The sequence below is a fragment of the Gracilibacillus sp. D59 genome (assembly GCF_052246695.1).
In the GTDB taxonomy this organism is placed as follows: Bacteria; Bacillota; Bacilli; order Bacillales; family Amphibacillaceae; genus Gracilibacillus.
Genome location: NZ_JBQQCK010000010.1, coordinates 57672 through 115342, shown reverse-complemented (window position 1 = coordinate 115342; position 57671 = coordinate 57672). Strand labels below are relative to the sequence as shown.

General features: G+C 36.9%; 36 protein-coding genes (1 of these 36 only partly in view). 33 read left to right on the top strand and 3 right to left on the bottom strand.

Going from position 1 to position 57671, the window contains the following annotated elements; translation table 11 throughout:
- The 9 genes from ACTWP4_RS16440 to ACTWP4_RS16400 all read left to right on the top strand — a co-directional run.
- On the top strand, positions 1–1502 hold the 3' portion of the coding sequence (locus tag ACTWP4_RS16440) for a Na+/H+ antiporter (protein WP_443129873.1). It extends 70 nt beyond the left edge of the window; the window shows 1502 of its 1572 coding nt (coding positions 71–1572); its start codon lies off the left edge, out of view; its stop codon occupies positions 1500–1502.
- Between the two features lie 814 nt (positions 1503–2316).
- Positions 2317–2802, top strand: coding sequence for a hypothetical protein (locus ACTWP4_RS16435; RefSeq protein ID WP_443129872.1), 486 nt, complete (start codon positions 2317–2319; stop codon positions 2800–2802).
- 77 nt (positions 2803–2879) lie between these two features.
- A complete protein-coding gene (locus tag ACTWP4_RS16430; protein WP_443129871.1) occupies positions 2880–3557 on the top strand; it encodes a GntR family transcriptional regulator in 678 nt (225 codons plus the stop codon).
- A 19-nt stretch (positions 3558–3576) separates the two neighbouring features.
- A complete protein-coding gene (locus ACTWP4_RS16425) occupies positions 3577–5622 on the top strand; it encodes an alpha-glucuronidase family glycosyl hydrolase (RefSeq protein WP_443129870.1) in 2046 nt (681 codons plus the stop codon).
- A 17-nt stretch (positions 5623–5639) separates the two neighbouring features.
- The gene (gene uxuA, locus ACTWP4_RS16420; protein WP_443129869.1) at positions 5640–6746 is read left to right on the top strand and encodes a mannonate dehydratase; all 1107 of its coding nucleotides are present in this window, start codon (positions 5640–5642) and stop codon (positions 6744–6746) included.
- Positions 6715–7560, top strand: a complete 846-nt coding sequence (locus ACTWP4_RS16415; RefSeq protein ID WP_443129868.1) for an SDR family oxidoreductase — start codon at positions 6715–6717, stop codon at positions 7558–7560. The genes uxuA and ACTWP4_RS16415 overlap by 32 nt, the downstream gene beginning before the upstream one ends.
- Positions 7561–7562: 2 nt before the next feature.
- Positions 7563–8519, top strand: coding sequence for a sugar kinase (locus ACTWP4_RS16410; protein WP_443129867.1), 957 nt, complete (start codon positions 7563–7565; stop codon positions 8517–8519).
- A gap of 10 nt (positions 8520–8529) precedes the next feature.
- The gene (locus ACTWP4_RS16405) at positions 8530–9174 is read left to right on the top strand and encodes a bifunctional 4-hydroxy-2-oxoglutarate aldolase/2-dehydro-3-deoxy-phosphogluconate aldolase (protein WP_443129866.1); all 645 of its coding nucleotides are present in this window, start codon (positions 8530–8532) and stop codon (positions 9172–9174) included.
- Positions 9171–10676, top strand: coding sequence for a GH39 family glycosyl hydrolase (locus ACTWP4_RS16400; protein WP_443129865.1), 1506 nt, complete (start codon positions 9171–9173; stop codon positions 10674–10676). The genes ACTWP4_RS16405 and ACTWP4_RS16400 overlap by 4 nt, the downstream gene beginning before the upstream one ends.
- Before the next feature lie 326 nt (positions 10677–11002).
- Here ACTWP4_RS16400 and ACTWP4_RS16395 read toward each other — a convergent pair whose 3' ends face one another.
- Together ACTWP4_RS16395 and ACTWP4_RS16390 are read right to left on the bottom strand one after the other, a co-directional pair.
- Positions 11003–11875, bottom strand: a complete 873-nt coding sequence (locus tag ACTWP4_RS16395; RefSeq protein ID WP_443129864.1) for a superoxide dismutase — start codon at positions 11873–11875, stop codon at positions 11003–11005.
- Positions 11876–12083: 208 nt separating this feature from the next.
- Positions 12084–13259, bottom strand: coding sequence for an ROK family transcriptional regulator (locus ACTWP4_RS16390; RefSeq protein ID WP_443129863.1), 1176 nt, complete (start codon positions 13257–13259; stop codon positions 12084–12086).
- Positions 13260–13422: 163 nt separating this feature from the next.
- Between ACTWP4_RS16390 and xylA the strand changes: the two genes are divergently transcribed.
- Positions 13423–14748 carry a xylose isomerase gene (xylA, locus tag ACTWP4_RS16385; RefSeq protein ID WP_443129862.1) on the top strand — a complete coding sequence of 442 codons (1326 nt, stop codon included), beginning with the start codon at positions 13423–13425 and terminating at the stop codon, positions 14746–14748.
- Between the two features lie 121 nt (positions 14749–14869).
- A complete protein-coding gene (gene xylB / locus ACTWP4_RS16380) occupies positions 14870–16369 on the top strand; it encodes a xylulokinase (protein WP_443129861.1) in 1500 nt (499 codons plus the stop codon).
- Between the two features lie 293 nt (positions 16370–16662).
- Here the strand turns inward: xylB and ACTWP4_RS16375 are convergent, their stop codons facing one another.
- The gene (locus tag ACTWP4_RS16375) at positions 16663–17802 is read right to left on the bottom strand and encodes a glycosyl hydrolase family 8 (RefSeq protein WP_443129860.1); all 1140 of its coding nucleotides are present in this window, start codon (positions 17800–17802) and stop codon (positions 16663–16665) included.
- A gap of 206 nt (positions 17803–18008) precedes the next feature.
- Between ACTWP4_RS16375 and ACTWP4_RS16370 the strand changes: the two genes are divergently transcribed.
- The 22 genes from ACTWP4_RS16370 to ACTWP4_RS16265 all read left to right on the top strand — a co-directional run bounded on the left by ACTWP4_RS16370 (position 18009) and on the right by ACTWP4_RS16265 (position 57108).
- The gene (locus tag ACTWP4_RS16370; protein WP_443129859.1) at positions 18009–18674 is read left to right on the top strand and encodes a YesL family protein; all 666 of its coding nucleotides are present in this window, start codon (positions 18009–18011) and stop codon (positions 18672–18674) included.
- Positions 18667–20205, top strand: coding sequence for a response regulator transcription factor (locus ACTWP4_RS16365; RefSeq protein WP_443129858.1), 1539 nt, complete (start codon positions 18667–18669; stop codon positions 20203–20205). The genes ACTWP4_RS16370 and ACTWP4_RS16365 overlap by 8 nt, the downstream gene beginning before the upstream one ends.
- Before the next feature lie 10 nt (positions 20206–20215).
- Complete coding sequence (locus ACTWP4_RS16360) at positions 20216–21976, top strand: sensor histidine kinase (protein ID WP_443129857.1); 1761 nt, start codon at positions 20216–20218, stop codon at positions 21974–21976.
- Positions 21977–22744: 768 nt separating this feature from the next.
- A complete protein-coding gene (locus ACTWP4_RS16355; RefSeq protein ID WP_443129856.1) occupies positions 22745–24454 on the top strand; it encodes an extracellular solute-binding protein in 1710 nt (569 codons plus the stop codon).
- Positions 24455–24668: 214 nt separating this feature from the next.
- Entirely contained in the window at positions 24669–25625 is a 957-nt protein-coding gene (locus tag ACTWP4_RS16350; protein ID WP_443129931.1) for an ABC transporter permease, read from the top strand.
- A 12-nt stretch (positions 25626–25637) separates the two neighbouring features.
- Complete coding sequence (locus tag ACTWP4_RS16345; protein WP_443129855.1) at positions 25638–26555, top strand: carbohydrate ABC transporter permease; 918 nt, start codon at positions 25638–25640, stop codon at positions 26553–26555.
- Between the two features lie 19 nt (positions 26556–26574).
- Entirely contained in the window at positions 26575–27567 is a 993-nt protein-coding gene (locus tag ACTWP4_RS16340; RefSeq protein ID WP_443129854.1) for an endo-1,4-beta-xylanase, read from the top strand.
- Positions 27568–28080: 513 nt separating this feature from the next.
- Positions 28081–33441, top strand: coding sequence for a family 43 glycosylhydrolase (locus tag ACTWP4_RS16335; RefSeq protein WP_443129853.1), 5361 nt, complete (start codon positions 28081–28083; stop codon positions 33439–33441).
- Between the two features lie 149 nt (positions 33442–33590).
- Positions 33591–34376, top strand: coding sequence for a Nif3-like dinuclear metal center hexameric protein (locus tag ACTWP4_RS16330; protein WP_443129852.1), 786 nt, complete (start codon positions 33591–33593; stop codon positions 34374–34376).
- A 209-nt stretch (positions 34377–34585) separates the two neighbouring features.
- Positions 34586–37381: a glycoside hydrolase family 3 C-terminal domain-containing protein gene (locus ACTWP4_RS16325; RefSeq protein WP_443129851.1), complete on the top strand. Its 2796-nt coding sequence runs from the start codon at positions 34586–34588 to the stop codon at positions 37379–37381.
- A 5-nt stretch (positions 37382–37386) separates the two neighbouring features.
- Complete coding sequence (locus ACTWP4_RS16320) at positions 37387–39651, top strand: glycosyl hydrolase family 95 catalytic domain-containing protein (protein ID WP_443129850.1); 2265 nt, start codon at positions 37387–37389, stop codon at positions 39649–39651.
- A gap of 215 nt (positions 39652–39866) precedes the next feature.
- The gene (locus tag ACTWP4_RS16315; RefSeq protein WP_443129849.1) at positions 39867–41675 is read left to right on the top strand and encodes a cache domain-containing sensor histidine kinase; all 1809 of its coding nucleotides are present in this window, start codon (positions 39867–39869) and stop codon (positions 41673–41675) included.
- Positions 41676–43160, top strand: coding sequence for a response regulator transcription factor (locus tag ACTWP4_RS16310; protein WP_443129848.1), 1485 nt, complete (start codon positions 41676–41678; stop codon positions 43158–43160).
- A gap of 12 nt (positions 43161–43172) precedes the next feature.
- The gene (locus ACTWP4_RS16305) at positions 43173–43862 is read left to right on the top strand and encodes a YesL family protein (RefSeq protein WP_443129847.1); all 690 of its coding nucleotides are present in this window, start codon (positions 43173–43175) and stop codon (positions 43860–43862) included.
- Positions 43849–45198 (top strand): DUF4340 domain-containing protein, encoded by a 1350-nt coding sequence (locus ACTWP4_RS16300; RefSeq protein WP_443129846.1) that lies wholly within the window; start codon positions 43849–43851, stop codon positions 45196–45198. The genes ACTWP4_RS16305 and ACTWP4_RS16300 overlap by 14 nt, the downstream gene beginning before the upstream one ends.
- Positions 45199–45700: 502 nt before the next feature.
- Positions 45701–46588, top strand: coding sequence for an ABC transporter permease (locus tag ACTWP4_RS16295; RefSeq protein WP_443129930.1), 888 nt, complete (start codon positions 45701–45703; stop codon positions 46586–46588).
- 21 nt (positions 46589–46609) lie between these two features.
- Complete coding sequence (locus ACTWP4_RS16290) at positions 46610–47494, top strand: carbohydrate ABC transporter permease (RefSeq protein WP_443129845.1); 885 nt, start codon at positions 46610–46612, stop codon at positions 47492–47494.
- A 50-nt stretch (positions 47495–47544) separates the two neighbouring features.
- Positions 47545–49230 carry an ABC transporter substrate-binding protein gene (locus tag ACTWP4_RS16285; protein ID WP_443129844.1) on the top strand — a complete coding sequence of 562 codons (1686 nt, stop codon included), beginning with the start codon at positions 47545–47547 and terminating at the stop codon, positions 49228–49230.
- Positions 49231–49423: 193 nt separating this feature from the next.
- The gene (locus ACTWP4_RS16280; protein WP_443129843.1) at positions 49424–51124 is read left to right on the top strand and encodes an ABC transporter substrate-binding protein; all 1701 of its coding nucleotides are present in this window, start codon (positions 49424–49426) and stop codon (positions 51122–51124) included.
- 491 nt (positions 51125–51615) lie between these two features.
- Positions 51616–53643: a beta-galactosidase gene (locus ACTWP4_RS16275; protein WP_443129842.1), complete on the top strand. Its 2028-nt coding sequence runs from the start codon at positions 51616–51618 to the stop codon at positions 53641–53643.
- A 45-nt stretch (positions 53644–53688) separates the two neighbouring features.
- Entirely contained in the window at positions 53689–55953 is a 2265-nt protein-coding gene (yicI, locus tag ACTWP4_RS16270) for an alpha-xylosidase (RefSeq protein WP_443129841.1), read from the top strand.
- Between the two features lie 138 nt (positions 55954–56091).
- Positions 56092–57108, top strand: a complete 1017-nt coding sequence (locus tag ACTWP4_RS16265; RefSeq protein ID WP_443129840.1) for a Gfo/Idh/MocA family protein — start codon at positions 56092–56094, stop codon at positions 57106–57108.
- Positions 57109–57671: the final 563 nt, after the last annotated feature.

The following is a 57671-nucleotide window of genomic DNA, read 5'->3' as shown; positions in this document are numbered from 1 at the left end:
CGGCTATAGCTAAGAAATTTAAAAAACCTTACCCAATTGCACTAGTAATTGTTGGAGCTATCATTGGTCTTGCAAAAATTCCTGTTTTAGAACCTCTCAAGGAATTTATAACGGAAGGGGAAATTTTTAATTTTGTCATTATTACGCTTTTCTTACCAGCATTGCTAGGAGAAGCTGCGTTAAAACTTCCGTTCTCACATTTGAAGGAAAATAAGGAGCCTATTTTAGCGCTCGCATTTGGTGGAACTTTTTTGTCTACTCTTATCATTGGTTTTTCCACTATGTGGCTGTTTGATTTCTCACTGCCCACTGCTTTCGTTTTTGCAGCGCTTATGAGTGCAACCGATCCGGTAAGTGTTTTATCAATCTTTAAAAGTGTAGGCGTTAAGAAAAGGCTTGCTACGGTTATTGAAGGGGAAAGTTTATTTAATGATGGATTGGCAGTTGTTCTATTTAATATATCTGCTTTTTATTTACTATCATATATCGATCAAGGGTTTGCAGGATTAGGCCATGGGATATGGGAGTTCATCACAGTTGTATCACTCGGTCTTATGATAGGTGGAGCACTTGGTTATGGATTTTCGCTATTAACGAAATACTTTGATGACTATCCTTTGGAAATAATTTTTAGTATTATCCTTTTTTACGGTGCCTTCTTACTTGCTGAGAGTGTCCATGCTTCTGGTGTCATCGCTGTTGTTGTTGCAGCACTTATTTTTGGAAACTATGGAGCAAAAATCGGGATGAGTCCAACGACAAAATTAAATATTAATAACTTTTGGGATGTAGCGGCATTATTAGCCAATTCTCTCGTGTTTTTAATGGTAGGATTAGAAATTACAAGAATTAACTTTTTTGATAAATGGGGATTAATAATTATCGCTATTATCCTAGTATTAATCGCGAGAAGTGTAGCGGTATATACAAGCTTATTATTCATTAAGAATTTTCCAACTCCATGGAAGCATATCATCAATTGGGGTGGTTTAAAAGGCTCTTTATCAATTGCACTAGTTCTAAGTTTACCTAGAGATTTTCCGGGTCGCGAGGAGATTTTGATTTTAGCTTTTAGTGTTGTCTTGTTCTCCTTGGTCGTCCAAGGACTTTCCATTAAACCACTGTTATCTTTATTAGGTGTTAATAAAAAAGAAGAAGGAAATCAGGAATATGAAGAATTAATAGCAGAAAGATATCGATTCGAGACTGCTATAATGGAAATAAATAAAGTGAAAAAGAACTTACTTATAACTGATACAGTATCAAAGGACATCGTAAATCAATATGAACAGAAGCTGGCAGATTTAAAAAATGAAATAACAAGGCTTCTGCATAAATATCCTGACCTTAAAGACAAGCAGCAATCCATTCTTCAAAAACATTCCTTATATGCAGAATACGAAGCTATCGATAATTTGCTTAAAGAAGAGATTATTTCAAGTGAAGTGGCAGAAAAAGAACAAGAACGGATAACTAACCAACTGGTTAATTTAAAAGATTAGAGACCAAAAGAGTTAACAAGGCAATCATTCATTTGATTGTCTTTTTTATAATACAAGAAAATTTGGGCGGATGTCTAGCTCCGAGCGCCCAAAAACTAGGCGACTTCACGAATTGCCCTACGATAAGTCATCATCGGTTCGCAAGCTCACCGTGATTCCTTTATCTCAGTTGATTAGCTCCAGTCGCTACGTTTCTAGGCGGGCGCTCTACGCTTTTCTTATAAGGTAGGAAAGCATATAAACGTTGGTATCACAGCATTTTGATCTCTATTCACGGTTAAAAAGTGTCATAAATAAAGATATCGTTGACTAGTGATGTTGTTTATCACGGTGCTAATCGTCCGTAAAACCCCCATTGATGGAAGTCTCACTTTATGATGAAAGTTATCGTATGTAAGGAAATCGCTTCGGCTGCCTCCGCTATAGCTTTTTCTATAACTATTATCAGAAGAAGCATATAGGTATTACAACCATATGAGTGATTCAAATGCGTTATTTATACACTTACACAGGGATAATAACCCAAGTTGATTAACAAAAAAAAGGCACCCTATATGTATAGGATGCAAAGGGGGACAATCTATTTTGAATCAAAATACTGTACATGTATCCACACCTCAGAAAGATGTGAACAGTATATGTACACAACAACAATTAATGTAACCGATTTCATTATATAAAATTTAGTAAGCGATTACAATAGGTCTTAAGTACTATTTTAAGTCAAATAATGTTGATACTAAATTTTACAGTACCGAATATGCTTAACTAAAGGCTTTTTTAACGGATTATAATTTGAAAAATGGGTGATTAAATGAAATTTCGTCGTTCTAATTTTCGAAGGAACAGTAAAATAATATGGTTGTTAGGCGCAATATTTTCTTTAGTTTTTGTTACGTTCATTATTTATGCCATTACTTATTTCTTTTCTACAGAACGAGAAGTCGAAAAAGTCGCGACACAGTTTTACGAATACGAACAGAAGGGAGATTTTTCAAACTCCTGGGAGATGTTCCATTCGTCAATGAAGAATAGGTTTGACAAAAGTGATTATATTCAGGACCGTGCCCACGTATTTCTTAATCACTTTGGTGTTGATACGTTTGACTTTACGTTAAGTGAACCGGTAAAAATAGAAAATTACCAATTAAACACTAATCTTGCGAATACCCAAACAGTTTACCGACTTACGGCAACTTATATTTATCAGAGTAAATATGGTTATTTAGAAATTGATCAAACCGTTCTTTTGGCGGAAGAGGATCAAGAATGGAGAATATTATGGAAATATGAGGAATAAGTAAGCTTCAATGTTGAAATTTAGTAATAATAAGCGTATAATACAAACTACCATACTAGTATAAAGAAGGTGTAGAAATGGTCCCACAAAGTCAAAGAACAAGAGGATCGTCACGAGATTATGTGTATAACACGATCAAAACACAAATTATGAATGGGGAAATTGCCCCGGGAACAAAGTTGTCTGAAAAGGAAATATCAGATAAGTTAAATGTTAGCAGAACTCCAGTAAGAGAAGCTTTTCTACAATTAAACCAAGAAGAATTGTTAGGTGTTTATCCGCAAATTGGTACGATCGTGACCAAAATAAATTTAGCATTAGTTGAAGAAGGACGTTTTGTAAGGGAAAATATTGAAAAAGCAATTGTTAGAGAAGCAGCTGAAACTATTAAAAAAGAAGATTTACTACAAATGGAATCAAACTTAACGCTACAGGAGTTTTCATTAGAGAAAGGGTCTTATCAACGTTTGTTTGAACTGGATGATGAATTTCATCAGTTAATGTATAAAGGTTGTGGCAAACATAGAACATGGCATATGGTAAAACGAATGAATGTTCAATTTGACCGTTTGCGTTTGTTACGTCTTTCTGTAAATCATGATTGGAAAATCATCGTAGCCCAGCATCGCAATATTTTTGAAGCAATATCTGATAGAGATACGGAAAGAGCCGAAAAAGCAGCGATGGAACATTTGCAGCTAGTGGAAATAGAAAAAGATCAGCTCAAAGACCAAAATCCCGAATACTTTGTATAAAAAGAGAAGGAGAGTAGCTATGAATAGCAAAAAATATAATATGTGGCTGCAATATCAGCCAATAACAGACAGCAAATTAAAAGAGCAATATCAACATTTCTTTATGCAACTCAGTGTGTTAAGTGATGGTCTGCAGGTACAAGCTGCTCAGGAGGAATTACAAGCAGCTGTGCCACAAATGCTTGACATGGAGTTAACGATTTCTGAAGATGTTTTTACAAGTAACATTGTAATCGGTAACAAAAATGATATGACACAACTTTTAGATAACTATCAGCAATCGAAATTAACAGATATGAATGATGAAGCTTATATGATTATTTCTAGTGAAAAGCAACTAATCATTACTGGTAATTCAGATGTTGCAGTCCTGTATGGTGTACACCACTTGTTAAGATTAATGCAACAAAATGAAGATATCAGACAATTAAGTGTAGTGGAACAGCCGAAAAATCAATTTCGCATGTTGAATCAATGGGATAACTTTGACGGTAGTATTGAGAGAGGTTATTCTGGACAATCGATTTTCTATCAAAATAATCAATTTGTCGAAGATAAAACGAGAATCAAAGACTATGCGAGATTTTTATCTTCTGTCGGTATCAATGCAATTTCGATAAACAATGTAAATGTTTGGAAAGAGGAAACCTTTTTTATTACGAAAAAATATCTTCCTGAAATACAAGAGATTGCTAGTATTTTCCGTTCCTATGGTGTCACGCTTTATCTCAGTATTAATTTTGCTAGTCCAATGGCAATTGGAGATCTTGGTACGGCAGATCCGCTTGATAGAGACGTGAAAAATTGGTGGAAGCAAAAAGTAAAAGAAATCTATGATTACATTCCTGATTTTGGTGGATTTGTGGTTAAAGCGGATTCAGAAAACAGACCTGGTCCTTTTACATATGATCGTGACCATGCTGATGGTTCGAATATGTTAGCGGAAGCTCTAGAACCATTTCAAGGTAAAGTTATCTGGCGCTGCTTTGTGTATAACCACCTACAAGACTGGCGTGATCGATCTACGGATCGGGCAAGAGCTGCTTATGATCACTTTAAGCCATTGGATGGACGTTTTCATGAAAATGTTATTTTACAAGTGAAGAACGGCCCTATGGATTTTCAAGTACGAGAGCCTGTATCACCTTTAATTGGGGCAATGCCGAATACGAATCAAATGATTGAGTTTCAAGTAGCCCAAGAATATACCGGGCAACAAATAGATTTATGCTTTTTAATACCGCAGTGGAAGGAAGTTTTTGCTTTTGATACGTATATAAAAGGAGAAGGCACAACGGTTGAAGAAATCGTTGCTGGGAATATTCATCACTATAAATACAGTGGGGTAGCTGCTGTTTCTAACATAGGTGATGATGAAAACTGGACAGGTAATACATTAGCGCAAGCAAATCTTTATGGGTATGGGCGTTTGATCTGGGATCCATCGTTATCTTCAGAACAAATAGCGCGGGAGTGGATTAAGCAGACATTTGGTACGTACGAAATAGTCTTAAACACAATCGAAGATATGCTATTAAGCTCTTGGGAAATCTATGAAAATTACACTGCACCGCTTGGAGTAGGTTGGATGGTAACACCTGGCGTACATTACGGACCTAACATTGATGGTTATGAGTATTCCAAATGGGGAACCTACCACTTCGCTGATCGTGATGGAATTGGCGTTGATCGTACGAAAGAGACAGGAACCGGTTATACCGAACAATATCAAGAACCACATCAAACAGTTTATAACGATTTAGAGCAAGTTCCAGACGAACTTCTTTTATTTTTTCACCATGTACCATACAAGTATACGTTGAAAAGTGGAAAGACGGTTATTCAACATATTTATGACACTCATTTCCAAGGTTTTAAACAAGTGGAAGGGTTAATTGATCAATGGAATGGTTTAAGCAAACATGTTGATATTGATCGTTTTGAAAATGTAAAGAGTCGTTTAGAGCGACAGTTGGAGAATGCTAAAGAATGGCGTGATCAGATCAATACTTATTTTTACCGGAAATCAGGTATCGCTGATCAACATGCACGAACCATCTACTAAAGAAGGGATGTGACAACATGCGAATGGTTTTTCGATGGTTTGGTGAAGGAAATGATAGTGTAACCTTACCTCAAATTAAACAAATTCCGGGTGTGGAAGGTGTTGTTTGGGCATTGCATGATATTCCCCCAGGTGAAATCTGGCCAAAGGCGCGGATACAAGAAATCAAAAAGCAAGTAGAGCGATACGGATTGCATCTAGATGTAGTGGAAAGTGTCAATATTCACGAATCTATTAAACTAGGTCGCGCTGATCGCGATCAATATATTACTAATTATATAGAAACAATCAAAAATTTAGCTTCAGTAGATGTAAAAGTAATTTGTTATAATTTCATGCCTGTTTTTGATTGGGTAAGAACTGATTTATTTGGTTCTTTACCTGATCAATCAACAGCACTATTCTATGAAAAGGCAAAAGTAACAGATATGGATCCACTAGAATTAGTCGAAAAAATTGCTGCAAATCCCGATTATACAATGCCAGGATGGGAACCGGAACGTTTAGAGACTCTGAAGGATTTATTTGCAGCATATCTAGATGTGACAGAAGATGATTTAATCGATCATTTACGATACTTTTTAGAAAAAGTAATTCCGGTTTGTGAGGAATATGATATCAAATTAGCGATTCATCCGGATGATCCGCCGTGGGAAATCTTTGGGCTTCCACGGATTGTAACTACACAGCAGCGTCTTCGTGAGATTTTGAATTTAGTTCCTAGTAAATATAATGGTATTACCTTATGTTCAGGGGCATTAGGGGTACGAAGGGATAACGATATTATCTCGATGATTCGTGAATTTCAGGATCACATTCATTTTGCTCATATTCGTAATGTGAAATTATATGAAAACGGTGATTTTATTGAAACATCTCATCGTGCCAATGATGGCTCAATTGATATTAATAGAATTGTCAGAGCCTATCATGATATAGGCTTTGATGGCTACACGAGACCTGATCATGGTCGTCATATTTGGAATGAACAATCCAGGCCAGGTTATGGATTATACGACCGGGCGCTAGGCATTATGTACTTATGGGGGTTATGGGATGCCTATCAATTAGTCAAAGGAAAGGATGAATCAAATGTTACCAATCCATACGAATTTGAAAGATAAAGTAGCAGTAGTTACCGGTGGCGGCGGTGTATTGTGTGGCGCAATGGCCAAGGAATTAGCACGCCAAGGGATGAAGGTAGCGATATTGAATCGTACCTATGAAAAAGCAGAAAAAGTTGTGAGTGATATTAAAGAACAGGGTGGAGAAGCACTGGCAATTGGCTGTGATGTACTGGATCGTGATGCGGTAATCGCTGCTGAAGAGAAAGTATTTCAGCAATACGGTGCATGTGATGTACTGATTAATGGTGCAGGCGGTAATCACCCTGATGGAACTACCGCAAATGAAAAATTCGAAAAAGAAGAAATGTCAGATCCTTCGATACGGACGTTCTTTGATATGACGACAGAAGGTTTTTCATCTGTTTTTAATTTGAATTTTATCGGATCGTTAATTCCGACACAGATCTTTTCTGCACGGATGGTGGAACGAAAAACAACCGTTATCAACATTTCGTCGATGAGTGCACCAAGTCCAATGACAAAAGTACCAGCCTATAGTGCTGCCAAAGCAGCGATCAACAACTTTACGCAATGGCTAGCTGTTCATATGGCGGAAGCGAATGTTCGTGTCAATGCGATTGCTCCTGGGTTCTTTCTAACAGATCAAAACAGACCGCTTCTAACCAATCAAGATGGTTCCCCGACACCACGTATGCAGAAAATAATTGATCACACACCAATGAGACGCCTAGGCTCACCGGAGGATTTATTAGGAACTTTGCTGTGGCTTGTTGATGAAGAAGCAAGCGGCTTTGTTACCGGTACTTGTATTCCGGTTGATGGCGGGTTCATGGCATATAGTGGGGTGTAGTCATGCAAGATGTCATAACTGTTGGCGAATCAATGGTCGTTTTTACACCGGTATCCAGTCCAATGATGCGCTTTGCCGAAACTTTTACTAAAAATGTGGGTGGAGCTGAGACTAATGTCGCAATTGGTCTGGCTCGCCTTGGTCATAATGTAGGTTGGATCAGTAAGCTTGGACAAGATGAATTTGGTACGTATATTTTAAATACGGTGCGTGGAGAAGGAATTGATGTCAGCCATGTAAAGCGAGATCCTGACTTTCCAACTGGTCTTTATTTTAAAGAGATTCGTAATCCTGAGGATATCCGCGTCAGTTATTATCGCAAAGGATCTGCAGCAAGTACTATCCAGACAGATGATATTGATGAAAATTATATAAAGAAGGCAAAGTATCTTCATGTCACCGGGATAACTCCAGCTTTAAGTGATTCTGCCTATCAAACGGTGATTAACATGATGAAACTGGCTCGCAAGAATCAGGTCCAAGTGGTATTTGACCCTAATTTACGCCGTAAGCTGTGGTCAGAAGAAAAAGCAAGAATCATTTTAACGGAAATGGTGGCGTTATCAGATATTGTTTTACCAGGTTTAGAAGAAGCAGCTTTTTTATTTGATGAAACTGACCCACAACAAGCAGCTGATCATTTTTTAGCTCGTGGTTGTGAAACGGTTATCATTAAGCTTGGAGAAAAAGGTGCATACCTTCAGACCAAAAATGAAAGTGGATATATCGAAGGCTTTCCAGTTAAACAAGTAGTTGATCCAGTTGGTGCTGGTGATGGTTTTGTGGCAGGTTTTTTATCCGGTATGCTAGATCACCTTTCGTTATCCGATGCTGTAAAGCGGGCAAATGCTGTAGGAGCCATGCAAACACAAGTGAAGGGTGATTACGAAGGTTTGCCAGATAACGAAGAATTACATCAGTTTATGTTCCAGCAAAATAATGTCGATGTCAAAAGGTAGGTGGAATACAATGAATGTATTACAAAGAATGCTAGACACTGGTGTAGTGGCAGTAATGCGTAAAACAACACCAGAAACGATTATTCCAATTGCTAAAGCATTGCGCGATGGTGGAGTAACATCGCTTGAAATTACAGTGGAAACACCAAAAGTGTTAACACTTATCGAGAAAGTAAAAGATGAACTAGGTGACGAGGTGATGGTAGGAGCAGGCACTGTACTTGATGCAGAGACAGCACGTGCAGCCTTAATGGCCGGTGCATCGTTTATTTTCTCGCCGACAGTAAGAGAAGAAACGATTGAAATGACGAAACGGTATGGTGCTGTATCTGTTGCAGGTGCTTTTACGCCAACCGAAATTTTAACTGCATATGAAAAAGGTGCTGATATGATTAAAGTTTTTCCTGCCAGTGTAGTTGGACCAAGATTTTTCAAGGATATTAAAGGTCCGTTACCTCACATTCCGTTAATGCCGACAGGTGGTGTGGATGTCAATAATACTAGTGATTATATCGAGGCAGGAGCAGTTGCAGTTGGAGCAGGAAGTACACTAGTAAAGCATGCGAACCAGATGACAGACAACTATTTGGCCAGTTTAACCAATAAAGCAAAAGAATTTGTCCAAGCGGTGGAAAAAGGGAGGAATCGGGTTTGACCACAATTCAGGTGAATAAAGAAAGTGATGGGATATTTCCGGATAATTGGAAAAAGTGTATCGGGACAGGTCGCTTAGGGTTAGCTTTGCAACAGGAATATCTGGAGCATTTAAAAACGGTACAACAAGAAATTGGCTTTTCCTATATAAGAGGTCACGGACTCTTACATGATGATATCGGTATTTATCGAGAAGTTGAAGTAGACGGTGAGAAGAAGCCTTTTTATAACTTTACATATATAGATCGGATTTTTGATTCTTTCTTAGAACTTAACTTAAAGCCATTTATTGAAATTGGATTTATGCCGAAATTATTAGCTTCTGACGATCAAACCATTTTTGCCTGGGAAGGTAATGTCACACCGCCTAATGATTATCATAAATGGGAATCCTTAATCAAAGCAGTGACACAGCATTTTATTGATCGTTACGGGTTAGAAGAGGTGCTCACATGGCCTTTCGAAATCTGGAATGAACCGAACCTCGTTAACTTTTGGAAGGATGCTGACAAAGAAGAATACTTTAGATTATATCAAGTGACAGTAAATGCCATTAAGTCTGTGGATCCTGCTATCGAAGTCGGAGGACCTGCTATTTGTGGTGGCTCAGATGAATGGATTAAAGACTTTCTGACATTTTGTAAAAATGAAAATGTGCCTGTTGATTTTGTTTCACGTCATGCTTATACATCAAGACCGCCGCATAAAGTAACAGCGGATTATTATTATCAGGAGCTAGCAGAACCAGATAAGATGTTGCATGAGTTTAAAAATGTTAGACAGATGATTAAAGAGTCCGAATATTCGGATCTTCCTTTTCATATCACGGAATACAACACATCATACAGCCCAATAAATCCAGTCCATGATACAACATTAAATGCGGCTTACTTAGCGAAAATACTAAGTGAGGGCGGAGATTATGTTGATTCATTCTCGTACTGGACATTCAGTGATGTTTTTGAGGAATTGGATGTACCGAAAGCACAATTCCATGGTGGTTTTGGTTTAATGGGATTAGGGCATGTACGTAAACCAACCTATCATTTATTTGCCTTTTTTAATCGTTTGGGCAGTAAACTGCTATATCGAGATGACCAAGTGATTGTAACTGAAAAAGAAGATGGAAGTATGGTATTGATTGCCTGGAATTTAGTAATGGAAAAAGGGGAAGAGTTTAACCGTTCAGTAGATATTCATTTACCACTTGGTGAAGGGAAGTATTTTGCTTCTAGTCAAACGATTAGTGAAACGTATGCGAATCCATGGAAAGTGTGGCAGCAGATGGGACGTCCACGCTTCCCGACCAAGGCACAAGTTGAAACATTAAAGCAAAGTGCAATACCTTTATTTGAATCGGCTCAATATGACGTAATGGGTGAAGGATTAACTCTAGATCTTTCGTTAACAAAAAATGAAGTAAAGCTGATTGAAATAGAAGCAGTAAAGGATGAATCAGAAACATATCCAGGCCTAGATGATAGCTTGATAGATTCGTATTAATAAATGGGAGAAGTTACTTTTTAGATTTGCTTTCTTCCGTTCTTTTTGTAGAAAGTGTTATGTCACCGCTTCGGCAGAATACTGCGCTTATCGTGAGTTCGGCTTCAGCTAACTTTGCAAAGTTAGCTGAAGCTAAAACCCCACGGAAAGGAAAGCGGGCAGCCGGAGCGGATGTTTAGCGGTTCCCACCATTTCAAAATTGGCACCAAAGTTCCGAAACATTATCTTCCTATTATGCAATTGGAAAATCCGAACGATAACAATTTCTAATCGTAGAAAATCGCATAATCGTTCGGATATTATTTTTTATAAAATCACTTTTTTTGTTAGAATAACTGCCATTTAAGATTTTTTGCTTTATTAAATCTTTCATTTACATTATCCCAATTCACTACATTCCACCAATTCTTTATATAAGATGCTTTGTCATTATAGTGCTGTAGGTAATATGCATGTTCCCAAACGTCTAATACTAATAAAGGAATGGTATCCGGTACTTGAAATAGCTGATGCTTTTCAAATGATTGGATGGCTAGTTTGCCACTTCTCGGTGACCACAACAATACAGCCCAACCATTACCTTCAACTGATTCTGCAACCTTCGTAAATAACGTCTTAAAACTGTTCCATGAACCAAAATCTTTTTCGATTTGCTTGAGTAGAGGACCAGATGGCTTTTTCTTACTGTTCGGTGTCATGTTATACCAGAAGATTGTATGCAAATAATGGCCTGAACCGTGAAATGCTTGCTCTCGTAGCCAATGTTTGATCGGTTCTTTACCTTTTTTGCCGGTATATAATGCTTCTTCGGCTTTATTTAATCCATCTACATATGACTGATGATGTTTCGTATGATGTAACCACATAATTTGTTCACTAATATAAGGTTCCAGCGCATTATATGCATAAGGCAATGGAGGTAATTTGTGCTTTCCGTATGGCACACTCTCCCTATTGGACGAACCTTGGATTTCGTGTATAAGACTTTCACCTTCTGCTCTTAGATCTAACATTCTTTCTTGACTAGCTTCACCTTGCTCTTCGTCAAATAATTGATAAATACTTTCTTGCCATTTCTCAACCTGTTGTATTGCATGTGTTTTTTCATTTTCTGAAAGCCCAGTTTCATAGACAGTTTGTTTCAGTTTTTCTCCCCAATTCAACAAGCTTTCAAGATATTCCTTGTATTCTTTATTCATGACATCACCCCATGTAGCATATGTGAAAAGCCTAAATGGGGTGATGATATAAGTGAAATGGAAAATGTAATGTAACGAGATAGAAGAGGATACCTAACTCTGGAGTTTTTGATAAGCAGCTTGAATATGTGACCTGTGTAGCCCACGAATGAAAGGGAGCTACCAAGATGGTCCCAGCTGCGTATACAAGCATAAAAATGTAAACAAATTAATTCACTACAGGTTCATTGCCAGTTTCTTTAAAAAACTTCTCGATATTAAAGGCAGCCATCCCCATTACGGTTGAATGTTTCTTCAGTTTAGCTACGTTTAACACCACATCATTCTTGTTAAAACCAATGGCATTTTTCTCGATTCGTTTTTCTATAGCAGGCATGATATACCTTTCTGCTTGACGTAATGTGTTGCCAACAACAACTTGCTCAGGATTAAAAATATGAATAATATTAGTAATACCAACACCTAAATAATCGCCAACACTTTCTAATAATTGTATTGCTAGGCTGTCACCTTGATCAGCAGCATCAATCAATTTTTCAAGCGTTGCGTCGTCAAAACCATTTATTTCTGCTTGGTCCAACAAGGCTTGTTCTGAAGCGTAAAGCTCCCAACAGCCTTTGTTACCACAACGGCAATCTTCTCCGTCTTTTTCAATTGTCATATGACCGAGCTCACCAGAGAAGCCTCTTAATCCTTTATACAATTTTCCTTCTAAAATCAAGCCAACACCAATACCGACACTGATACTAGTATAAACTAGTTCATCAGACTTTTGTCCGACTCCGTAAACTTTTTCACCATATGCCCCAGCATTTGCTTCATTTTCTACAGTAACGGGGACATTGTAGTGATCAATAAGAATTTGCTGAAGAGGGACCTTTTTCCAACCTAAGTTTGGTGCCAATAAGATTTCACCTTCCATTGTAACTACACCTGGTACACCGACACCAATACCAACAATTCCGTATACAGACTCTGGCACATCATTTTTTAATTCATCAATTAATTGATATAACAATGCCAATACTTTATCAAGATCTTCATTTTTGAAACGGATTTTTTTCTCCGATAGAATGTTACCACGAAGATCCGTCAACACACCTAAAATACTTTTAACACCAAGATCAACAGAAATAGTAAATCCAGCAGTTTCATTCAAAAGTAACATCACTGGTCGTCTGCCACCGCTCGATTTCCCTGTACCAGATTCATGGATTAATTTTTCATCGATTAGTTCACTTACAAGTGACGAAACAGTTCCTTTATTTAAACCAGTTACATTTGCGATTGTTGCTCGTGAGATAGGTGCTCTTTCTTGAATTGTTTTAAGAACTAGTGCTTTATTCTCTTTCTTTACGACATGCTGGTTCCACGTTTGACTCAATCTTCTCACTCTTTTCCTTAACGAATTAAATTATTACCATTTTAACACAATCAAAAAAATAATTCTATAATCTTTGTTTATTCGCTAGACAAACTTAGAACGAGTTGCTATAATAATCACGAAAACAAAATCCTAAATGGATATAACTTGGAGGTATGAATATATGACATGGTTTGAAAACGTTGACAAGATTAAATATGAAGGACCGAAGTCAAGTAATCCGCTTGCATTTAAATTTTATAACCCAGAAGAGAAAATTAACGGGAAATCAATGGAAGAATTTCTTCGTTTTGGTGTAGCTTACTGGCACACATTTACTGAGGATTTATCAGATCCATTTGGTACAGGTACAGCGATTCGCAACTGGGACAAATATGATGGAATGGATCGTGCCAAAGCAAGAGTGGAAGCTGCATTTGAATTCTTCGAAAAAATCGGTGCTAAATATTTCTGTTTCCACGATGTAGATATTGCTCCTGAAGGTAATACACTACGTGAAACATATCAAAACCTGGATACCATTGTTGCGCTGATTAAAGATCACATGAAAGATAGTGATGTGAAACTTCTTTGGAACACGGCTAACAATTTCACAAATCCACGTTTTGTTCATGGTGCAGCATCTTCTAGCAATGCAGATGTTTTTGCATATGCAGCAGCTAAAGTGAAGAAGCAGTTAGAAATTGGTAAAGAGCTTGGTGGAGAAAACTATGTATTCTGGGGTGGCCGTGAAGGTTATGAAACATTACTTAACACTGATCTTGGATTAGAGCAAGATAACCTTGGTCGATTCTTCCATATGGCAGTAGATTATGCGAAAGAAATCGGCTTTGATGCACAGTTCTTAATTGAGCCAAAACCAAAAGAGCCAACAACTCACCAATATGATTTTGATTCTCAATCTGCACATGCTTTCTTATTAAAATATGGATTGCAGGATCACTTCAAATTAAATATCGAAGCAAACCATGCAACACTTGCTGGTCATACATTCGAACACGAGCTTCGTTATGCACGTGTTAATGGATTATTAGGTTCTGTTGATGCGAACCAAGGTGACCCGTTATTAGGATGGGATACTGATGAATTCCCTGCAGATATTTACTCTATCACTTTAGCTATGTATGAAATCATCAAAAATGGTGGACTTGGGTCAGGTGGTCTAAACTTTGATGCCAAAGTACGTCGTGGTTCATTTGAACAAAACGACCTGTTCCATGCACATATTGCAGGTATGGATCACTTTGCGGTTGGTTACAAAGTAGCTAGCAAATTAGTAGAAGATCAAGTATTCGAAAAAATCATTGATGACCGCTATGCAAGCTATAAAGAAGGTATCGGTAAAGATATCGTAGAGGGTAAAGCAGACTTCAAATCACTTGAAGAACATGCATTAAACCTTAAAGAAATCAAGAACAAATCAGGTCGCTTAGAATCAATTAAAGCAACCATCAACCAATACCTATTAAACGCATACGCTGGTAAATAAGAAATGACGGTAAGGGGAGACTTAGCTAAGCTGATGCATAGCTAAGTCTTCACTGCGATTATTAGGAATGAAAGTGGTTACGAATTTTGATAACCAAAAAGTTATGGAGAGAGGTGTCGCTTTGAGTTATGTGATCGGTGTCGATCTCGGCACAAGTGCAGTTAAGCTGTTATTAGTTAATAAAGCAGGTGAAGTAGTTCAGGAAGTTTCAAAGGACTACCCATTAATTCAAGAAAAAACTGGTTATTCCGAGCAAAAGCCGGAAGACTGGGTAGAACAAACTGTAGCTGGCCTAAAAGAACTTGTCCAACAATTTGACGGAGATGTTTCTGACATTGAAGGCTTAAGTTTTTCGGGACAAATGCACGGTTTAGTTTTACTAGATGAAAATAATCAAGTACTACGTAATGCGATTCTCTGGAATGATACGCGTACGACAGCGCAATGTTCAGAAATTTATCAAAAAGTTGGAAAAGAGCAGTTTATTGATATTACCAAAAACTTAGCATTGGAAGGCTTCACATTACCAAAAATTTTGTGGGTAAAAGAGCAGGAACCAGAAATCTTTGCGAAAGCAAAAACCTTTGTTTTACCAAAAGATTATGTGCGCTATCGCTTAACAGAACAAGTGCATATGGATTACTCTGATGCAGCAGGTACAAGTTTATTAGACGTTGCAAAAAAAGAGTGGAGCAAAGAAATTTGTGATCTGCTTGACTTAGATGTTTCGATTTGCCCGCCATTAGTTGATTCACATGATAATGTTGGGAAGATTACTTCAGCTATTGCAGACGAGACAGGATTATCAGCGGATACGGATGTATTTGCTGGTGGAGCGGATAATGCTTGTGGTGCGATCGGGTCAGGTATTTTATCTGAAGGGAAGACATTCGCAAGTATTGGTACATCAGGTGTTGTGCTTTCTTATGAACCTACCGGAGATAAAGACTATAAAGGGAAAGTACACTACTTCAATCATGGTGAACAAGATGCCTACTATGCCATGGGTGTTACGTTAGCCGCTGGCCATAGTTTGAATTGGTTTAAGCAAACATTCGCAGCTGAAAAAAGTTTTGAAGAGCTGTTAGATGGCGTAGGCGATGTGCCTGCAGGTGCTAATGGTTTATTATTTACTCCTTATCTTGTAGGTGAGCGTACACCACATGCGGATTCTCAAATTCGCGGAAGCTTTATTGGCATGGACAGTTCCCATACATTGAAGGATTTCGCTCGTGCGGTATTAGAAGGAATTACCTTCTCTCTTAATGAATCGATTGCAATCTTTAGAGAAAATGGAAAGCAAATCGATACAATCTATTCTATCGGTGGTGGTGCGAAAAATCCGGACTGGCTTCAAATGCAAGCTGATATTTTTGATGCCAAAATTGTGAAATTAAAGAGTGAACAAGGGCCTGGAATGGGTGCAGCGATGCTTGCAGCCTATGGATCTGGATGGTATTCGTCATTAAAAGAATGTGCAGATGCAATCTTAGAAGATGCCGAAACATATCAGCCGAATCCAGAAAATGCAGAAAAATATAAGCAGTTATTTAAACTGTATAAAGATGTGTATCAACAAACAAAACATCTAAACCAAGAATTAATGGACTTTAGAAAATAACCTCATAAGAAGATAGTGCTAGTCTGTCAGTGATTAGATAAAGCCAAGGATAGGATCCTTGGCTTTATTTCTTTTAAAGGTTGGAAAGTTTATAACCGTTGGTATCACAGCATATTGGAATCCTGTTCACGTTTAAAATGTGTAATCAATAAAGAGATAGTTGACTAGTCATGCGGTTTATCAAGGAGTTAATCGTCCGTAAAACCCCCATTGATGGAAGTCTCACTTTATGAAGAAAGTTATCGTGTGCAAGGAAATTTGAACTACGAGATGTCAGTGCCTGATTTTACTGTTTATTCCGGAAACCAGATTTTGAAGTTTCCACTTAATGCTAAGAGACTGAAAAAGTAAAGACAATTGTCATAGTATCTTCTCTTCCCGGTTCTAACAGGAGTATTCCAAAATAGATCAATACATTTCTTGGCATTATCACCACTTGTCGCTAGTGATGCCATTGCATTAGTGGCAATCAGACCAACAGGGTGAAGAGCTTTTTCTTCAAATGGTTCACCATCAATTTTATACCTTCTATAATCATCAGGATCTTTATCAGCAAAAAAAGCTTGAATCTTTTCATTAACAACGACAGGACAAGCATTATCTCTAAACCATTCATAATCTAGAGCAACATTACAGGCAACACGGTAAGAATCACTAAAGAAATGCCCAAATCCACGAATGTGATTAGGCGTACCATCATAGAAAGCATATTCAGGTGCTAAACCAGTCACTGGATGTGCTGATGTCGCAATATATTGTCTGCTGGCAATGGCAGCATCCTTCCATAAAGCGCGATCTTCCTCATAACTCCATAATGCAAACAACTCATAAAAATGAGGTAAGTGATAGGAAGGGTCAGAAAATTCTACGCTTGGGACGAATTTAATTAATTTATTATCTGGATTCCACATTGGATAACCGTCATTGTTTTCTCCTTTATGGATGCAACGATGTAATAAATCCTTTGCATGTTTGCTATATTGAAAGATTCCATCTCCATCTCCCCAGCGATGCGAAGCAAAGAACAATGCCAAAGCAAAATATTCTTCACCATCTGGTGCAGGGCCATAGGCATTCTTTGTTCCATCTGGTGCACATGACCACGCGAAATATCCTGCATTTTCCCCCTCTTCCATATACATATAGGTCATGGACCATTTCCATAACCTGTCAAATATATCTTTATCATTCATTTGTACGGCCATCATCATTCCATAGGACATTCCTTCTGTGCGGACATCGTCATTTCCTGTATCAAGCATATAGCCTAAGTCATCGTCAACAGAAAAATATATTTGTGTTTCCGGATGAGAGGAATCAAATAATTGCTTCCACATATTTTCCACTTTACAAGTAATCAATTCCTCATCATAACCATATTCTTCAAGTACGTTTCGATAGTTTCTGCTTGTGAATGCAGCTTCGTAACTCATGCTACTCCTCCTTTAACTATTTTGATTGATAATACCACCATATAATGGATAGTAGATTTAGTTTAGTGGGTAAAATAAAGTCCATATATGGAATACCCACTTTCCTTTTAAGATATATTGTACTATAATAAGTATGTCTATCGAATAAACAAAGTATATTTTTTTCTTTGATAATTAAAGCGTTTTCAACTAAAGGGGGGTATCTTATGGCAAAAACAGTGAATTCGTACGGTTTTTATCGATTCTTAGAATGGATTATGTGGATCATGTATTTAAATCTGTTGTGGCTAATGATGTCACTAGTTGGATTAGTTATACTAGGTATATTTCCAGCAACAATGGCATTAGTAACTACAATGAGGGAGTGGTGTGTTCAAAAGGATAATATTGCGTTTAACAAAACATTTTTCAAAGCATATAAGCATACTTTTATCAAATCCAATGTGATGGGCTATCTATTGACAGCTCTTGGATATATTTTATTTGTCGATTATCAGTGGATCATGCAACATTCAACAACCTTTCAATCATTATTTTTAGTCTTATTAATCGTCATCGGGGTAATTTTCACAATTACGATATTATATATTTTTCCAACCTTTGCCCATTTTGATTTAACGATAGGGCAAACATTTAAGCATGCAATAGTATTAGGATTATTCAGTCCATTCGTCACGATCGGAATGTTTGTTGCATTATTTTTACTGCAATATCTATGGAGGTTTATTCCCGGTCTACTTCCTGTAGTTGGTATCAGCTTCACTTTTTATATTGTCACTCGGTTAGCCATTTTTGCATTTGAAAACTTTGAAAGCAGGCAGAAAAATATGTTAGCGAAAGAAAATGTGAAAGGGGAGAAGAAACATGCATAAAGTTTATTTGGTCGATGATGATGTCTTTGTACGCAAAGGAATCAAAACGTTGATCGATTGGGAATCCTATGGCTTTACTGTCTGCGGTGAAGCGGATAATGGAGAAGATGCACTAACAGAGATTAGGAAACTTGAACCAGACCTTGTGTTGACTGATATACGGATGCCGGTCTTAGATGGATTGGATTTAATTAAACATTTGAAGGAAACTTTATCCCATTCCCCTTATTTTATTGTAATCAGTGGATATAACGACTTTAAATATGCGCAACGGGCACTTCGATATGGAGTAAAAGATTTTATTTTGAAGCCTGTTGATCAAGATGAAATCCACCAAACATTACACAAAATATCCAGAGCGATTGAAGCTGAAAATGAAACAAAACAAATGGAAGATAAAATGGAAGCGATATCAGAGTTGAAGACACTTCTCTTATGTGACAAGGAATGTCATCTGTCAAATGAAAGGGAACACCCTTTTTTCGAAGGGGCAGAGTATAGATTTATAAAGGTTGAAATAAACGGATTGAATATGGATTATCAACAATGCTTTGAGAAATTAGAAAGCGTATTGTTGACGTTTAATGCACAAAATCATTTTATGTGTTTTGAAGACAATATCAATTGTTTTGGCTTAATAATCAATGATAAATTTCTGACTACAAATCATCTAAATATAGATGAGTTTTTAGGCAATTGGTATGATCAAGTAGCAATAAATATGCATATTTACTGTGGCACAACCGTACAAAAGATTGAGGAATTACCTGCTTCGTATAAGACAGCAAAAAAGTGTGTCCAATTCAAGTATTTATTTGATGAGCCTATTATTACGGCTTCAATGATAGAAGAAAAAGATGTGTTTTTTATTGATCTGGATCAAGCCTACTATGATGAGATGATGGAATTTATTGAAGAAAATAATCAGGAGAAATTCGAAACACAATTAAATAAAATGATACAGGCATGCAAGGAAATGAATTTTGCAAAGGATGCATGGCGAACAATGGTAAATCGTCTTAATCATAAAATATTAAAATCAATAAAGGACTCAGAAGGAAATGAACAAGAAATCACTAATTTAAAAGACATGTTAGAGTGGGATCAATATTCTTTAAGTCTTGATCAATTAGAAGTATTATGGGTCGATTTTATTAAGGATGCAGCCAACATTCTGGCAAAATTAAATCAAAACAGCATCAAAGGTACGATTTATCAAATAAAGAAATATATCCATTCACATTATGATCAATCGATAACTTTAAAGTCTATTGCGAATAAATTTTACATGAATCCAGTTTATATGGGGCAATTATTTAAAAAAACATATGGTGTGTATTTTAAAGATTATATTTTAACTGTAAGAATGGACGAAGCTAAAAAGCTACTTCGAACTACCGATTTAAAAGTGTATGAAGTGGCGGAAAAAGTAGGTTTTAATAATCCAGATTATTTTGTTACTCAATTTGAAAAAATTGGGGGAACTACCCCGTCACAATATCGGAAAAAATTAATGGATCGAATCAGTTAGAAGGGTTTCTATGAAAAAAATTCACTTAAATGATATACGAATTAGAAATAAATTATTACTAATCTATATGTTTTCAGTATTTTTACCGATCGTATTAACGAATGTAATCTTTTATAATGTGACATCAGAAAATGTCCGTACACAAAAATTACATGATAATCAACTTGCATTAAGGCAAGTTGCGAATAGTTTTAAGCAAGGAATCGAGGATGCTGTCGGAGTAGCATCCGTTCTTTATTCTGATGCCTTTGTTTATCAATTATTGGATAAAAGATATGAATCACCTGTTGATTTTATTTTAGCCTATAATAATAATTTTCGTGATATTAATAAGTATACCCCTGTCTACTCTTCGATTCGGTCGATTGATTTATTTACCGATAACCCAACAGTGATTACAGCAGGTGGAATCTTTGCAATCGACGAAGAAGTAAAGCAGTCGCACTGGTATCAAACAACGCTCGACACTAGAAAAAAATACCCGGTTGTAACTAGAGTTGCAGCAGAAAACGGTGATTTAAGCCGGTTTACCGTCGTAAGAGCCTTGGATTCTCATGATCATTCATCAAATGAAAAGGTTATCATGATTAATCTAAATCAACGTTTTATTCATCAACTGTTTGCTAACGAAACGTTTGAAGGAGATATTTATTTATTAAATGAGGAAAACAATATTGAGTATTCTACCAAAAAATCCATTTCATGGCAGTCCGATTATATCTCCTTTGAATCAATACAAGTTCCTGATAGCTCAACAGTTCTGGAAGAATCCTATATGATGCAATATATGTCTGGTTGGAAAGTTGTTGGAGTAATGGCCGAAGATCAATTGTTGGCTGAAGTAAGAAAGTCGATTCCGTCTATGTTGTATTTAGCATTATGGAATTTTGTTATCCCGACTTTATTCATTGTTTATATTGCTGGTAATATTCATTTTCGGTTAAATACCATTGTGAAAAAAATGAGAAAAGTGAAAGATCAAAACTTCGAGCTCATACCTGGAAAAACATATAAAGATGAAATTGGTGTATTAACAACTGAATTTAATCGAATGTCCAAGAAGATTAAGGATTTAATCAATGACGTATACATTGCAAGAATTCAAAAAAAAGACTTGGAAATACAAAAGAAAGAAACACAGTTAAAAGCGTTACAAAGTCAGATTAATCCGCACTTTTTATTTAATGTACTGGAGACCATTAGAATGAGAAGTTTATTGAAAAAAGAGCATGAAACTGCTGATATCATTCGTAATATGGCACAGCTTTTAAGAAACTCGATTACATGGGATAAAGATTTTGTAACGGTTAAAGAAGAAGTGCAATTAATACAAGCGTTTTTAGAGATACAAAAATACCGATTTGATGATAAGATGACGTATCATATTCAACTGGAAGAGTCAGCCGAGCATATTTTAATTCCGAATATGACGATTATACCTTTTATCGAAAATGCAAGTATTCACGGAATTGAACCATTAAAAACAAATGGGAAGATCAACTTAAAAATAGAAATGGATAATAACTATCTCACTTGTATGATAGAAGATAATGGTGTAGGCATTGATAAAAATACATACAATGAGATTGTTGCTTCATTTGAAGAAGATGAAATTGCAGGTGAGAGTATTGGTATAAGCAATGTATATCAAAGGTTGAAGATGTATTATCAAGATCAATTCGAATTAAAGATTGAAACAGAACAAGATCAGGGTACAACGGTTTATTTTAAAATAGCTGTTCACGGGCAAGCAGAAGGCGTTGACTGGTAAAGCTACTTATCTAATAAATAACCAATCGACATAAGGATATTTTAGCTTTGTAAGTATTGGCTATCCCATAGGTATAGCCTCTTTTTTGTGAGGAAGAAAGCATAAAATTTGGGTAACTATCCACTAGAGCGCCTATAAGATTTTCTTGCGATTAATGGAAATTATGTAATTGTGCACTTTAAATATAAACTGCGAAGTAACGTGTACATGGATTTGCTTTTTTCCATTCTGAATAGAGATGAGTGCTGTCATACGCTCCGGCAGAATACTGCGCTTTCCGTGGGCACGGCTTCAGCTAACTTGGTAAAGAAAACCACTTTACCAAGTGGATCTTCAGCTCGTGCTGTTCCCACAGGAGTCTTCGTATTCTGCCTGCGCTAATAACATTATTCTATTTTTTTTAAGTGGAAATACTCGGAAACCAATTCCCTTGTATTACTTCTTTCAAAAACCTGAACACTACGCAAAGCGAAGTATCTTGCCGTAGCGTGTGCCAGCACTTATCAAAAATTAAGATGAAAGGAAGCCATTATAAATATTCATAAGTTCGCAGTTTGTATCGAATGCGGATAAGGCGGGTGGTTTGACCGTTTTTTCTGATTGCAAAGTTACAAATGCTTTCATAATTAAAGTGTATCAAGTTTAGTTTTCAAAGGTTCAACTAAACTTTGATGGGTAACAATGGACAGCGCGATGAGCTACAATGAAAGTGCTTACAGAATAAAGCAACAAAGAGAAAATGATAAAAAAAGAAAGGGGAATTAGTTTATGGCTTGGAAAAAGAATGTATGGCTACTAAGCTTACTTGCTGCACTATTACTAGTATTAGCAGCATGTAGCGACGATAGCGAGGAAACAGGCTCTACAGATAGTGGAAATGACACCTCTGATGAATCAAGTAACGAGGAAAGTGATGGAGAAGTATACACATATGATTTCTTTGATGCATCAGGTCCCGGAGAAGATATAAATACATCAGAGACAAAATTAGGGAAGATGTTTGAAGAGGAAACAGGAGTGAATTTCGACATTGAGCACATTGTTGGTGACGTAAACCAAAAAATTGGAACAATGATTGCTAGTGGGGAATATCCAACATTACTGAATGCAGAACAATCAACAGATGCAGTAATTGATGCAGGTGGTTTTATTCCATTGAATGATTTGATAAAAGAACATGCACCGAACTTATATAAAATGTATGAGCAATATTGGGAATTAATGAAACGTGATGATGGGAATATTTATGTTATTTCATCTGGTGCACCTCACGGTTACCGAAAACCAGCAAACTTGAATCAAGGAGCATGGTGGATAAAACGTGATGTACTGAAAGAATTAGGATATCCAGAACCAAAAACACTAGAAGAATATTTCAACATTATTGAAGAGTATACAGCTTCAAATCCGCAAATTGACGGTGCCGATACGATCGGATTTACTGCACTTACACACGACTGGAGATTTTTCGCACTTTCCAACCAGCCGATGCATTTAGCAGGCTATCCAAATGATGGTGGGGCTTTAATTGATATGGAAACGCGTGAAGCAGAAGTATACGGCGACAAAGAAATTACGCAACGTTGGTTGAAAAAATTAAATGAAGTGAATGACAAAGGTTTATTTGATCAAGAAGCATTTACTCAAAACTATGATGAGTACCTAGCAAAAATCACTTCTGGAAGAGTGGTTGGCTTCTTCGACTATCGTTGGCAAGCAGCTCAAGCTTTAAACACATTAGAAGAAGATGATGATCCATATAACGATTATATGGGCTTTCCGGTAGTTTTTGATGAAGACACGAAAGACCAATATCTTGATCCAATCGGTTTTACTGCTTCACCCGGTATGGGTATTACAGTCGGTACGCCTGAAGAGGATCAAATACGTATTATAAAATACCTTGATCATATCGCTAAAGAAGAAACGCAAAAATTAATCACATGGGGTATTGAAGGAGAGACATACGAGGTCGACGATAATGGTCGTTATTATCGTACAAAAGAACAAATTGATGAAACATCTAAAACAGAATTTCGTGATGAATTTGGCTTCTCATATTTTGAATGGGGCTGGCCGCGTATGAATGGTGAGTATGAAGACGGAAATGCAGTTGAACCTCCAAAACAAGAGGAAGTGGCTAGTCTAATGTATGATGAAGGCGATAAAGAGTTCTTGGAATCATATGAGATTAAAACCTTTACAGGATTATTCTCAGAACCTGATGCACGTCCTTGGTACCCGGCATATGATGCACCTATTGAAACAGGATCTGAGGCCCAGTTGTATGAACAACAGTTAGATGACTTGATGAAACGTAAATTCCCTGAGATTATATTTGCTGACCCTGGTGAATTTGATGCTCAATGGAAAGCATATAAAGATGAGTTTTCAGGTCTACCATCTGATGCGTATGAAAAAGTAATTACCGAATTCGTTCAAAATAAAGCTGAACTAGTAGAAGGCAGTGCAGAATAAAAAAAGTATGGGAGGCTGTAGCAGTATCAGCCTTCCGCTTTTTACAAAACAGTGTCTTGTGTTTTCGGACCATTCTTTAATAGAATGCATTAATTTGTAGTAAAAGAATTGATCATTAGGCGAATCATACAGATTTGCCTAATGGTCCGAAAATTTACAGAGTAATTTTCACTACAAGTAAGGGGGAACAACTATGCCAGTTGAATCAAATACAATGGACGGAAATACCAAGTCAGTTCCAACTGAACAGAAAGATAAAGGCATTAAGGGATTTATGAAAAAGTGTAAAGACCAACAAGCTTTGTTATGGATGACAGTACCGTTTGTCATCTGGGTTTTTATTTTTAAATATTTACCTGTATGGGGCTGGACGATGGCTTTTCAAGACTTTAAACCAGCACTAAGTTTTTCTGAACAAGAATGGGTAGGGTTTAAACACTTCCTATTCTTATTTACTGATGACCGATTTCTCGGTGTACTTCGAAATACGTTAGCACAAAGTATTATCAATCTTGTTTTAGGTTTCGTAACAGCAATCACACTTGCGGTCTTGATTAATGAACTTTCCAACATGAAATTTAAACGAGTAGTGCAAACTATCAGTTATCTGCCACACTTCTTATCCTGGGTAGTAGCTGCTGCGTTAGTTTCATCAGTGCTTTCCATTGACGGTATTATTAATGATATTTTAATGGGATTAGGACTCATTGATGAAGAAATTTTGTGGTTAGGTATTGGAGAATATTTCTGGGGTATTTTAGGTGCTGCCGAAACATGGAAAAATGTCGGATGGAATGCAATTATCTATCTTGCAGCAATTTCTATGATTGACCAGGAACAATATGAAGCAGCTAAAATAGATGGTGCTTCCCGAGTTCAAAGAATCTTACATATTACAATTCCTGGAATGAAGTCTGTTATCATTGTCCTTTTAATTATGAATATTGGTTATATTTTAGAAGCTGGTTTTGAACCGCAATACTTACTGGGAAATGGACAAAATGTTGAATACTCTGAAAATATCGATGTATTTGTTATTAAATACGGTATTTCAATGTTTAACTTTTCGTTAGCCACCGCAGCAGGTATGTTCAAGACAGTTATTAGTTTTATATTCTTAATAACAGCCAATTCATTATCAAAGAAAATGGGTCAAGGCGGACTTTACTAGGAGGTATACAATATGTTTAAACGTAAAAAAGCGAGTTTTATGCGAACAAGAGAAGACATCTTCTTTGATACAGGTAATATCATTTTTATGATCATACTAAGTGTACTTATGTTATATCCATTCATAAATCAGGTGGCCATCTCCTTGAATGATGCAACAGACTCCGTTCGTGGTGGTATCTATTTATGGCCGAGAGAATTTACGTGGCATAACTATGAACACGTATTTGAGAAAGCCTCTATCTATCAAGCTATCTTTATCTCCATATTAAGAACGATTATTGGGGCAGGTGTCGGGTTATTTTGTACCGCGATGGTAGCTTACGCAATTGCTCAGCCTAATTTCGTCTTTAAAAAATCAATTACAATTATATTTATTATGACGATGTATTTTAATGGTGGGATCATTCCAACATTCCTATTAATGAGAGATTTACAGTTAATTGGATCTTTCTGGGTTTATATTTTACCAACGTTAATTAGTGCATTTAATTTGATTATTATGCGTTCATTTATCGAAGGCTTGCCAAATAGTATCTTTGAATCTGCAAAAATTGATGGAGCCGGTGATTTTCGAATTTTCTTCCAAATAGTATTACCATTATCATTGCCAGTATTAGCGACCGTTGCATTATTCGTTGCTGTCTTTCAATGGAATCAGTGGTTTGATGTCTTCTTATATAATTCAAGTCAGGAGCATCTTACCACACTACAGTATGAGCTAATGAAAATATTACAAAATTCAAGTACAACATCAAGTGGTGATATGGCATCTGCCTTTGCAAATTCAGCCGACGGTAGTTCCAATATGGTAACACCAAAGTCTATTCAAGCTACGATGACGATTGTTGCAAGTTTACCAATTATTATGGTTTATCCATTCTTACAACGTTACTTTGTTAAAGGGATGACACTTGGAGCGGTAAAATAGGAAATAAAGGAGTTTTTTTATGACGGAACAACTACTAAGTCTTTATCAGCAGTTTGAAAAAGATTTCAAAATTGGAGCAGCGATTAATCGACGTACGATGCAATCATCAGAGGAAGTAATCAAAAAACATTTTAATAGCTTAACAGCAGAAAATGAAATGAAGTTTGAGAGTGTTCATCCGTATGAAGATGAATACACTTTTGAAATAAGTGACAAAATGGTAGCATTTGCTGAAAAACATCAAAAAGCAATGAGAGGTCACACGTTAGTATGGCATAATCAAACAAGTGATTGGATTTTTGAACAAAATGGTGGACTTGTAGAAGCTGAAACCTTGTTAAAAAGAATGAAAGATCATATCGATACCGTTGTTGGAAGATATAAAGGTAGGATTTACAGCTGGGATGTTGTAAATGAAGTAATTGCCGACGAAGAGGACAAATTTTATCGTGACTCCAAATGGTATCAAATACTTGGGGCATCATTTATTGAAAAAGCATTTGAATATGCACATTTGGCAGATCCAGATGCAACATTATTATACAATGATTACAATGAATCCAATCCAGCAAAACGAGATAAAATCTATCAACTAGTGAAACAGTTAAAAGAGAAAGGTGTTCCGGTTCATGGAATCGGCATGCAAGCTCATTGGAATATTTATGACCCGTCCCTTGATAACATTCGCAAAGCAATTGAAAAGTACGCATCTTTAGGTGTGGAAGTGCAAATTACCGAGATGGATGTATCGATGTTTGCGTTTAATGACAAGCGGACAGATCTAACCGAACCAACAGAAAAAATGAAGGAATTGCAATCGGAGCGATATCAACAATTTTTCGAAGTCTTTAAAGAATATAAGGAGCATATCGGTGCTGTGACCTTCTGGGGAGTAGCGGATGATTATACTTGGTTACATGACTTCCCGGTAAAAGGGCGTAAAAACTGGCCATTCTTATTCGATACAAACCAGCAGCCGAAAGAAGTATTGAAGAAAATTATTGCGAAATAAACATTAATATTCAGTGATTTTTGCTAGATATCACTATCAAAAAATGTATAAACTTGTTTCTTGGCTTATGAAACGAGTTTATACATTTTCTATGCGTAATATAAGTAGTCATCTTTTCTTCTTTACTAGTTAACCAACAATAAATCGATTTCAAATTTCCTAGACACCGTGACATTAGCAACCAAGTTTCACTCTTACTGACCCTTTTCCAATACCAACCACAAAACAAAAAACCTTAAGAAAAGTTAACCATTATTTCTGTTAGATTAGAAAATGAATAAATGTTATAAAAAATTGTAATTTTATAATAAAGTATTCTATTAAATATTTTCATTTAACATGAAATAATATACATGAGGTTTGATAGATTAGTTTTATTTTTCTAAAGTGATATTTTTAAAAAGGGGGGATTAAGTGAAACTTAGGATTTGATAGAAAATAAATGGAGGCAATCGAGTCTATACGGATGAATGGAAATTATTTGAAGTAGAGAAAGAGGAGTGATGAGATAAAATGAAAAATAAACTTTTTGTATTAATGATAACGCTTACTCTAATAAATTGTTATATTCCCTATACTGGTGCATTAGCACAGGAAACAAATGATAACGTAGCTAAAAATCCGGTTATTTGGGCAGATGTACCAGACCCAAGTGTTATCCGTGTTGAAGATACTTATTACATGTCAAGTACAACCATGCATATGAACCCTGGTGTACCTATTATGAAATCAAAGGATTTAGTTAATTGGGAAATTGTAAACTATGCATATGATATTCTTCATAGAGGAGATAAGCAAGCGCTTAGAAAAGGTCAAAATGAATATGGTCAAGGATCATGGGCTAGTAGCCTAAGATATCATGAAGGTACATTTTATTTAGCATTTGCGTCTAACAGCACTGGTAAAACATATATATTTCAAACTGATGATATCGAAAATGGTGAATGGGACAAAACTACATTAGATAATCTATATCATGATATGTCATTGTTGTTCGATGATGATGGACGTGTTTACATGGTATATGGTGGGACAGATATTAGAATAATCGAGCTCACATCCGATGCAACAGCAATTAAAGAAGGTGGGCTTGACAAAGTGCTTATCCCTGATGCAGGTTCGATTGCTGGTACTGAACATATACTCAATGCAGAAGGTGCTCATTTTCAAAAAATTAATGGTAATTACTATGTTTCTCTGATATCGTGGCCGCAAAACGGAGGACGAACACAATTAGTGTACCGTTCAGATACGATAGACGGTGAATATGAAGGAAAAGTTGTATTACAAGATGATGGTATCGCACAAGGAGGAATGGTCGATACTCCTGATGGCGAATGGTACGGTTTCTTATTCGGTGATCGAGGATCGGTTGGAAGAATTCCTTATTTAGTACCTGTCACTTGGGAAGATGAATGGCCGGTATTCGGAGTAGAAGGAGAGGTACCTGAACAACTGTCGATTACACCACAAGGAGATAGCTCAATAAGCAATATTGTCCAATCAGATGAATTTTATCAAGCTTCTGAAAATACTAATACAGCGAGTGAACTAGCTACTGGTGATACGTCATCTGCAGGTACTAGTGAAGCATCTGAGGAAAAGGATGTGATGTTGGCAGCAGAGGAATTACTCGCTGCAGAAAATGGCACAGAATTACTTGAAAATGGTGGTTTTGAAGATGGACAAGAACCATGGATTGTAAATGGGGGGGGAACAGTTCAGGTTACAGATCAAGAGCATAATAGTGGCTCCAACAGTTTAATGGTTACAGAACGAGTAGCAACAGGTGATGGTCCGAAACAAGTTATTACCGATGAAGTACAAGCAGGAAATACGTACGAATTCTCTGCAAGGGTAAAATATTCGAAAGGTCCCGATCAGAAGCAATTTAATTTTAACATTCAACTTGGTCAAAGCTGGGAAGGTATTGATGTTATTGGATCAGGAACAGTTAACAAAGGTGAGTGGGGAACAGTTGAAGGTACCTACACGATGCCAGAAGATGTCGACTTCTCGGAAACATCTATTTTTATTGAAACGTCTTGGGCTTCTGAGCCAGATCCAGAAGTAGATTTGATGAATTTTTATGTGGATGATGTATCGTTTGTAGATATTACTCCAGATTCAAATCTAATCGTTAATGGTGGGTTTGAAGATGGCGTAGAACCATGGACGGAATACCGTAACGCGAATATTGAGATTACGGATGAGCAAGTGAGCAGTGGAACCAACAGTTTATTAGTTTTTGACCGTCAGGCAACTGTTGATGGTCCACAACAAGATTTAACGGATAAAGTGGTAGCTGGTGGAACTTACGAATTTTCAGCTAAAATAAAATATACAGAAGGTCCTGACCAAAAAGGCTTTAATTTTAATATACAAAATGGGCCGTCTTGGGAAACAATTGAAGTTATAGGATCGAGTTCTATAACGAAAGGTGAATGGGGTACAATCAAAGGTACGTACACCATTCCATCTGATGCGGATATGTCTGAGTCGTTCATTTTCATTGAAACCTCTTATGCAAATCCAGCGGATCCAGACAATGATTTAATGGATTTCTATGTGGACGATGTTTCCTTTATACAAAAATCGGAACCAGAACCTGATACAGAAAAAGGTGGAGAATATGAAGATAATGGTTCTAATCTGGGTTTAACGTGGCAATGGAACCATAATCCCGATAACAATTTCTGGTCACTTACAGATCGTTCCGGCTATTTAAGATTAACGAACGGAAGAACGAGTTCAAGTATTCACGATACGAGAAATACGCTGACGCAAAGAACATTCGGACCGGAAAGTTTAGGAGAAATAGCAATTGATGTGAGCAATATGAAAAATGGAGATGTTAGTGGACTTGCAGCATTCCAAGAAAACTATGGTTTTGTTGGAGTGAAGATGAGTGGTGGTTCTAAATCTATTGTGATGGTAAATGGTAATTCAGAATCAGAAGAGGAAGTAGAAACAGTGGAGATAGACCAAAATAAAGTATACTTAAAAGTGGAGTTTGATTTTAAGAATCAAACAGATCAAGCATATTTTTATTACAGCCTTGATGGTGTAATTTGGTCAAAAATAGGGGCTACACTACAAATGGAGTACACGTTACCTCATTTCATGGGTTATCGTTTTGCCCTATTTAATTTTGCAACACAAGATACTGGCGGATTTGTAGATTTTGATTATTTCAGAGTAGATGATAAAATCACAGATCCTGATTCTTCGCAAACCTTATTAAATGCGGATTTAGGAGATGCCACTGACGTTGTCGGGGCTCCTAATATTGAATTTGAAGTCCCACTGGAAATGGATTCTCTCCCAGAGGGTGACTATTCATCGATAGCTGCTTCCATCGATATTCCGGATGGTTTAACTGTATCAGGAGTAGATTTTAACACCGATAGTATTGATGGAGAAAGTACCTTTAGTTATGAAAATAATCAATTAAAGCTCAATGTAACTGGAGACAATGTTTCTTTCAGTAACAATTCATCTAATTTATTTGCGACATTGAACTTAAAAGTGGATGATTTTGTTACCGAGGATCGAACAGAACAACTAAAAATCAATTATATCGATGTAGTAGGTAATCAAGATGTAGCTTACAATGTACATGATGCTATAGCGAGTATTGAATTAAGACAATTAGATACAGAGGCAATTGCGAAAATACCTGGATATAATAACCCATTAATAAGCCATAAATATGGTGCAGACCCTAATGCATTGGTTTATGAGGACAGAGTTTATATTTATTTGACAAATGATCAGGTTGAAGTTGATGAAAACGGAAATATTATAGAAAACAATTATGGAAGTATTAATACAATAACCGTTATTTCTTCTGATGATATGGTCAATTGGACAGATCATGGTACAATTCCAGTTGCTGGACCAGATGGTGCAGCAACTTGGGCGACCAATTCATGGGCTGTAGCTGTAGGACAGAAGAAAATCGATGGTGAAAATAAATTTTTCTTATACTTCTCAAACAATGGATCAGGAGTGGGTGTATTAACAGCGGATTCTCCTCTAGGACCTTGGGAAGATCCGATTGGAAAGCCATTAATTGATGGAAATACGCCTGGTACTGAAGGTGTTGTATGGATATTTGACCCTGATGTATTAATTGACGATGATGGTGAAGGTTATCTCTATTATGGTGGAGGAGTTCCTGGCGGTGGAAATCCTACGCAAGAGCAAGCGAAACATCCTCAAACAGCACGAGTAATTAAATTGAGTTATGATATGGTTCATACAGTAGGGGAAGCACAAGTAATAGATTCGCCATTTCATTTTGAGTCAAGTGGTATCCATAAGCATGATGGACAATATTATTACTCATATAGCACAAACTTTTCTGGAATACGTCAGGGAGATGATCCTAAGTATGCAGAGATTTCTTACATGGTAAGTGATGACGCTATGGGTCCATTTACTTATGTGAATGCTGTTTTGAAGAATGGTTCTGAATTCTTTGATGTCGGTGGAAACAATCATCAAGATTTCTTTGAGTTTAAAGATCAATGGTATATAACCTATCATGCACAAACATTAGGAAAGGCTATAGATTCAGTCAACGGTTACCGATCCCCGCACATAAATAAGGTTGAATATGATGAAAATGGGGATATAAAAGAGATTACAGCAGATATGGAAGGAGTCTCTCAACGTCAGAATTTAAATCCATACCAAAGAACTGAAGCTGAGACAATCGCATGGAACGCTGGTATAAATACTAAAGAATCAGAAGCACCAGGTAACATAGTTGAAGATGTTAATTTAAATGTTACAGATATACATGATGGTGACTGGCTTGCAGTATCCAATATAGATTTTGGACAAAATGGTGCTGAATCTTTTGAAGCTAATGTTGCCTCAACTGAAGGTGGTAAAATCGAACTTCGCATAGACAGTCCAATTGGTAAGGTAATTGGTACGTTAGAAGTAGATGCTACTGGTGGTGAGCAAGAGTGGAATTTAATTGAAACAGATGTTTCCAATGTTTCAGGAGTACACAATGTATTCTTTATGTTTAAGGGTGATAGTGAAGACGAGTTATTCAATTTTGATTACTGGAAGTTTACAGAAGTAGCTGAAGAAGATGATGCTACACCTGATGACGAAGTAACAGAGCTTGAATTAGATCGGGAAGAAGGTCAAGAAGTCGTTGCGGGTAAAACATATAGTGTTATTAATACCAATGCTAAGGTTACTATGCCAACTGACTTACCTGAAGGCACAAAAGTAATTGTCACAATAAAAGATGTGGAAGAAACAAATTATGATGGCTTAATCCCTGCTGGAGAAGCACTAACTTTTATATTCGAATATCCTGATGGATCCACGTTACCATCTAATGAATTTACACTAATCTTAGGTTATGATGAGGATGCTGAGACATCCACCCTATCAATCTACCATTATAATGAAGAAGCGGAAGTTTGGGAAGAACGTGGGGGAGTAGTTAATGAGGAAGATCAAGTAATTTTATTAAACGTTCAACATTTCTCTACGTATGGTGTTTTTTCAGATAGTACCCCAAATGGAGAAGACGGCCAAAATGGAGAAGACGGCCAAAATGGAGAAGATGGCCAAAATGGAGAAGATGGCCAAAATGGGGAAGATGGCCAAAATGGAGAAGATGGCCAAAATGGAGAAGACAGTCAAGATGGAAAAGACGGCCAAGACGGGGCAGCCGATCAAGACGGAGCGGTTGATCAAACTGGAGAAAAAGGTCAAAATGATCAAGAACTACCTTCTACAGCAACTAATTTATTTAACTATTTAATTATTGGATTATTGCTTTTCATTCTAGGTGGTATCACACTGTTCGTAAAAAAAAGAACTATAAGTAAAAACAAGTAAATAACAAAAGGGAGTGAGCTCGAAATCACTCCCTTTTATTAAAAGAAAAGAAAGTAATAAAATCTGCGCGGATGTCTAGCTTCAATCGCCCAGAAACTAGGCGACTTCAATTTTGCAGTTGAGTAAGAAATGAGAAAGGTGAGGAAATTATGATTACTGTACAGGATGTTATCGATCAGCTTGAAGAGGGGGTTATGCTTGACTCGTCAACTGTTGACGGGTTGATGTATGGGGATAGTAAAGATGAAATAAAGGGGATAACAGTTAGCTTTATGCCCAGTATTGACGTGATTAAAAAAAACGTTGATCTCAAAGCGAATTTATTGATCACACATGAAGCCCTTTTTTATCAACACCATTCTAATCAAGCGTTAGAAAAAAATAATAGCTTAGTAGAAGAAAAGAAATCAATCATTGAACAAACGAACCTAGCTATCTATCGCAACCATGATGCGATTCACCGCTACCAACCGGACGGAATCACACATGGCTTAATAGCAGAACTGGATTGGCAACAGTATGTAAACGAGCAAGAGTCAGCCTACAGTATTCTTCATATACCGAATTCAACACTTGCTAAGGTTGCCACCCAAGTAAAACAGAAATTAGGTATTAATTATCTGCGCTTTGTTGGCAACAAAGACATGAAGTGTGAAAAAATAGCTGTACTAGTGGGTTACCGTGGGAACGGACCGACAACTATTCCTTTGTTAGAAAAGGTTGACCTTGTTATCTACGGAGAAGGTCCGGAATGGGAAACTCCTGAATTTGTCTGGGATGCAAGCCAGCTAGGTGTTCCTAAAGGATTAATTCAACTTGGACATGCAGAGAGTGAGGATCCAGGTATGAAATGGTTGGCTAACCAATTAAAAGATAGATTCCCATCGATTCCAGTTACCTTTTTACCAACGGTAAGAAGATTTCAATTAATCTAAAAAGAATCACGAATAACGCTATTTTTATGTCAAATCATATCCAATGACAAATGGTATTCCAATTATGGAATGTCATTTGTCATTGCTTTTTTAAATTAATTTATTTATAATAAACGTAATTTAATATTAAGTTCACATAACTTTATAGGAAAAAGGGAAACCGTTTTCCTATTTGTAAGACCTCCAAATCTTAGAAAAGGTGTGATTTTTTGAGTATAGTAGAAAAGATTCAATCACCATCTTTATCGGTAGAAAAACGTTTATCGACATTAATGAAAGCGCTAACGGATGATGAAAAAATATCTCTGCTGAGTACACAACAAAGCGAGATACCAAGATTAGGTATTAATGCTTATGCTGTCGGAGGAGAAGCAGCACATGGTGTAGTTGATCGAAAAGGAGGAAAGGCGACAGTTTTTCCACAGCCAATCGGATTATCAAGCACTTGGAATAAGGCATTGATGCATCAGGTAGGTAGTGTGATAGGAGATGAAGCAAGAGTTTTCTATCAGCTACAAAACGAGAAAACAGGCCTTACGTTATGGGCACCGACGATTGATATGGAACGTGATCCTCGTTGGGGACGGACAGAAGAAGCGTATGGGGAAGACCCATATTTAACAGGTCAACTGTCTAAAGAATTGATTAAAGGAATGCAAGGGGAAGATCCTTTTTATGTAAAACTCGTCGCCGCACCGAAGCATTTTTATGGTAATAACCATGAAAAAGGACGCGAAGATACATCGAATAGTATGGATTTACGTAATAGAAAAGAATATTATTTAAAAGCGTTTGAACCGGCCTTTAAAGAAGCGAATGCATTATCGATGATGACTGCCTATAATGGTGTCAACGGAATTCCGTGCATGCAAATACATGAAATAGAAGAAATTGTCCGCGAGCAATGGGGGATGGATGGTTTTATTGTTAGTGATGGCGGTGCATTGACGTTAAATGTGGAAGAGTATCAGTATTATGATACATTTGAAGAGGCCTTAGCAGATGCTTTGAAAAAAGGAATTGATTGTTTCGTAGATCGTAAGGAAATCGTCGAGGAAGCAGCAAAGAGGGCACTGGAAAAACAATTAATCGAGCAGGAAGATATCGACCGTGCTATTCGACGTATGTTAAAAGTACGCTTTCGTTTAGGTCACTTTGATCAGGATCCTAGTAAAAATCCTTATCATAACCTACCGTTAGATCTAATGTGCAGTGAGGAGCATAGTAAGCTTGCTCGTAAAGTTACCGATGAATCGATCGTATTATTAAAAAATGACGAGGGATTTTTACCTTTACGTAAGAATAAATTGGATAAGCTTGCTGTTATTGGGCCGACAGCTAACGATGTTTTTCGTGATTGGTATACGGGTTATCCCCCTTATAAGATAACACCATTAGCAGGTATCAAAAAACAACTCCCAGGTGCAGATATTTCCTATCATGATGGGTTTGATCGCATTGTTTGGAAACCAGAGTTATCAACCAATCATTTAGGAATTAATGATAAAAATCAATGGATCGTTAAGCAAGACGATGAAAGTCATGCTGTTTTAGTTGATGAAGACTGGGGAAATGGCTGGCATGTCTTTAAAAATGTGAAGACGAATCATTATTTGACACAATCGGAAAAAGTAGATACCTTTTCAGCCACAAAAGAAGAAATTTTTGATTGGTTTAACCGCGAAAAAATAAGTGTTACAGCTAATGACCAGGATTTATATACATTAAGAAGTTGGAACGGTTATCCATTAACAGTAGAACAAGATAAAGTGGTGGTACGTGAAAAAGATGCTGGCCTTTTTGAAAAAAAGATTATCGAAAATGGTATTAAAGCAGCTGCAGCACGTGCCAAGGAAAGTGACGTCGCCATTGTTTGTGTAGGAAATCATCCGATGATTAATGGGAAAGAAACAGAGGATCGAGAAGATATTAAACTGGCAGACTATCAACAGCGCTTAGTTCAGGCGGTTTATCATGCAAATCCAAATATGGTTCTAGTTGTAATAGGAAGTTATCCATTTGCAATAAACTGGGAACAAGACCATATCCCTGCCATTATATATAGTTCGCACGGATCACAAGAGCTTGGTAATAGCCTTGCTGCCACCATTTTTGGTGACAACAATCCTTCTGGCAAACTGAGCATGACATGGTACAAGGATGCCAATCGATTACCTGATATTACAGATTATGATATTCGTAAGGGAAAACGAACCTATCAATATGCTGATACTAATATTTTGTATCCGTTTGGACATGGTTTAAGTTATGGTTCTGTTACTTACCAGAATGTTGAGATCGATAAAACGGAAATAGCGGCAAATGAAAAAGTATCCATTACATTTACTATCAAAAATGAAAGTGATTTTAATAGGTTGGAAGTTGTCCAAGTATATGCTTGTGTAACTGGAGGCTACTATCCGAGAGCAAATAAACAATTGGTTACATTTGAAAAAGTCTTCTTATTACCAGATGAGGAAAAACGCATCACATTATCGATTGATGCCAATCAATTAACAGTTTTTGATGTGAGAACGAATCAGTTTGTACTGGAACAAGGTACCGTTCGCTTTCACATTGGTCAGTCAAGTGAGCAAGTTGTTTACACTTCCGCTCCGATAACGATTAAAGGAGAAGTGATCACTGGACGTTCTCTCGAGCAACTTACACCAGCAGAGAACTATGATGATTACGAAAATATTACCTTAACAAAAGGAGAAATGGAAAGACCTTGTGTGACAGCTGATCAGAAAGGTTGGATTTTGTTTCGAAATGTACGACATCAGCCAAGTTCAAAATTGAAGGTAAGAGTAAAAGGCGAGGATGGACTATTAAGTGTTTATGTAAATGACCGTGAAAAGTTACCAGTCACCACGCAAAAAATCGCTGTTAATCAATGGACAGATCAAATAATAGATTTGCATGCACAAAATAGTAAGTCAATCGATATCATTCTGGAAGTTAATCAGCTATCGATCCAATCAATTCAATTAATGGAAGGATGAGTGTCATGCTGCATCAATTACCTAAACGTGGAACCTGGACAGATCAGCCTGCTTCTAAATGGGAGGATGCTTTAGTAAGCGGGAATGGCAGCCAAGGAGTGATGGTATTCGGTAATCCTGTTCATGATACAATCATCGGCAACCATTGCCGACTTTATTTACCACAAGGCAATAGTTACGATTTACCTAATATGGCACCGTATTTAGAAGAAATGCGAAAGATAATCAGGGAACAAGGCTATGAAAAAGCTATATCCTTTTATTATCAAAAGGCAAAAGAACACGGTTATCAAGGATTAACGATGAGTGATCCATCACATCCAGGTTTCCATTTACATATAGAAACCGATCATCAATACTATTCAGATTACAAGCGAAGCATCAATTACGAGACAGGGGAGCTTAGCGTCTCCTATAAGGTGAACGACCAACCATACATGAGAAAAACCTTTGTATCACAAGACTGTAATCAAATCATCCATTATCTAAGTCCAGGTTGTTACACGATAAAATTAGCAGACTATCAACATCCAAAAATGAGTCAAACAAGTATGATCGACGGGGCAACGATTCATACCCATTTTGATTATCGTTATAGCGATGCTGGATATGATGTGTTGATTAATCTGATTGCTGAAGGGGTAAAACCTCTTTCCGATTCGGATGGTTTTGAGGTGAACAGTGAAAAGTCAATCTTGATTCGAATGGAGATTACACCATACAAAAATAGAGCAGAGCGCAAGATTATCAGAAAGCCACTAAGCTATCCAAAAGATTATGCTACCCTTTTTGCTAAACATGTGTCGATACATCAGGAAATGTTTGAACGAGTCAAACTGAGCCTGGCGACAGATCAAGAACGTCAACAATCAATCTGGTCATTAGTAGAGTACGCAAAACAACAGGGGCAGATCACACCTGTTTTGCTGGAAAAAATGTATGATGCCGGCCGCTATATGTATATTTGCAGTGCCGGAGAGTTAACACCGAATTTACAAGGAATCTGGACAGGTACGTTTGATCCGGCATGGAGCGGGGATTTTACTTTTGATACAAATGTCGAGTTGTCGATTGCTGCTGCCCTTTCAAGTAATCTATTAGAGGGATTGCAAGGATATTTCCGTTTAATCAAAGAGTTAATGCCGGGCTTTCGTGAAAATGCACAGAAATATTACGGCGCACGAGGTGTCATGGCAGCGATCCACTCCAGTAACAGTGGAAAACACGTTCATTGGAATGAAGAATGGCCACTACATTTATGGACATGTGGTGCCGGCTGGCTGGCACATTGGTATTATCAATATTACCATTTTACTGGTGATAAGCTGTTTTTACAACATGAAGTTGTGCCGTTTTTAGAAGATATTGTCCTGTTTTACGAAGATTTTCTGACTGAAGATCCTGATGGGACCTATCGTTTTACCCCTTCTTATTCAGCAGAAAATGGAGCGGCCGATAATGCAACACAGGATGTAGCAGTAGCGAAGGAAGTATTAACTAACTTAAGTGAGGCCTATCAGATCTTATGTTATCCGCAAGAAAAGATAAAGAAATGCCATGACATGCGAGATAAAATGCCAGCTTATCAAGTTAATGAAGATGGTGCATTGAAAGAATGGCTAACACCAAAAAAAGGAGAAAATTATAACCATCGTCATTTTTCACACTTGTATCCAGTATTTCAAAGCAGGGAGTTCAATAATGAAACAGACCCAGCAATGTGGCAAGCGGCACAAACTGCATTTGATAAACGTTTGGAAGCATGGCTGTTAAATGAAGAGGCAGACACATCCTCCACACATGGTCGAATGCACTCTGCATTGTGTGCCACCCAATTCCATATGCCAGCGTTAATTGATGACATTTTCCGCTTGCTGATCGATCATAATTGCTTTTATTCTTCTTTAATGATGTCCCATTATAATGAACAGGAGATCTTCAATGTTGATGGCAATGGAGCGTTACCACAAGTCGTTCATGAGATGTTAGTAGATTTTAATAATGGCAGATTAACAGTGTTAGGCGCACTCCCACCTTCCTTGCCAAAAGGGGAAATCAATGGTGTCTGTCTGCCAAATCAAATAATAGTTAAAAGATTGAAGTGGAATATAGAGACAAAACAACTCGAACTACAACTAGTAAGTAAAATCGATCAGGTGGTAAAGCTGTATTTTCCGCTTTATCCAGAGGTAGAGAAAAACAATCAACACATAACATTACAGCAAAATAAACAAGTTTCATTCACAATGAATCTGTACAAGGAGAGTTAACTACAGATTACGGACGGTGTCGTTTTAAATCGGTTATTGCGCCTGTTTATTAGCTGGCTGAATGGATTACTAGAATGATCGGAGTCAAGAAGAAAAAGGTCTGGCAAGTATGCCGAAGAAAAGCTACCATAGATAATAAGAATCTGTTTGAAACGAATAGTGATAATCTTACTAGTGAAATAAGTTGTAAATAGTTGTGACAGGAGGGGTAGCAAATGTATTTAAAGAAAAGAATCATGTCTATGTTTGACCATTTAAAAGTAAAGCATAAATTGTTAGGCATTTACCTGATTGTCACAGCTATACCTATTCTGCTAGTTGGTGCTTATTTGAACTATAGCACGAGAGATATTGTATTGAATCATTCATTAAGTGAAGCAGAATCGAATGTCGATAAACTGGAATTGCGATTGCAAACCATCTTTAACCGTGTAACCAGTATTGCAGATATGGTTTATATTAATCAGAATTTGAAAGAGTTGTTAGAAAATGAGTACGAGTCGACATTAGATATTTATAATGCCTATAATCGTTATCCAGTGTTCGATGATTTTTTGAAATATTATGATGAAATTGAGACCATTCAATTTTACATGAATAAAGATATGATAACAGATTCACATTTTATTTATGCGAACTCATTAGTAAAGCAGCAAGGTTGGTATCAAGAAGCCGTTTCTAAAAGTGGTCGTTTGTCATGGGTCTATATAGAAGATTACTGGACGTCTCAAAAATTATTAGCCTTAACAAGAGCGGTCTATGGACAAAGTAATGAGTTATTAGGGGTATTAGCGATATTTGTTTCTCCAGACATGTTGAAGTCAGTGGTAGAAGGGGAACCATATCAAGCATTTATTACATTAGATCGAGAAACCATTATATATGACACAGAGCGTGAATATATTGGAAAAAAAGCAACATTTTTTGAACAGGAACAGCATGAATTAGGTAATTACGTTCTTGATACAGAGTTCCAAGAAGAACATGTCAAAATAAATGTGCACGACTTTCAACCTGATAAATCATTAGATAATAGTTTTCAAGTATCTTCTGTTATTCCCGTTAATGAAGTGATGAAGGATCCAAATGCCATTTATGCGCGAGGTTTTTTTGTGATTATTGGTGCATTATCGGTATCGATTTTTTTAATAGGTATCTTCATAAGAAGCTTCCATAAACGAATTCAGCAATTAAGACAAACAATGTATCAAGTAGCAAAAGGTAATTTCCAAGTTAAAAAGGTTATAAAAGGACACGACGAAATAAGTGAAGTGTTCCATGATTTAGCAACAACTTCTCAAAGTGTTCAAAAAATCATTGATGAAGTCTACATTCATAAAATCAAAGAAGAAACGTGGAAGCGCAAACAAAAGGAAATGGATTTTAAAATGCTTGCAAGCCAGATTAATCCGCATTTCCTTTACAATACATTAGAAATGATTCGGATGAAAGCGATTTTAAATAAAGATCCGGAAGTCGCAAAAATCGTAAAAATGCTAAGTAAAATGATGCGTTCTGCATTAGAAAGAACAGATCGCCCAGTACCGATTACGGATGAAATAAAACTAATGAATCATTATCTTGAAATTCAAACATTACGTTTTGGTGAGAAATTCAGTTATCAGTTAGAAGTGGAAGATTCAGTGAAAGACTTTTATATTTTTCCGTTATTGATCCAACCTATTGTTGAAAATGCCATTATCCACGGTCTAGAGCCGAAAGAAGATGATGGGTTTATTAAGATAATGATAGAAGAAGAAGATAAGTATATTCAAGTTGAAGTGAAAGATAATGGTGTCGGGATATCAAAAGATAAGGTTATCGAAATCAGAGAGCGCCTAGATGATGAAGATTATTTTTTAGATGGCAATCGTATCGGTTTACACAACGTACATCAGCGGCTAAGACTCTATTACGGTGACAAATACGGGATTGAAATGGAAAGTATTGAAGGTTTAGGAACGACGATGTCTCTCAAGATTCCCAAAATAAAAAATAATCAACATGAGAAGGGGGCAGGTTGAATGTTAAAAGTATTGTTGGTAGACGATGAACCGTTGATAAGAGAGGGACTTTCTTCTGTTATTGATTGGAATGAATACGGATATCAAGTAGTAGGGACAGCGGAAAATGGTAAAGTAGGGTTAGAAAAAATTAGAGAACTAAGACCAGATGTCGTTTTTGTCGATATTCGAATGCCGGGCTTAAGCGGGATTGATATGGTGAAACAAGTGAAAAAAGAAGGCTATCCTTGTAAGTTTGTCGTGCTATCTGGTTATTCCAATTTTACATATGCACAGCAATCGATTCGACTTGGAATGGAATCTTATTTGTTGAAACCAGTTGATGAGGAAGAGTTAATTCCCTTGATTCAACATCTTCAAAAAAAGTGCATAAGTGAAAATCTCCTTCATTCACAAATACACGAATATGAGACAATGACAGAGAAAGAAGAGTGGAAGGAGTTTTTACAAGGGAGAAAAATGAATAACAGTTTGTTGAAACTCTATCAGAATGATACCTTCCATATTGCGAGTATCACATTTATCGACCGCCCGGATAAAAAATGGGTGGAAGAAAAGATAGCTAAAGATCAACTTTATAAATATTTTTGGATCGATCAAGTTATGTATCTTCTATTTAGAGATTGTGAGATTGCTACTATTAAGCGGCTATTTCAATCAGCAAACCGGTTAATGGCAGTCAGACAGCACCAATTTCAGCTGGTGGAAGAAGGTACAACAATTGAAAAATTACCAGAAATCGTCAATCAGCTTAAACAATTGCAACGTTTACACTTCAGTTATGGAAGTAGAACGATTCTTTCTAACGAGGAACTTCTTCCGGAGGATCATTGTTTAGCAAATGATTGGATCGAGGCAGTATGTCGTTCGATTGAGTTTGAAGAAAATAATAAACTTGATTGTTATTTTGTTGAACTAGAAAAGTATTACCAGGCGAACCAGTACCAGTCGCAGCGAATTGTTGCAGAATTAATTGAATTTACAAAAGATATCTACACGAAATTATCTAAAGCCAACACAGATATCCATATACCGTCAAATGAAGAAATGGCAATTATTATTTGTGAGTCTCGAACATTAAAGGAACTACTGTCTTCATTAAAGGATCAGCTAAATCAGACCGCTTCTGAAATTAATGGGTTTGCTTGTAATGCAGAGAATACCATTGAAAAAATCATTGAATATGTCGAAATGTTTTATTATAAAGACTTAAATTTAAAAGTTATTGCTGATTTGTTCAATTACAACCGTTCTTATTTAGGGAAAAAATTCAAGAAGCAAACCGGGAATTATTTTCATCATTATTTGGACATTGTCAGAATGGAAAAAGCCAAACTTTTCTTAATAGAGGAAGATCTGAAAGTATATGAGGTCTCCGAAAAAGTGGGTTATTCCAATAATGATTATTTCTATAAGAAGTTTAAAAAATATGTAGGTGTTAGTCCGAAAGAGTTTCAGAAAAAACATCGGAAACAACACGTTTAAAGGGGAATGTCGATGGCACACACAGTTACAGAAAGACCATTATATATAGCTGTTCAATATTTTTATTATTTTCTTATTACCAATATTCATTTTATGCTGGCAAATGTGTTATTTTTACTAGCTTTTGTTTTTGTTGAAATGTCAGTACAGAATATCATTCTTTTTTATATTGCGTTACTGCCGGCAGGGCCTTCATGGGCTGCATTATACGCATCAATGGGAAAAATGATTCGCGAACGTGATCTAAGTCCGACGAAGGATTTTTGGAAGTATTACAAGAATAACTTTAGAATTGCGACGAAATATTGGCTAATACAGTGGACGATTATGACAATTTTAATTGTAGATATGTATTATGCTAGTCATTATTTAGCGATACTATCTCCGGTTTTTTTGATTTTACTCATTTTTATGTTGTTTCTTATGTTATATGCTTTTCCTATCCTGACAAGGTTTGAGGTGAAATTAAAGAACTTATTTATTGTGTCTATATATGCGATCTTCCGTTACTTTAAAACGACATTATTTCATATATCGACATTGGTATCACTGGCGATTATCTATTATTTTGCTCCGGGTATTACAGTTTGGTTTTGTATGAGTGTAGCAGCGTTTTTTATTATGATTAACATGAAAAAACCGTTTAAATTGATGGAACAAGAATTGGCACAAAGTGAGAGGGATGAATATGAAGAAAACTAGAACATTAATATATGTGATCATAAGTATCATTGTTTTGTCTGCATTGTTATTTATATTGGTAAATGTTAATCAAAATAAAAAAGAAGCAGATGGAACATCAGAACAAATCATTGAAAGCTTTGAACAGGTAACAGATATCCAAGTGTTCGCAAGTGAGAATGTTACTCTAACGAAAAAGAAACAAGGTTGGCAAGTCGTTGATGCGGAGAATGAAGTAGATACGGACAAAATGGAAAGCTTTTTATTAGCAATGGAAGAAATGACTGGGGAAGCAGTTGAAGTGGATAAAAAGAATGTCAATTTAGATTTCCCAAAAGTGACTGTTTCTTTTGCAGATACGGAAGGTAATACACAAAAAATTTCTGTCGGTCAAATGAATGGACAAGGTGATCGATATTATGTCGAGCAATTAGAAAAAGAAAAGATTTACTTGGTAGATCGTTCATCAATTGAAACGATCCCACTAAAACGTACAGCGTTATTAGATACTAAAATTTTAACGATATCAGCTGAAGACGTTACAGGAATGGAGATAGATAACGGAACCGAAGTGATTCAGTTGAGTAAAGAATCCCCTTATTCCGAAAAAGAATCGTTGGCCCATTTAAGTGGCTGGTATATGCATGAACCATATCAAAATGTGTATAGTGTTGCTTTTTCCAAGATGCAGGAAATGGTAGTCGGTATAGATAAACTTGAACAAGTAGAAACAGTTAATGGGGAAGGGGACTATGGCTTTACGGATTCAGACTTCTCGATTGAATTTTCGAATGGTCAAAAGCAAGAAAAACTTATTGTTGGTGATCCAGCGGCGAATAATCAGTATTATGTTCAGATTGATGGAAAACAAGAAGTGTATAAGTTACCGACAAAATTATTAGATCCATACAGTCACCAGGCCTATGATATGATTGATCGTTTTGTTCATATTGTTTCCTTGAATGTAATCGACGAATTATCAATTAAGACTCCAGAAGATAAGGTAACATATACGATGGAGCATGAAGAGACTAATGCAGAAGAGGTCAAAACTACCGTCTTTCATGAAGGAGAAGAGCTGAATACCGAATCATTCAGAGATGGGTATAAACAGTTAGCTGGGCTAACCTTTGATGAAGCATATAATGGGGAAGCGGTGGAAGAAGAACCGGAAGTAACGATAACCTATCTGATTACTGACGAGAACAACGAAATCACTAAAAACACAATCGAATTCAGCTCCATCTCAGACACACACTATGCGATAATGAAAAATAACAATAACCAAATCGACTTCACCGTCCAAAAAGACAAACTGCACCAAGCATTAGAATGGATGATACAAGCTGAATCTTAATGTTTTTTTGTTTTGTATGACTGATAAATATAGATTTGTTGAAAATGTTAGTTTAAATAACAAATCTAAGCTGGTATAAAAAAGATTTGTTGTTTATCTCTATTGAAGATCCTCTGACAGTGGGCTTCTGTCAATTAAGCTATATTTTTAATTTTTGATTTACTTAAACAAGGAACTCGTTTTGAGAAAAGAAACGGGTTCTTTGATTTGAAATTGGATATTTATTCTCATCTCTCTTTTTTACTGGTTTTTATGTCTCGTTTGTTATGTTTTTTAAGAAAGCGGTTTCTAATATAATAAAAATAACTAAAAAAACGCTTTCAATAAAGGGTTGACAGGTTAGGAGAGAGAAAAAATGAGTCGAATCAACAATGCGGCAGAAACACAACCGAATCTACCTGAGTCACACTCACCTTTGCAAACACCAGTGAAGCCAGGTTTTCCTCCCAAAAAAGGAAAAAAACAGTCACCGCAACCAAGTAATAAAGGCTTCTTTAAAAGGATGAGTAAACAAAAGGCGTTATTGTTAATGTCCTTTCCTTTTGTTATCTGGTTAATTATTTTTAAATACATTCCAGTTGCAGGATGGGTGATGGCTTTTCAAGACTATAAGCCACAATTTAGTATTTTTGAACAGGAATGGGTAGGGTTAAAACAATTTAAAGACCTCTTCAATGAACCGATGTTTTACCGAGCATTAGAAAATACATTGGGAATGGGGATCTTAGGACTAGTATTTGGTACATTATCAGCTATTGGATTTGCACTACTCCTCAATGAAGTTAGATTTCTAACATTAAAAAAATGGACTCAGACGATTTCATATTTACCTCACTTCGTCTCTTGGGTAATTGTAGCGAACATTGTTATTACCATGCTATCACCTGAAGGAATCGTCAACAATCTGTTAGTGAGTACAGGAATTCTGGACAAACCGATTAACTTTATGGCACAACCTGATATGTTTTGGGGCGTTGTAACCGTTGCAGATGTCTGGAAAGAGACAGGATGGAATGCAATCATTTATTTAGCAGCAATGGCTGGTGTCGATCCTCAGTTATATGAAGCAGCAAAAGTTGATGGAGCAAGTAGATGGCGTCAAATGTGGCATATTACATTGCCGAGTATTCGCCCTGTTATCATCGTTTTACTTATCTTAAATATTGGCAACTTAATCAATATCGGTTTTGAAAAACAAATGCTATTAGGTAACAATATAGTCGCTGAAAAGGCCTTAGTTATTGATCTATATGCATTAGATTATGGTATTGGAATGTTTCGTTATTCATTCGGTACCGCAATCGGGATATTTAAGTCCGTTATCAGTATTATTCTCATTTTAATTTGTAACGGCTTTGCGAAACGAATAGGTGAAGGGCGTGTATTTTAACAGAAAGGAGATTCTCAGCCAATGAAAAAAAGAAAATGGACGACATTTGATATAGTGCTGACGGTTTTTATGTTATTCATGGTAGTGATAACGTTATATCCGTTTCTTAACATATTAGCAATATCTTTAAATAATGCAGTAGATACAGCTAAGGGTGGAATTCATATATGGCCCCGTGACTTTACATTTGCTAATTATCAAGAGATATTTGGCAGTAATGACCGGTTGCTTCAGGCATTCTTTATGTCAATTTTAAGAACAATAGTTGGAACAATTGCAGGTATTATAGCAAGTACAATGCTTGCTTACGTATTAAGCAGAAGAGATTTTGTATTTAATAGTTTGGTTGGTTTCTTACTTGTTTTAACCATGTTTATAAGTGGTGGCCTCATCCCAGAATATATGCTAATTCGTCAACTGGGATTAATCAATGACTTTGGTGTATATATATGGCCGATGCTTATTTCAGCGTTTAATGTAATCATTATTCGATCATTTATGGATAATTTGCCTACCGCATTAGAAGAATCAGCCAAAATGGATGGTGCCAATGATTTTGTTATCTTTACAAAAATTATAATTCCATTATGTTTACCAGTTATCGCTACGATTGCTCTATTCCTAGCTGTCATGCAATGGAACAGCTGGTTTGATACATATTTATATGCAAGAAGTAGTGAAACTTTAACGACATTACAGTTCGAATTAATGAAGATATTAGATAATGCTAATATCTCAAGTGGAGATATTACATCACAAAATGCCGAAGTAATTGCAGGTCAGACCAATCCGCAATCAATAAAAATGGCAATTACGATTATCGCAACTGTTCCTATCTTAATGGTCTATCCATTCCTGCAAAAATACTTTGTAACAGGGTTAACGTTAGGTGCAGTGAAAAGCTAGGTATTAATGAAAATTAATATATAAATTTATTAAAAATGGGGGTGGAAAATATGAAGAGAAAGCTATCAATTTTTTTATTGTTTTTATTATTCATGGTTGCTGTACTTTCTTTAGTGGCTTGTAGTGATAATTCTGATACAGATACAAGCAGTAACAATGATGGTACAGAAGAAAATAACAGCGATGAGCCACTTACACTAACATTCTTTAACGCTGATGGGGAAGAGAAGTCATTTGACGATCCAGTCGCTCAAAAAATTACAGAACAAACGGGAATTAAATTGGAAATGGATTACCCTGTTGGTGGGAATGATGAAGCGATCCCATTAATGATAGCAAGTGGTGATTATCCAGATTTAATTTTTGCTAAAGGTGATCTTGGTAAATTAATTGAAGCTGGTGGTGTTATTAAGTTAGATGATTTAATTGAAGAAAAAGGTGACAATCTTAAAGCAATGTACGGTGATCAACTTGATCGTCTACGTAGATCACCTGAAGATCCGAGCATTTATACAGTTGGTACTTATGGTGTAACAAATTCAGTTTGGGAATTAGGTGGAACATTTCAAGTTCAATTAGATGTATTACGTGAACTCGGTTACCCGGAAATCCGTACATTGGATGATTTCGAAGCAGCGATTACAGAATACTATGAAAAGTATCCGGAAATTGATGGACAAAAAACAATCCCGTTATCACTATTAGGTAGTGACTGGCGCTGGTTAATTACAGTGGGGGATAAAACATCACAGGCTGCTGGAATCCCAGGTGATGGTCAATGGTCTATTAATGATGAAACGGGAGAAGCCTTATATAAATTCCTCGATCCTGATGTTAAAGAATACTTTAGATGGTTAAATGGAATGAATGCAAAAGGGTTACTTGATCCAGAATCATTCACACACACATACGACACGTATATTTCCAAAATCTCATCAGGTCGAGTGCTAAGTCTTTCGGATGAACCCTGGAATTATGGTGACGCTGAAAAAGCACTCTTACAAAGCGGAATGGAAAACAGAACTTATGCTCCATTACCAGTTACTGTTAGGCCTGACAATGTACATCAAGGCCTAAAAGACTATGGTTTTTCTGGTGGTTATGGTATTGCAATTTCTTCTACTAGTGAACACCAAGAAAGAGCATTTGAATTCTTAGATTGGATGGCATCGGAAGAAGCTCAAATCTTAGTTAACTGGGGTATTGAAGGTGAAAACTATGACATCGTTGATGGTAAACGTGTAATGCAAGAAGATGATAGAGATCGAATGAACACTGATTCAGATTATGGTAAAGAAACTGGTGTTGGTTACTATGTATATCCATTCCCACAATGGGGCAATGGTGCCGTAGATACTACCGGACAACCGATCACACCAAATACTGAGCAAGTTATTATTGATAATTTCCATAAAACTGAAAAAGAAGTTCTCGCTGAATATGGTATAGAAAACTGGATTGATTGGTTCCCACCACCAGAAGAACTAGGTGTTTCTAACCATGGTCAAGCATGGAACTATACAATTGAAACTGGTAGTGATTTAGAAATTATCCAACAAAAAGCCGATGATTTGACTGAGCAAAGAATTACGCAAGCAATCTTAGGAGATCCTGAAGACTTTGATGCAGCATGGGATTCCATGATTGAAGAACTGGATGCCATGGATATTGAAAAAGCAAATGAAGAAATGACTGAAATGACACAAAGCATAATGGAACTTTGGGGTACGAAATAATTATAACTATCTTATTACAGGTTCTTTTTTACTAGTTTTTATAACTCTTTAATCATGTTTTAAAAAAAGTGGTTTCTAATATAATGAATTTATTATAAACACACTCTTAAGGATGGGGTGACAGATTAGAAGAGTGAAAATTGACTCGAATCAACTTATGGTAGATAAATTTATTAAAAACGGAGGGGAAAACATGAAGAGAAAGCTATCAATTTTATCTTTATCCTTATTATTTATGTTTGCAGCACTATTCTTAGCCGCTTGTAGTGATGATTCAGATACAAATACAAGCAGTGAAGATGAAGGTGCAACAGAAGGGAATGAAGGTGATTCATCAAGTGATGAACCACTAACATTGACATTTTTTAGTGCTGATGGTGAGGAAAAAGCTTTTGATGATCCAGTTGCACAAAAAATAACAGAGGAAACAGGTGTAAAATTAGAAATAGACTATCCAGTCGGAGGAAATGACGAAGCGATTCCATTAATGATCGCAAGTGGTGATTACCCTGATTTGATCTATGCAAAAGGTGACATTGGGAAATTAATCGAGGCTGGTGGCGTAATCAAGCTGGACGATTTAATTGAAGAAAAAGGTGAAAATCTAAAAGCGATGTATGGTGATCAACTCGATCGTTTACGTAATTCTCGTGAAGACCCTAGCATTTATACTGTAGGTACTTATGGTGTGGAAAACGCATATTGGCAAACAAGTGGTACGTTCCAAATCCAATTAGATGTATTACGTGAGTTAGGATATCCTGAAATTAATACATTAGAAGATTTCGAGGAAGCTATTACAAAATACTATAAAATGTATCCAGAAATTGATGGACAAAAAACAATTCCATTATCACTTTTAGGTAGTGATTGGCGTTGGTTAATTACAGTTGGGAACCCAGCTGGTTTTGCAGCAGGTCTTCCTGACGATGGTCAATGGGCTGTAAACGACGAGACAGGGGAAACCAAATATAAATTCCTATTACCAGAATTTAAAGAATATTTTAAATGGCTAAATGGTATGAATGCTAAAGGTTTATTGGATCCTGAGTCATTTACACATACGTATGATACGTATATTTCCAAACTTTCTTCAGGACGTGTTTTAAGTATAGCGGATCAGGATTGGAACATTGGTGATGCAGATGCTGCACTTGTTGCTGATGGTAAAGAGTGGAGAACATACGCACCATTACCTGTTACATTAGGTGAAGAATACAAGTCACAAGGTCTGAAAGATTACGGTTTTGCTGGTGGCTGGGGTATTGCCATTTCCTCTACTAGTGAACACCAAGAAGAAGCATTCGAATTTTTAGACTGGATGGCGTCAGAAGAAGCACAGATCCTAGTAAACTGGGGTATAGAGGGAGAAAATTATGATATCGTTGATGGTAAACGGGTGATGCAGGAAGATGATCGTGAGCGTATGAATACGGATAGTGATTACGCTAAAGAAACAGGTGTAGGCTATTATGTCTATCCATTCCCACAATGGGGGAATGGTGCAGTTGACTCGAGTGGTCAGCCTATCACGCCTAACTCTGAGCAACAAATCATTGACAATTTTAACAAAGCAGAAAAAGAAGTAGTTGCTGAATATGGTATGGAAAACTGGACTGAGTGGTTCCCGCCTACTGAGGAGTTAGGCATCTCTAACCATGGTACAGTTGCTAACTATACCATCGAATCGGGTAGTGAATTAGAGATCATCCAGCAAAAAGCAGATGACTTAACCGAACAACGAATTACACAAGCTGTTCTAGGTGATCCAGCAGATTTTGATGCAGCATGGGATTCTATGATTGAAGAGCTGGAAGCAATGAATATTGATAAAGCAAATGAATTGATGACACAAAAAACATTAGATGTAATGGAACTTTGGGGTACGAAATAAAGGGAGGCTTCTAATACCTCACAGATGGTTAGCGTCCGTTAGCTGTTTGTTAATGGACGATTGATCACCGGAGATAATCGTATCTGATGGGCCTGATACCACACAAGTGGCATCAGGCTTCATCTGTTACATATTACTTGCAGGAAGGATCAGTTTTGAATAGGGAAAATGTACCTTTGTTTTAAATAGGGGTGGCAAAAATATAAAATAGGGTGTCTTCAAAAAGATGCTAACTTTCTATTTCAGGATAAGTTTCCGACTAAACGAAATAAGGTAAAGGAATTTAATACCGACTTGTCGAATACAGTAACTGTGATAATTGCTCTAGTTATTAGCCATTAGTGTCCTAACAGGCCATGTACTAAAATGATAGAAAACCTTTCGACTATTCCGCCATGGCCTGATATTGAAGTAGAACTCGCACCATGTAAACACCATAATGATGCAGGTATGCTTGGTGCACTTAATAGATGCTTAGAGGAGGAAACGACATGATACATGAAAACTTACCAAAAATATGGTATGGAGGAGACTATAATCCAGAACAATGGGATGAGGGAACAGTTACGGAAGACATGCGCATGTTTAAGCTTGCAGGTATTGATGTGGCTACCGTTAATGTATTCTCATGGGCGCTAAATCAACCTGATGAGACTACATATAATTTTGAATGGCTAGATGAAACAATTGATCGTTTATATCAAAACGGAGTATATGTCTGTCTGGCAACAAGTACAGGAGCACAACCAGCGTGGATGGCGAAGCGTTATCCGGATGTACGTCGAGTCGATTTTGAAGGTCGAAAAAGACAGTTTGGTGGACGACACAACTCTTGTCCAAATAGCCCGACCTATCGCAAATATGCAGAACGAATCGCGGATAAATTGGCCGAACGCTACAAGAATCACCCTGCTGTATTAATATGGCATGTTTCCAATGAATATGGCGGTTATTGTTATTGTGAAAACTGTCAAAAAGCATTTCGAGTCTGGTTGAAAGAAAAGTATAGAACACTGGAAGAAGTTAATAAGGCATGGAATACGCGCTTTTGGGGTCACACTTTTTATGAATGGGATGAGATTGTTGCACCGAATGGCTTAAGTGAGGAATGGCAAGGTGGACAAAATACTAACTTCCAAGGTATTTCCCTTGATTATCGCAGGTTCCAGTCTGACAGTTTACTGGATGTGTTTAAACTAGAACGTGATGCATTGAGAAATCATACACCTAATCTTCCGATAACAACCAATCTAATGGGTCTGTACCCAGAGCTTGATTATTTCAAATGGGGAAAAGAAATGGATGTCGTGTCGTGGGATAATTATCCTTCAATTGATACACCAGTAAGTATGACAGCGATGACGCATGATTTAATGCGCGGACTCCGCAGTGGCCAACCTTTTATGTTGATGGAACAAACACCGAGCCAACAAAACTGGCAGCCGTACAATGCCTTAAAACGTCCTGGTGTCATGCGTTTATGGAGTTATCAAGCGGTGGCTCACGGTGCCGATACAGTGATGTTTTTTCAACTGAGACGTTCAAAGGGTGCCACAGAAAAATATCATGGTGCGGTTATTGAGCATGTCGGACATGAACATACGAGAGTGTTTCGTGAGTCAGCAGAGTTAGGTCAAGAATTAATCCAATTAGAGGATAAAATTATCGATAGTCGTGTCAATGCCCGTGTAGCAATAGTCTTTGACTGGGAAAATCGTTGGGCAATTCAATTATCGAGTGGACCTTCGATTTCCCTTGATTATGTGAAGGAAGTGCATAAATACTATGATGCTTTCTATCAACGTAATATTCCGGTTGATATGATAAGCGTTGAAGAAGATTTAAGTAAATATGATATGGTGATTGCACCAGTATTGTATATGGTGAAAGAAGGACATGCTGACAGATTGAAACAATTTGTAAAAGATGGAGGGACCTTTGTAACAACATTCTTCAGTGGAATCGTCAATGAAAATGATCTTGTTACACTAGGTGGTTATCCAGGTGAATTACGCGAGTTAGTTGGGGTTTGGGCAGAAGAAATCGATGCTTTAGAGCCTTCCCATACTAATGAAATCTTAATGAACAATACAGTCGGTTCCCTTTCGGGAGAGTATAAATGCAATCTTTTATTTGATCTGATCCATGCAGAAAGTGCAGAAGTTCTGGCAACTTATGATTCCGACTTTTACAAAGGCATGCCAGTGTTAACGAAAAATAATTACGGAAATGGTAAAGCTTACTATGTTGCTTCCAGTCCAGATCAAGCTTTTGTACAAGACTTTATCGATACGATTAGTGCAGATAGTGGTATCGAAGGAGAGCTAAAATCAGCCAAAGGTGTTGAAGTGATCGCTCGTGAGAAAAACGGAGAGAAAATTCTTTTCGTTATGAATCATAACAGCGAAACCGTAACCTTTGACACAGGCGAGACGACATGGACCAACACTTTAACTAGTGAAACTTACCAAGGAAAAACCAAAATTAGAGCAAAAGATACACTCATCTTAACAAATTAAATCAGGACATATCGACAATGTACCGCATGGAGGGGGAATACAAAGATGAAGTTTACAGATGGTAATTGGTTAGTAAGAGAAGGGTATGAAATACATTTTCCAAAATTAATTCATGAAGTGGAAGAGACAGATGGTTCGGTAACGTTATATGCACCTTGTAAATATCTTAATCATCGAGGTGATACGTTAGATGGTCCACTATTAACGATTAAAATTTCTGCCCCTGTTGATGAGGTGATTCGTGTTGAGACATGGCATTTCAAAGGTGGTACAACAAATTACCCAAGCTTTGATGTCATGGATCATACAAAGGCGATCCAACTGGAAGAAACAGATGATTATGTTACCTTTACAAGTGGCACACTTAATCTAGGAATCTCGAAACAGAATTTTGCTTTAACATTTGAGAATGACAACGGAAGGTTAACCGATTCTGATGGTAAAGGACTTGCGTGGATCGACGGCCCAGCAGATAAAACGTATATGCGAGGTCAGTTACGCCTTGGTGTTGGCGAGCATTTATATGGTTTGGGTGAACGCTTTACCCCGTTTGTAAAAAATGGTCAATCGGTAGATATATGGAACAAAGATGGTGGCACTAGCTCGGAACAATCTTATAAAAATATTCCGTTTTATTTAAGTAGTAAAGGCTATGGTATTTTTGTCAATCATCCAGAGGAAGTTAGTTTTGAGTTGGGATCTGAAACTGTATCTCGTTCCCAGTTCAGTGTCGAAGGTGAATACCTTGATTATTATTTTATTAACGGTCCATCGCCAAAAGAGGTGGTTAGCCGTTACACAGAGCTAACCGGCAAGCCAGCTTTACCTCCAGCATGGTCATTCGGACTCTGGTTATCGACTTCCTTCACTACCGATTATAATGAAGAAACCGTGAATCATTTTGTCGATGGTATGGCGGAACGTGGCATTCCACTAAGTGTCTTCCACTTTGACTGCTTCTGGATGAAAGAATTCGAATGGAGTAACTTTATCTGGGATCGCCGTAACTTCCCAGACCCAGAAGGAATGTTAAAGCGACTGAAAGATAAAGGGCTTAAAATTTGTGTGTGGATTAACCCGTATATCGCACAGAAATCAGTTCTTTTTGATGAAGGTATGAAAAAAGGATACCTGTTAAAAAAGCCAAACGGAGATGTATGGCAATGGGACTTATGGCAAGCAGGTATGGGTATTGTTGATTTCACTAATCCAAATGCATGTCGCTGGTTTCAGGATAAACTGAAAGCATTACTTGATATGGGGGTTGATTCGTTTAAAACAGATTTCGGGGAACGTATCCCGACGGATGTAATCTATCATGATGGATCCAATCCACAGAAAATGCACAATTACTATGCTTATCTTTACAATAAAGTAGTATTTGATTTACTGAAAGAAGAAAAAGGAGAAGAAGAAGCAGTCGTATTCGCTCGTTCAGCGACAACTGGCGGACAACAATTCCCGGTTCACTGGGGAGGAGACTGTGATTCCACGTATGATGCGATGGCAGAAAGTTTACGCGGAGGCTTGTCACTAACAACCACAGGTTTTGGCTACTGGAGCCATGATATTGGTGGCTTTGAAAATACCGCAACACCAGATGTGTTCAAGCGTTGGACGGCATTCGGTTTACTTTCAAGCCACAGTCGTTTTCACGGCAGCTCATCTTACCGTGTTCCATGGAATTTTGATGAAGAAGCCGTTGATGTCGCACGTCACTTTACCAAGTTGAAAAATAGTTTAATGCCTTACCTGTATGGGCAAGCAGTAGAAAATAGTCAAACAGGTGTCCCGGTGATGCGTTCGATGCTGTTAGAATTCTCAGACGATCCATTATGCGAAACATTAGATCGCCAATATATGCTGGGCGATTCAATACTTGTGGCACCAATTTTCAATGAAGAAGGGATCGGCTCTTATTATTTACCAAAAGGTAGATGGACACACCTACTTTCGGGAGAAGTCGTTGAAGGCGGAACATGGATTAAAGAACGATATGATTACTTTAGCCTACCACTTTTCGTGCGACCAAACACGATCTTGCCAGTAGGGACAAGTGAAGAAAACCCGGTTTATGATTATACAGAAGGTGTCACTTTTAAAATCTATCAACTATTAAACAATCAAAATACAGAACGAACACTTGTTAATGCAAAAGGCGAAGTGGTTGGGTCTGTCGTAGTAGAACGAAAAGCTAATAAAGTTCACGTACAGACAACTGGAATGGAGAAGCCCTATCATATTGAAATCGTTGGTTACAAGAAAGTATCCGTAAATGCTGGCAAACAAAACGTTACAATTGAATTATAAAGCTAATGTCTGATTGTTCGTGAGATATATTTATCTCGTAAATGGAGACACTTATCTCACGAACAGACTAACTTTTAATCAAATTGCTAGCATCTCCAAAATGAATCCGCTATCATGAAGTGGTAAAGGAGTGAGTTTATGACAAAACACCACATTATAGTTGCAGGTTGTGGAGATATGGCTAATGTTTGGTTAGACTATGTAGAACAACGGGAGAATGCTGAAATTGTCGGGTTAGTAGATCTCAATATCGAAGCAGCTCAAATGAAAGCTGATCAACGAAAGTTACAAGTACCTATATTTACAGATCTAGCAACAGCTATTGAGGAAACAAAAGCAAACCTAGTCTTTGATGTTACTATTCCGGCTGCACATAAACAAATTGTTACGACTGCACTTGAAGCGGGATGCCATGTATTCGGTGAAAAGCCGATGGCGGAATCATTAGAAGATGCGCTAGAGATAACAAAAATCACAGAACGAACAAGCAAAACATACAGTGTCATGCAAAATCGCCGTTATTTAAAAGAAATTCGATCTCTGCGCCATGTCATTGAAAACAATGTGTTAGGAAATGTTCATACATTAAATGTAGATTTCTACTTAGGACCTCATTTTGGCGGTTTTAGGGAGCAAATGGAACATCCATTAATTGTTGATATGGCAATACATACATTTGATCAGGCGAGATATATTTCGAATAGTAATGCTTTATCAGTTTATTGTCATGAATACAATCCATCAGGTTCATGGTATAACGGCAATGCATCTGCCATTTGTATTTTTGAAATGGAGGATGGTTCTGTTTTTACATTCCGTGGTTCATGGGCAGCAGAGGGGTTGCAAACTTCTTGGAATGGTGATTGGCGTATTACTGGAACAAAAGGAACGGCTAGATGGGATGGTTTTGATCATCTCATCACAGAGACAATAACGGATCCGAATCAGACAGCTTTTTTCAAAGAAACAGAAAAAAGCACTATTTCAAACATATGGACTGGACACCAACAACATGCTGGCTGCTTAGACGAGATGTTCTCAGCTCTTGAGGAAAATCGCCCTGCTGAAACAGATTGTCATGACAACATTCATAGTATGAAAATGGTTTTCGGAGCAATTGAAAGTGCAAAAAAAGGTGAAAAAATATACTTGTAGAAGAGTAAAATAATAATACGATCATTATCATGTATCAAGTCTATCAAACTAACGGTTGAACTAGTTTTTCTAGTAATGCCGTTAGTTTTTTGCAAGGAAAGAAAGCTTTGGATTTCCTGTCACTTTTCCAAAACACTATTCTAAGTTGCGGAAAAATGCGACACTCCAAGAGGAAGAGCACGAGCCGAAGATCCACTTGGTAAAGTGGTTTTCTTTACCAAGTTAGCTGAGGCCGTGCCCCTGAAAAGGGAGTATTTTTCCGCAGCGATGATCAAGCACTCATTATCAAATTAGAAAGAGAGAAAGTTAACCTTATACAACTTCGCAGTTTGTATCATTTGCGAATAAGGACCAGCAGTTTTTAGTTTTTTAGCTGGGGGTTCATAACATAATTTTTGTATTTGATGAAAACCATAAGGGTAAGGCACGACAAGTTTCAAAAAATATTATACTACCATTCTAGTATATTGACAAAACCAATTAGGCATTATATAATAAGTCTAACAGTTAAACAAAGTGAATTGTAAGCGTTAACGTATTTGTTTGTTATTTCTACCATACTA

Coding starts and splice junctions, on each gene's coding strand:
- ACTWP4_RS16435 (WP_443129872.1), top strand. CDS start 2,317: ATGAAATTTCGTCGTTCTAATTTTCGAAGGAACAGTAAAATAATATGG.
- ACTWP4_RS16430 (WP_443129871.1), top strand. CDS start 2,880: ATGGTCCCACAAAGTCAAAGAACAAGAGGATCGTCACGAGATTATGTG.
- ACTWP4_RS16425 (WP_443129870.1), top strand. CDS start 3,577: ATGAATAGCAAAAAATATAATATGTGGCTGCAATATCAGCCAATAACA.
- uxuA (WP_443129869.1), top strand. CDS start 5,640: ATGCGAATGGTTTTTCGATGGTTTGGTGAAGGAAATGATAGTGTAACC.
- ACTWP4_RS16415 (WP_443129868.1), top strand. CDS start 6,715: ATGTTACCAATCCATACGAATTTGAAAGATAAAGTAGCAGTAGTTACC.
- ACTWP4_RS16410 (WP_443129867.1), top strand. CDS start 7,563: ATGCAAGATGTCATAACTGTTGGCGAATCAATGGTCGTTTTTACACCG.
- ACTWP4_RS16405 (WP_443129866.1), top strand. CDS start 8,530: ATGAATGTATTACAAAGAATGCTAGACACTGGTGTAGTGGCAGTAATG.
- ACTWP4_RS16395 (WP_443129864.1), bottom strand. CDS start 11,875: ATGAATAAAGAATACAAGGAATATCTTGAAAGCTTGTTGAATTGGGGA.
- xylA (WP_443129862.1), top strand. CDS start 13,423: ATGACATGGTTTGAAAACGTTGACAAGATTAAATATGAAGGACCGAAG.
- ACTWP4_RS16375 (WP_443129860.1), bottom strand. CDS start 17,802: ATGAGTTACGAAGCTGCATTCACAAGCAGAAACTATCGAAACGTACTT.
- ACTWP4_RS16370 (WP_443129859.1), top strand. CDS start 18,009: ATGGCAAAAACAGTGAATTCGTACGGTTTTTATCGATTCTTAGAATGG.
- ACTWP4_RS16365 (WP_443129858.1), top strand. CDS start 18,667: ATGCATAAAGTTTATTTGGTCGATGATGATGTCTTTGTACGCAAAGGA.
- ACTWP4_RS16360 (WP_443129857.1), top strand. CDS start 20,216: ATGAAAAAAATTCACTTAAATGATATACGAATTAGAAATAAATTATTA.
- ACTWP4_RS16355 (WP_443129856.1), top strand. CDS start 22,745: ATGGCTTGGAAAAAGAATGTATGGCTACTAAGCTTACTTGCTGCACTA.
- ACTWP4_RS16350 (WP_443129931.1), top strand. CDS start 24,669: ATGGACGGAAATACCAAGTCAGTTCCAACTGAACAGAAAGATAAAGGC.
- ACTWP4_RS16345 (WP_443129855.1), top strand. CDS start 25,638: ATGTTTAAACGTAAAAAAGCGAGTTTTATGCGAACAAGAGAAGACATC.
- ACTWP4_RS16340 (WP_443129854.1), top strand. CDS start 26,575: ATGACGGAACAACTACTAAGTCTTTATCAGCAGTTTGAAAAAGATTTC.
- ACTWP4_RS16335 (WP_443129853.1), top strand. CDS start 28,081: ATGAAAAATAAACTTTTTGTATTAATGATAACGCTTACTCTAATAAAT.
- ACTWP4_RS16330 (WP_443129852.1), top strand. CDS start 33,591: ATGATTACTGTACAGGATGTTATCGATCAGCTTGAAGAGGGGGTTATG.
- ACTWP4_RS16320 (WP_443129850.1), top strand. CDS start 37,387: ATGCTGCATCAATTACCTAAACGTGGAACCTGGACAGATCAGCCTGCT.
- ACTWP4_RS16315 (WP_443129849.1), top strand. CDS start 39,867: ATGTATTTAAAGAAAAGAATCATGTCTATGTTTGACCATTTAAAAGTA.
- ACTWP4_RS16310 (WP_443129848.1), top strand. CDS start 41,676: ATGTTAAAAGTATTGTTGGTAGACGATGAACCGTTGATAAGAGAGGGA.
- ACTWP4_RS16305 (WP_443129847.1), top strand. CDS start 43,173: ATGGCACACACAGTTACAGAAAGACCATTATATATAGCTGTTCAATAT.
- ACTWP4_RS16300 (WP_443129846.1), top strand. CDS start 43,849: ATGAAGAAAACTAGAACATTAATATATGTGATCATAAGTATCATTGTT.
- ACTWP4_RS16295 (WP_443129930.1), top strand. CDS start 45,701: ATGAGTAAACAAAAGGCGTTATTGTTAATGTCCTTTCCTTTTGTTATC.
- ACTWP4_RS16290 (WP_443129845.1), top strand. CDS start 46,610: ATGAAAAAAAGAAAATGGACGACATTTGATATAGTGCTGACGGTTTTT.
- ACTWP4_RS16285 (WP_443129844.1), top strand. CDS start 47,545: ATGAAGAGAAAGCTATCAATTTTTTTATTGTTTTTATTATTCATGGTT.
- ACTWP4_RS16280 (WP_443129843.1), top strand. CDS start 49,424: ATGAAGAGAAAGCTATCAATTTTATCTTTATCCTTATTATTTATGTTT.
- ACTWP4_RS16275 (WP_443129842.1), top strand. CDS start 51,616: ATGATACATGAAAACTTACCAAAAATATGGTATGGAGGAGACTATAAT.
- yicI (WP_443129841.1), top strand. CDS start 53,689: ATGAAGTTTACAGATGGTAATTGGTTAGTAAGAGAAGGGTATGAAATA.
- ACTWP4_RS16265 (WP_443129840.1), top strand. CDS start 56,092: ATGACAAAACACCACATTATAGTTGCAGGTTGTGGAGATATGGCTAAT.